Origin of the sequence: Campylobacter hepaticus (assembly GCF_001687475.2) — a bacterium.
GTDB lineage: Bacteria > Campylobacterota > Campylobacteria > Campylobacterales > Campylobacteraceae > Campylobacter_D > Campylobacter_D hepaticus.
This window is the reverse complement of sequence record NZ_CP031611.1, coordinates 115,343-173,013: the sequence shown is the minus strand read 5'-3', so window position 1 is coordinate 173,013 and position 57,671 is coordinate 115,343. Positions and strand designations below refer to the sequence as shown.

Here is a 57,671-nt window from a genome sequence, read left to right as displayed (position 1 = left end):
TCCTCAAAAGGTTTCAATAGTAATTTTAGAGGATTTGGAGGCTTTGAAGAAGAAAATTTAGACGATAATTTAGAACTTTATATTCCTTTTGAAAAAGCTGTTATAGGCGGAGAGCATAGTTTTAATTTCAAAGGACAAACTATTAAATTTAAAATTCCACACGGTATAAAAGAAGGGGAAAAACTTAGAATACGTTCTAAGGGAAAACAAGGATATAATGGAACACGTGGGGATTTAATCATTATTGTAAAAATAGAACAAAGCCCTATTTACCAAAGAGAAGATGATGATTTATATCAAAAAGTAGATATTCCTTTAAAAACTGCATTTTTTGGAGGAAAAATAAGCATACAAACCCTTAAAGAAGAAAAAAAACAAGCAACTATTAATATAGCACCTAATGCGAAAAATGGCCAAAAAATTCGTTTAAAAGGCTATGGAGTTCAAAACAGAAAAAATGATATTTATGGGGATATGTATTTAATTTTAAATATTGTTTTACCTAATACAGAAAGTTTTGATGAAAAATTCATACAAGATCTAAAAGAAAAATTACCTTAAAGAAAGGAGTTAAAATGAAACACCATTATGATGAACCTGTATATTTAATTAGTGTTGTAGCTAAAGTTTTAAGTATACATCCACAAACTTTAAGACAATATGAAAGAGAAGGCTTAATAGAGCCAAGTAGGACAGATGGAAAAATCAGATTATATTCTCAAAGAGATATTGACCGCATTAAACTTATATTACGTTTAACAAGAGATATGGGAATTAATCTTGCTGGAGTTGATGTTATTTTAAAATTAAAAAATCAGCTTCACGAATTTGAAAATTTAATCGATGAATTGCGTTTAGAACTTAGTAAACAGCAAGATAAACAAGCAAGTAGCAAGGCTATTATCAAACATAAAAATAGTTTTGATTTAATTTTTTATGAGAAAAAATAATATAATATGGATAATTTTTTAGAAATTTTTTTAATCACCGTTGCTATAGCAATCATTTTAAATGTTATTTTTAAAAAATTTGAAATTCCAACCATTATAGGTTATATAGCAGCAGGTGAAATTATTTCTGAACTTTATCATCTAAGCGGCAAAGGAGAAATAACTCATATAGCTGAATTTGGCATAGTATTTTTAATGTTTACTATAGGACTTGAATTTTCTTTTAAGCATCTAATGGCAATGAAACAAGAAGTATTTTTAAATGGATCCCTACAAATGCTTACTTGTGGTTTTGTTTTTATGCTGCTTGTTATAGGAATTTTAAGACTAAGCGATCAAAGTGCAACAATAGTAGGTTTCGCCCTAGCACTTTCATCAACTGCTGTTGTACTTAAAATTCTAAATGATAATGGAGACATTAATGAGCAATATGGAAGAAAAGCCTTAGGTATCTTACTTTTTCAAGACATAGCTGTTATTCCTTTATTACTTCTTGTAGACATTTTCTCCTCCACTAATCAAAACATAGAAAAGCTTCTTTTTACCACACTTATTTCAGTGCTCATTTTAATTGCTTTATTATTTTTTATAGGTAAATACTTAGTAGATAGAATTTTTAGACTTATTATTCGTACTTCTTCTCAAGAAATTTTTATTAGTACTGTTTTATTTATGGTTATTGGGGCAAGTTTTTTAGCAAATTATTTTGGATTTTCTTATTCTTTAGGAGCTTTTATAGCAGGGGCTTTGATAGCAGAAACTAAATATAAACATAAAATTGAAGCAGATTTAATTCCTTTTAGAGATTTGCTTTTAGGACTTTTTTTTATCACAGTAGGTATGCAAATCCAACTTGATATAGTAAGTCAAAATTGGTTCTTAATTATAGTATTAACCCTTCTTGTTATGGCTTTAAAATTTGGAATAGTTTTTGGATTTTTATTTCTTTATACCAAAAAAAGAGTGGCTTTAAAAACAGCTTTTTCTATAGCACAAATAGGTGAATTTGCCTTAGCTATTTTTTCTCTTTTACAAGCAAAAAATATGCTAGATATCAAAACTTCTCAAATTCTCATTGTAGTATCAATTTTAACAATGATTATTACACCTTTTATTTTAAATAATATAAGAAAAATAGCTAATGTTGTAGAAGATATGACTCTTAATACTCACGCTACACAAAATATAGATAACAATCTTAAATTAACAAATCATCTTGTTATTTTTGGCTATGGGCGCTTAGGACAAGAAGTTACGCAAAAAATAAAAAATACTGGAGTGCCTTATTTAGTGCTAGAAAGTGATTTAAATTTAGTAGAACTTGGAATTAGTCGTGGAGAAAATGTTGTTTTTGCTAATGCCGCTCAAGAAGAAACTCTTAAAATTGCTAATATTGAAGAATGTTCTGTAGCTATTATCACAGTAACAAATGAAGCTAAATTAGAAATGCTTTGCCAAATTCTAGCTAATTATCCTAAGCCTATAGATACAATCATCCATGTTAATGGAACTTTAAAAAAGATGCTTTTTTCTAGTATAGATGAAAACATACGCATTATACGCTCTGAAAAAGTAATAGCTAGAAATTTAGTCCAAGAAGCTTTAGAATGCAGAATTCACAAAAATACCTAAGGAAAAATTTTGAATAAAAACGAAGAAAAAACCTTACGTGTTAAATACCTAAGAAATCTTGAAAAATTTTTTAATGCTGCTACATGTGCGCTTAAAAAAGAAAATTTTGATCCTTGCAAATTTAAAGAAAGAATGCTAAAAAATACTAAATTTTTTAAAAAAAATACTGCTGTAAATCTTAATTCAGACTATGCAAAAAAACTTGAATTTTTTGTTCATTCTTGTTTAGACTTTTCTAAAGAAAAAAATGAACTTTTAAATCTTGCTAATGCCTTAGATAAACAAAAAAGACAGAGTGAAAAAAAAGAAAAACATAAAAATTATTTATTAAAGGACTATAAATGATAAATATATTTTTTGATATGGATGGGACTTTAATTGACAGTGCTAATGCTATTTCTTGTGCAGTCAATGAGATACACAAAAACTTAAACCTAGAAAAATTAGCCAAAGAAAAAATTATACAAATTATTAATACTCCTAATATTGACTGGGCAAAAGAACTTTATAATATAAAAGATTTTAATCATTCAAATTTTAAAAAAGATTATGAACAATACTTTATAAAACATTATAAAAAAAGCGTGGTTTTATTTGATGGAATTAAAGAATTATTAATTTTTTTAAAAAATAAAAATTGTTTTTTAGCTATTGCTACGAATGCTCCACAAAGTTCACTAAAAAACATACTTCAAAAACATGAAATCCTATCTTATTTTGATAAAATTCTAGGAGTAAGTTCTAGCATCAAACCTAAACCTCATCCCATGATGTTAGAACTTTTAAAAAGCCAAGCACCCTATAAAACAAGTATATTTATAGGTGATAGCCAAAAAGATCAAGAATGTGCTAAAAATGCTAATTTAACTTATTTCCATGCTAAATGGTATCAAAAAAATTTAAAAGAGAATGAATTTAGCAATACAAATGAACTCAAAAGCTTTTTACAAAGGTATTTATAAGTTTTTTAATCAAATTTAGCTAAAATAAAATAAATTTTAAAAAGAGTGGATTATGAATGAATTATTAATAGAAATCGGTACAGAAGAATTACCTGCTATTCCTTTATTAAAAGAATTAAACAATATAGAAAAAAAATGGAAAAATATTTTAGAACAATACCATTTAAAAAGTGATTTTAAATTTTATTATACCCCGCGTCGTTTAGTATTTTTTCATGAAAATTTTCCAAACAAACAAGAAGACACTTTTGCTCAATTTATAGGCGCACCAAAAAATATAGCTTATAAAGATGGAGTTTTAACCCCTGCAGGAGAAAGTTTTTTACAAAAAGCACAAATTAGCGAAAACGAACTTGAATTTAAATACATTAAAGGTAAAGAAGTCTTATATCATCAAAAAACTATTAGAGGTTTATCAAGTCAAGAAATTTTAGCACCTATGATAAATGAATTTCTAAAAAATCTTCATTTTGGAAAAAGCATGCGTTGGGGTGCACACACTTTTGAATTCATACGTGCCATCCGTTCTATAGTTTGTATTTTCAATGATAATTTAATCGATTTTGAAAGTTATGGTGTGAAAAGTGCTAAAAAAACTTTTATACATAGAAGCATAGCTTATGACTTGCAAGAATTTAACACCATAGAAGAATATTTCAAGCTCTTAGAAAAAAATTTCATTATTCTAGATCCCTTAAAAAGAAAAGAAAGAATACTAAAACAATTTAAAACTTTAGAAGAACAAAATCATATACAAATTGCTCAAGATGAAGAACTTTTAGCCGAAGTTATTGCTATTACAGAATACCCTAATGCTTTATTAGGAAGTTTTGAAAAAACCTATCTTCAAATCCCCCATGAAGTTATTATTCATTCCATGAGAGAAAATCAACGCTATTTTGCAGTATTTAATGAAAAAAAACTAAGTAATCATTTCATCGTAGTTAGCAATGCAGTATGTAAGGACTATTCAAAAATTATCCATGGAAATGAAAGGGTTTTACATGCAAGACTTAGTGATGCAATGTTTTTTTACAAAAATGATATACAAAATGGTTTAATTCCTGAAAAACTTAATCAAATAATTTATCTTGAAGGTTTAGGAACTATGCAAGATAAAAGTTTAAGAGAAATCAAAATTGCAGAAATTTTATGCCAAATGCTAAAAAATGATCAAATTGCTAATATCTCTACAGCGATAAAATATTCTAAAGCAGATTTAACCACACAAATGGTTTATGAATTTACAAGCTTGCAAGGTATTATGGGAAGCTATTATGCACAAAAAATGGGTTTAGATGAGACCATTTGCCTAGCTATTAAAGAACAATATTTACCTGATTTAGAACAAGCCCCTCTTCCAAGTAATGAATTTTCAAGTATAGTTGCCCTTGCTAATAAATTTGACACCCTTATGGGGCTTTTTAGCATAGGCAAAATTCCAAATGGAACAAAAGATCCTTATGCTTTAAGACGTGCTGCTAATGGTATTATTAAAATCGCTCTAAATTTAAATAAAGAATTTGATATACAAATTTTATTAGAAAAATTTGCAAAATATTATAAAAATTTTGATATACAAATTTTAAAAGATTTTATTTTTGAAAGACTTTATACCTTTTATGAAGTCAATACTTCTTTTATCAAAGCAGTGCTTAGTTCTAAAAATACAGATTTAATTCATATTAATCAAAGCGTAAATGCCCTTATAAAACTTAGCAAAAAAACCAATTTTAATGAAAATTTTGCTACATTTAAAAGACTAGCTAACATTGCAAGCAATTCTTCTTCTTTTATTGATCCATCGCTTTTTATCCAAGAAGCAGAAACCAAACTTTATGAAGCTTTTAAAGAAAAAATCCACGCTTCTTCTTTAGAAGCAAAACTTGAAAATCTCTTTGCACTTAAACCTTTTATTGATGATTTTTTTGATAAAGTCATGATTAATGATGAAAACGAAAAACTTAAAAATAACCGTCAAGCCTTAGTTTGTCAAATTTATAAAGAATTTTTAAACATTGCTGATCTTAAAGAATTAAGCTTATGAAAGCTCTTTGGTTATTTTTAAGCCTTACTCTTTGGCTTTTTGGGACTCAAAATCTAGAACTTGTTAAAGGTCAGGCTTTATTTTTCATTTTTGATAAAAAAGATTTTATTGCTTTAAAAAATAATGATAAAAATATCCCTAGTTTTCAACATCCTAAAGATCAAAACAAAATTGTTGTTATTTTTACCCTACCTTATAAAAATCCACCAAAAAATACAAAACTTCTTGCATTATATAAAAATAAAAAAGAAGATATCTTTATAAAAACTTTAGAGGGGCACTACAAAAGCGAAACATTAAATGTTAGACAAGATAAAATTTTTCCACCTAAAAATACCCAAGAACGCATACTTAAAGAATCCAAACAAGCCAATGAAATTTACAATTTTTACACACCAAAAGCCTTATTTAAAGAAACCTTTAACATTCCTTTAAATTCTGCCATTACTAGTGATTTTGGAAAAGCAAGAATTTTCAACCAAAAATTAACAAGCTATCATAACGGAACAGATTTTAAAGCCGCTATGAAAACGCCCATTTATGCAAGCAATGATGGTATAGTTAAAATCGCTAAAGAACGTTATTTTGCAGGTAATTCTGTTGTTATTGATCATGGTTTTGGAATTTATTCTCAATACTATCATCTTTCTAAAATCAAAGTTAAAACGGGACAAAAAGTTAAAAAAGGTGAACTTTTAGGATTAAGCGGGGCTACAGGAAGAGTAAGTGGACCACATCTGCATTTTGGAATTATTGTAAGAGGTACACAAGTAGATCCTTTAGACTTTATTACTAAATTTAATACACTTTTTCAATGAAATTTAGTAAATTTTTTAATCTTTGGCTTAATGAAAACTATTATAAAAATACCGTCGATATAGGCAAAAAAGGGGATTTTTTTACAACAGTAAGTGTAGGCAATCTTTTTGGTACACTTTTGGCAAAACATTTTTTATCTTTAATTGATAAAAAAATTTTACAAACCCCTTTAGAACTTGTTGAAATAGGTGCAAATGAAGGGTATTTAAGTCATGATTTTTTATGTGCCTTGCTTGAATTAAGACCAGAAATTTTTTCTCATATTTCTTTTTTTATTATAGAGCCCCATGAAAAATTAAGAATCTTGCAAAGAAAAACTCTAAATGGAGTAGAATTTACCCATAAAGCACATTTACAAGAATGTAATTTTAAAAATGCTTTTTTCTTTTGCAATGAACTTTTCGATAGCTTTCCTTGTGAATTAATTGATCATGATAAAATGGCCTTCATACAAGATTTTCAATTCATTTTTAAACCTATGGATAAGAATTTAAAAATAAAATGCCAAAACTTAAATTTAGAAAAAGGCGAATACAGCATTTATTTAGAAAATTTCTTTAAAGATTTAGATCGAGCTTGTGAAAAATTTATCTTCGCAGCCTTTGATTATGGTAGCTATAATCATAAAGATTTTAGTCTAAGAATTTATCAAAAACATCAAATTTTTAATCCCTTTGAATGCAAATTAAAAGATTTTTTTGCTAAAAGTGATTTAACTTATAATGTTAATTTCAACCATATTCAAAGTCTTATTAAAGAATTTGATTTTAAACTCTTAGAATTTAAAAAGCAAAATCTTGCCTTAATAGATTTTGGTTTCGAACAATTGCTTAAAGAATGTAAAAATAAAAATCCAAAAAAATATGAAGAATTTCTCTTACAAGCTAAAATTTTATTTTTCAATTTTGATGAAAAATTCCATTTTTTTGAATTTTTAAAAAACTAAAATCTTATATTTTTAATACCTGCTAAACAAACACCCTCTCTTAATCCCTCATCAACAACTATAAGTTTATGCTTATCAAACAAAGCATAAAATAACAAACATCCCGCACTTAAATATCTTTTTCGCGCATCATACCTACTTATTTTAAAGCTATTTTTTCATCCATATAAAAAAGTTTAATGGCATAATTTAAAAAATCCTTATGACAAAGTCTTTTACCGTTAACTTTTTTTGCTTCATATTTATCATAAAACATATTTTGTTTTAAAGCACTCAGCATAGTAGGTACACCTGAATTAATCACTACAGTTTTAGCTTTTAAAAATTTTAATGCTTTTTTTATCTTAGCAACCTCATCAAAAGCTTTAAAAGCTAAATATTTAAAATGGCTATCTTTAATTAAAAAATGAAGTTTTAATTTCTTATCTTTTATTTGTGTAATAAACTTAGGATATTGCTTTAGAATTTTCTTATTAAAATAAGATTTTTTAAAAGCTAAATATTGATTTTTTTCATAAAAACTAATAATACCAAAATCAAAACTTTCACAATAATTTTTAAAAGACAATTCACAAGAAGCACCTCCTAAATCACAATACGCAAATTCTCCATAAATTCCAAGCTTAAATAAAGCTATTTTCATACCTAAAACACTCATTTTAGCTTCATTTTTTGCATCAATTACTTTAAAATTAATATTAAATTCTTCTTTTAAATCAGCAAAAATTTTTAAAGTATTATTTGCCTTTCTAAAAGCTGCGGTGGCTACAGCATTTGCTTTACTTAAATCTTGCTCTTTAGCTAAAATATTTAAAGCTTTTTTCAATCTTTGTATGGCTTCTTGAGAAATCTCTCCACTTTGATTTAAATTTTTAGCCGCCCCAATTACAAATTCGTATTCTTTTATTTTATTTAAACATGCATCCATTTGCACTGCTCTTAAAGTATTAGATCCAAGATCTATGCCTAACATTGCTTTCCTCGTTTAAATTTTATAGTATAATAGCAAAAAAGTTCTAAAGGGAAAATATGCTTTTGGGTGTTAATATTGATCACATAGCAATTTTAAGACAAGCTAGAATGGTAAATGATCCTGATCTTTTAGAAGCTACTTTCATCGTAGCACAATGGGCTGATCAACTTACTTTACATTTAAGAGAAGATCGTCGCCACACTCAAGATTTTGATTTAGAAAATATTATACGCTTTTGTAAAATCCCTGTCAATTTAGAATGCGCTTGCAATGATGAAATTTTAAACCTAGCACTTAAATTAAAACCTCATCGTGTTACTTTAGTGCCTGAAAAAAGAGAAGAACTAACTACAGAAGGTGGGTTAAATTTAAATCATACAAAACTTAAAGAAAGTATTCAAAAGCTTCAAAATGCAGGGATTGAAGTTTCACTTTTTATCAACCCGCATTTAGAAGATATACAAAAATCTCATGAATTAAAAGTCGAATTTGTAGAACTTCATACAGGTCTTTATGCAAATTTATATAATGCACTTTTTAGCAATATTTCACACACTGCTTTTGCTTTAAAAGAATTAAACTTAAACAAAGAAGTCTTGCGAAATCAATTTATAAAAGAATTACAAAACATAGAATTTTGTGCCAAAAAAGGTACAGATCTTGGTTTAAAAATTGCTGCAGGACATGGATTAAATTATAAAAATATCACACATATAATAAAAATCAAAGAACTCTGTGAGCTTAATATAGGACAAAGCATTATAGCAAGATCTATTTTTACAGGATTGCAAAATGCTATTTTAGAAATGAAAGCCTTGCTTAAAAAATGAAAAAAATAGCTATTAGCATAGGAGATATAAATGGCATAGGACTTGAAATTTTAATCCGTTCTCATGAAAAACTAAGTACTTTGTGCACACCTTATTATTTCATCCACGAAAACTTACTCCAGCAAGCTTTAAAAATTTTAAATTTAAAGCTTTTAAATGCAAATATTATAGCCTTTAAAGACAGTAAAACTTATGAATTTAAATATGAAAAAAGCCATAATCTACTTCATGTGTATTCTTTTTGCTTACCTTTAGGTGCAAAAGTAGATGAAAATTTTAATATACAAGCAGGAAAAATAGATGCAAAAAGTGGACTTTATAGTTTTTTAAGCTTTAAGGCGGCAAGTTATTTTGTCTATAAAAAATATGCTCATGCTCTACTTACTTTACCTATACATAAAAAAGCCTGGGAAGAAGCTAAGCTTAATTACAAAGGACACACAGATGCCCTAAGAGACTTTTTTAAACAAAATGCTCTTATGATGTTAGGCTGTAAAGAACTTTTTATAGGACTTTTTAGTGAACATATACCCCTAGCTAAAGTAAGTCAAAAAATCACTTTTAAAAAATTAAGTATCTTTTTAAAAGATTTTTACCAACAAACAGGTTTTAAAAAAATTGGCGTTTTAGCTTTTAATCCTCATGCAGGAGATTATGGAGTTATAGGTGGAAAAGAAGAACAAATCATGCAAAAATCCATTCATTTTGTCAATGCCTTTTTATATTCTAAAAAAGATGAAATTTTTTTTAGAAAAGCCTTAAAAGATGAAAATTTACAAAACGAATTGCTTTTTAATTTCAAAGGCAAAGGTGTATATTTACCTTATCCTTTAGTGGCTGATACAGCTTTTACAAAAATGAGTTTAAAATCATGCAAACGTTTAGTAGCTATGTATCACGATCTAGCTTTAGCTCCTTTAAAAGCTTTATATTTTGACAAAAGCATTAACGTAAGTTTAAATTTACCCATTTTACGCGTAAGTGTTGACCATGGCACAGCTTTTGATAAAGCTTACAATAATGCCAAAATTAGCACAAAAAGCTATTTTGAAGCAGCTAAATTTGCCTTGCAATCTCCTATTAAAACTTCAATTTAATTTCTATTAAATATGCAAAAATTAATTTTAACTTTATTGCATTTATATTAAAAAAATATTATCTTAAATCACATAATTTTTAATTAAAACAATAAATTAAAATTCAAAAATAAAGCCTTAATTCCTAAGTATAAATATATTTATTTTTATTAATTTTTGTTATAATTTTTTCAAAAACAAAGGAAAAAAATGATTTTTATTGACGCTTGTTTTAAAAAACCCACACCTTATACCCCTGTTTGGATGATGAGACAAGCAGGAAGGTATTTACCAGAATATATGCAAGTAAGAAAAGAAGCAGGAGACTTTCTTTCTTTATGTAAAGATTATAAAAAAGCAGCACAAGTTTCTTTACAACCTGTTGATATCTTAGAAGTTGATGCAGCAATTATTTTTTCAGATATCTTAGTAGTTCCGCTTGAAATGGGAATGCCTTTGCATTTTCAAAAAGGCGAAGGACCTGTATTTAGTGATACTATCTCAAATTTAGAAGATTTAAATAAGCTTGATGATCAAAACGCTCATAAAAAGTTACATTATGTTTATGATGCTTTAAAACTTACACGAGAAAAATTACCTCAAGATAAAGCCTTAATAGGATTTTGCGGAAGTCCTTGGACCATAGCCACTTATATGATAGAGGGTAAAGGAAGTAAAAATTATGCAAAATGCAAAAAAATGCTTTACCAAAATCCAGAACTCTTGCACAAAACTTTAAACAAACTTACTCAAGTTTTAAAACTTTATATAGAAGAGCAAATCAAAGCAGGTGCTAATGCAATTCAAATTTTTGATAGTTGGGCAAGTGCTTTAGAATGCGATAAATTTTTTGAATTTTCTTTTAATTACATGATAGAACTTTCTCATTTTATTAAAAATAAATATCCTTATATACCTGTAATTTTATTTCCTAAAGGCATTAGTGGATATTTAGATAAAATTGATGGAGATTTTGATGTCTTTGGGGTAGATTGGAGCACTCCTCTTGATTTAGCACGTAATAAACTATCTCATAAATACACTCTTCAAGGTAATATGGAACCTTGTAGACTCTATGATAAAAATGCTATTAAAGAAAGTGTAGAAAATATCTTAAAAATCATGCACAATAAAGCACATATTTTTAATCTAGGTCATGGTATTTTACCTGATATAAGTGTTGAAAATGCAAAATATTTTATCAAATTAGTGCAGCAAAGTTCGTCTTAATGAAAATTCTTTTTGGTCCTATAAATTCTAGACGTTTTGGAAAATCTTTAGGTATAGATTTAAGCCCCAGTAAAAAACAATGTAATTTTGATTGTGTTTATTGTGAACTTAGCCCTAAAAAACCACAAGAAAATCAAGATGAAATTATAAGTATAGAGCAAATTATACTAGAAGTACAAAATATACTTAAAAAAAACATAGAATTTGATTTTCTTACCCTTACTGCCAATGGAGAACCTAGTCTTTATCCACATTTAGATGAATTAATCTCATCTTTGCGTCAACTTATTAAAAATAAAAAATTACTCATATTAAGCAATGGTACAGCTGTATTAGATGAAAAAAAATTCCAAAGCTTACTTCGATTAGATGTGGTAAAATTTAGCCTAGATAGTGCTATTTGCAAAACTTTTTATCGTATTGATAAAGCTTTAAAAAATATTGATTTACAAGCCATGATAGAAAAAATGGCAGAATTTAGAGTGCAATTTCAAGGCGATTTAATCATGGAAACTCTTGTTGTTAAAGATCTTAATGACAATGAAGAAGAATTTAAAGCACTCAATCAAGCTTTTAAAAAAATCCTACCCTTAAGAATTGATTTAAGTACCATAGATAGACCCCCATCTTATGCCGTAAAAGCTATAAGTGAAGAAAAACTAATGCAATTATCCAAATTTATAGATTGCGCTCCCGTTTTTTTAAGCAAAAGAAACTATCAAAATGAAGCATTAAGTTTTAATAAAGAAGAACTACTAAAAATGCTTCATTTACGTCCCCAAAGTCAAATGGATATAAAAGCAAGATTAGATCAAAGTTCTCAAATTTTATTAAAACAACTCATCAAGGAAAAAAAAATCAAAATTCTTGATCTAGCAGGAGTTAAATTTTATAAAGCTTAAAGTTGTGGCAAATATTTCTTAAGTAAAGCAACAAGTTCATTTTTACTCACATCGCTTAAAATCTCACTAACAAAATCAAAATCTCTCACATTTTCTTTAGCAAAAAAAATAATATGACTTTGAGGATGTTCTTTTTTATACAAACTAAGTAAATTTTTCATTCTCTCAAGATCAAGTTTAATCAATTCATAATCTAGCAAAATCAAACGATAACTTTGGTTTAATTCTTCTTTTAATTGGCTAAAAGAATTAATACATATATTTTTATCACATTGTTTTTCTATGATATTAAAAAACAATCTTGTATCAAAATCATTTTGTTTAAAAAGTAAAACATTATTTTGATAAGGAGTTTGAAATTTTAAAGTACAAAGCTTATCAAGTTTATTTTGCAAAATACCCTCAAGTTCTTTTTTCTTTAAAGGCAAGGTTAAAAAATGTTCATAATAAGTATTTTTATCACGCCCCATAACTATAAAATCATAATTTTTCTTTGTATTTTCACTTAAAATCTTATCTTTAATAAAAACTAAATGAAAATCATTAAGATCAAAACTTAAATCTTTAAAACTAGTGCTTTCTATACCAAAATATGAAAGTAAATGCGCAAGTAAAAAGGTTTCAAGTTCATCATCATTAACTATAGCCACACTTGCTTGAAACTGTAAAACCCTATCATACATACTTATTTTAATACTTTTACGATATTCTAATGCTTGATTTAAACCTAATCTTACTTGTTCTTTTTGCAAATTTAAAGTATTTAAAATCAAAGTGTAAATTTTTTTATTACAATTTTCATCTAAACACTGCATTGCATCAAACATATTCCCAAGTTGATATAAATTTTCTTCTAGTAAATGCAAATATTTATCTTTTTCATGAGACATCTTAGTTAAATTTTGCATTGTATTTTCTAATTTATCTTTCAATAAATCAAGAGCATTATCTATACTTAATTTTTCTTGAGAATTCAAAAAATTATTATGTATAAGAAAAAGTTTTTGATGTATTTTTATTATTTGTTTTTTTTGCTTAAAAGCCATAATAAAAAGGGTTAAAGACATTATAAAAATACTCATAAACATAACTATTTTAATTTGTTCTACACTATCATTAAATTTTAAAATATCAATACTTAAATAAGCTAAAATGATATTAAAAATAAAAATTATTCCTGCTAATAACAATTCAATTTTCCTTTATTTTTTGTGCTATTTTTCTACCTACAAGACTCATTAATTCATTAAAATTAGCCTTATGTATAGCTTCAAAATTCCCATAATAAGCTAAAAGTTTTTGTATAACTCCTGAATTAAGTCCTAAATTAACAAGTTTAGAACTTGATAAATCTTGTTTTTTCTTGGTATTTTGATGAAAACTAATAGCAAAACGGTGCGCTTCATCTCTTAGTTTTTGTAAGAATTGTAATTTCTTATCGTTAACACTTAAAGCAAATTCACCTTTTATAGAATGAATTTTATCCTTAGCTCCCCCTTTAGCTCTATGAGCCTTTGCATCAATTTTTTCTTTTGAAATAGCTAAAATATCAACATTAGCCCCGCTACTTAGTATAATTTCTCTTGCTAAATCAAGTAAAACCTTACCCCCATCTATAAGCCATAAATCAGGGGGCGACATTTTATCAAATTCTAAAGCCCTACGCGTTAAAACTTCACGCATTTGTTCATAATCATTTTTATATTTTAAATGAAATTTACGATACCTTGATTTATCCCAAACTCCCATTTTATAACTCACCATTACCCCAACATTTGCCACACCTTGCAAATGAGAATTATCAAAAATTTCTATACATTGAGGTAAATTTTCAAGTTCAAAATAGGATTTTAATGCTTCTTGCATAGTAAAATCATTATTTTTTTGTTCTTTTTTTATATTCAAAAGTGCATTTTGAAAAGCTAAATCACAAATTTTTCTTTTTTCTCCTATTTTTGGAATTTTAATATGAATTTTTTTATTAAATCTTTGACTTAAAATCTCTTCTAAAAGCATTCTATCTTCAAATTCTTCATACACATAAATAGTACTAGATATTAAAGGAATATCTATGCTAAAATTTTCTAAAATAAACTGTTTATAAATTTCATTTTTATCACACTCTATAGTATTTTTAACAAGGGTAATTTGAGAATTAGCACTAATAATCTTTCCATTTTGCACCACAAAACGTAAAGTAGAAAGCATGGATTTTTCAAAAGCTAAAACAAAAACCTCAAAATCTTCTAATTTTGCAATATCAAGTTCTACTTTAAGTTCTAATTCTTTAATAATAGCAATTTGATCTCTTATTCTAGCTGCTTCTTCATAATTTTCATTTTGCGCTAAAAAAGCCATTTGTTGTTCTAAATTTTTTATTAAAATACTAGGATTTAAAAGAGCATGCACGGCTTCATTTAAAATTTGGTGATATTTTTCTTTGCTTATTGCTTGATTACAAGGTGCAAGACAGCGCCCAATTTGATAAAAAATACAAGGACTCTTACAATTTGCTTTTTGCTTTAAAGGATAATAAAAATAAAGCGCATCCAAAAGTTCTCTAGCTCCTTTAAAAAAGGGTCCAAAATATTTGATTTTACTTTTTTTAACCAATTTTCTAGTAATTTCAAAACGCGGAAATTCTTCATCAAAATCCACATAAATATAAGGATAAGTTTTATCATCTCTTAGTAAAATATTATATTTTGGATGCAATTGTTTAATAAAAGAATTTTCTAAAATCAAAGCATCAGCTTCTGAATTAGTAGTAATAAATTCTAAATGCACAGCCTCTTGTATCATTTTTTGAATTCTTAAAGAATTTCTTGGATTAGCATGCAAAGAAGGAGTAAAAGCAAAATAAGAACGTATGCGGTTTTTAAGATTTTTAGCCTTGCCTATATATAAAAGTTTTCCTTCTTTATTAAAATACTGATATATCCCAGCACTATTAGGAAGAGTTTTTAATTCATTTTCTAAAGTATTTTCAAGCAAAATTTAAACCTTTATTTATAACCGCTCTTAATTCTTCAAATTTTTGCTTTAAACTAGGATCTTCAAAAGCATTCTTAAACTTAGCGCAAGAAAGCTCTAAATAAGGTTTTTCAAGGCTTTCAATCTTTTCATGCTTTACATGAGTATATTTTTGAGGGAAAATTTTTATCTCTTTAATATGAGAAAATCCACTCAAAGGATATTTTTCTCCATATGTTTTTATGAGAAATTTAATATAAATTTTGCTATTATCATGATTTAATTCTTGATAAGCTGCTGAATGTAAAGTTACTATATATAAAATATAGTTTTTTACATAAATCCGAGCAATTAAACGTTGTTTAGCAAGCGGAAAAGAACTTAAAAAATCTTTACAAAAAAATAAGGTTTTTAAAGGTTTATAATGAGCTTTACTCATCAATTCATTTATAATAGCACTGGTATTTTTAAGCATCTTTATGTTATTAATTTTTTTCATAAAATGATTTTAACATTTCTTTTCTTAATTTTCTTGTGTGCTTGCGGTTATAAAGGCAATCCTCAATATATAAATTATGAACAAAATGGTTCTATAAAAAATATTAAAAATTATGAACAATTGCATAGGTGGTAAATAATGAAAAAAGCAGATATTTTAGTTTTAGATTTTGGATCTCAATACACTCAACTTATTGCAAGACGCTTAAGAGAACAAGGTGTTTATGCTGAAATTCTTCCTTTTAATGTAAGTTTAGCTGATATTAAGATAAAAGAACCAAAAGGTATTATTTTAAGCGGGGGTCCTGCAAGTGTTTACGCAACAGATGCTTATTTTTGCGATAAAAATATATTTGATCTAGGTTTACCTATTCTTGGAATTTGTTATGGCATGCAACTCATGGCACACCATTACAAAGCTACAGTAGCCCCTGCAGGACATAAAGAATACGGTAAAGCCACTATAGAAATTAAAAAAGATAGTGATTTATTTAAAAATCTTCCTAAAAGACAAACTGTTTGGATGAGTCATTCTGATAAGGTAGAAAATTTACCGCAAGATTTTGAAGTTTTAGCTATAAGTGAAAACAGCCCTTTTTGTGTTTTTGGCAATGAAAAAAAGAAATTCTTTGCCTTACAATTTCATCCTGAAGTCCAACACAGTGAATTTGGTAAAAATATTTTAAAAAATTTTGCCAAATACGCTTGCAATTGTGAAAGTGTTTGGAATATGGGGTCTTTTGCAAAAACCCAAATAGAGAAAATCCGTCAAGAAGTAAAAAACAATAAAGTACTTTGTGCTGTAAGTGGTGGGGTTGATAGTAGTGTGGTTGCAGCACTTTTAGCTAATGCCATAAAAGAACAAGTTATTGTTGTTTTTGTAGACAATGGACTTTTAAGAAGTGGAGAAAAAGAACAAGTTGAATTTATGTTTAAAAACACTTTAGGTATAGATCTCATCAGCATAGATGCAAGTGAAATTTTTTTAAAGCGTCTTAAAAATATACTTGATCCTGAACAAAAAAGAAAGATTATAGGAAATACCTTTATAGAGGTTTTTGAAGAAGAAGCAAAAAAACACAAAGATGTGAAATACTTAGCTCAAGGTACTTTATACACAGATATTATAGAAAGCTCTGTTATAGGAGCTAGTAAAACCATTAAAAGCCATCATAATGTAGGTGGTTTACCAGAAAAAATGAATCTTAAACTCATTGAACCCTTAAAAGAAATTTTTAAAGATGAGGTACGTATTTTAGGATTAGAATTAGGGCTTAATAAAGAACTTGTTTACCGTCACCCTTTTCCTGGTCCTGGTCTTGCTATACGCATTATGGGTGAAGTTAATCACTCAAGCCTAGATTTATTACGCAAAGCTGATCTTATTTTACTTCAAGAACTTAAAAGCACAGGCTGGTATGATAAAACCTGGCAAGCGTTTTGCGTACTTTTAAATGTAAAAAGCGTCGGCGTTATGGGGGATAATCGTACCTATGATAATGCAATTTGTATACGTGTTGTAGATGCAAGCGATGGAATGACTGCAAGTTTTTCTCATCTTCCTTATGAAATTTTAGAAAATATTTCACGTAGAATTATTAACGAAGTTGAAGGAATTAACCGCGTTGTTTATGATATTTCAAGCAAACCCCCTGCAACAATAGAATGGGAATAATTGATTAAAATTAAAGCGAGGAGAAAGTATGCATGGAAAAATAGCTATTTATATGGACTCTACAGGACGCGGGACTGTAGTTAATAGCGCTAATACCTTTTTTGATTTTAACCGTCAAATTTGGAATGATAAAAAAAGCATGCCTAGTGTAGGTATGCTTGTAGAATTTAGAACTTTTACAAATGAAAAAAAAGAAGGTGACAAACTTGCACAAACAAGTAAAACCATAAGCAGTATAAAACCTTCGAAATTTCAAGAATTTAAAGAAGGGGATTTTATCACAGAACATGATTTTTGGAAAACAAATGATGATGATGAATTAGAAGATTTACAGCATTCAAGAAGAAGTGCTTACATAACAGAATTATATAGAAGTACAGACTTTGATAATATAGAAAAAATTCCTCTTTCTCTAACCATACCTCAAGCTATACAAAAACATTTTGCCCATGAAATTTTATCTGTAGAAACACTACAAAACAATCTTGAAGACGAAAAAGAAATCCCTTGCATATTAGATTATCTCATACTCAAAAGATTTTTATTTAAAGCTTATGATACCTTAATTTTTATGGATAATAGCATAGATCAAACTCAATTTAGCGCTTTAAAAAGCATTATGATGCATTTAGAAAATTCATACAAACAAATGGCTTCTGATCAAAAACCTAATATCACTAAAATTTTCAATGAAACTTTTTTATCTTTACAATGTCATTATCAAGCTCTAATAGCAACCATAGATACTAGAAAAAATCGTCTAGCTTCTCTTCAAACACAAATAAAAACCTTGCAATCTGAAATTAATCTTAAAAGCAATGCTAACAACACAGACCCTCAAAAACTTAAAATACGTCAAGAAAAACTAGCTAAATTACAAAAAGAAGCCCAATATTATGAAACAAGCCTTAAAAGACTTGATACCATACGAGATGATTTTTATAAGAAAAATTATAGTATCTTTGAAAATGCTTTTAAATTATCGCGTGAAAAACTTTTTAAAAAAATTATTACAGGTTTAAATTTATGCGCCACAATCATGGATATGAAAATTTGGCGTTTATCTTTAAAATCTTCAGGGGTAAAAAATTCGTATTTTACCATGAGTAATATAGAAAATTCTTTTTGCTCTATTTCTTTTGCAGAACATTATTTAAGTCGTTTAAATAAAGCTGCTTTAAATCCTTTTGATCAAAAACTTTTATTATATATCCAAAAAATCACTAAAGAACAAAGAAAAAAATTTTTAGTGGTAAGCTCAGATTTAAACTTACTTTGCAAACTAAAAATTGAGAATTTTTCTCAAAATCCTTATTATTTAGTCAAATACGCACCCAAAAAAGTAAATTATCAATCCTTAATGCGTGATAATACCTTTAGCGTAGTCTATATTAATGAAAAACATGTTTGGGCAAGTGTTGCTGATATTATTTTAGAAGGAAAACATTTTGACAAATCAGGAAAAACGAAATTTAAAATAATTTAGAACATGGAAAATTAAGCTAAACTAAGCTATAATTTTAAAGCCTAAACAGTGCGTAAATTAAAGCGATTCAACACATTTTTCTAACTACGATTGTGCGATTTACCGTGTTCTGTGGCATCGTTTGAGCTTTGAAAAAAGCGAGAAGTTGCAGCCTTTAAAAATTGCCTAGTGGTTTTTTTGACTTTTTGGAGTCGGACTTTATCAAAACGGCTGTTTGGGTTTATAAAGGAGATATATAATGAAAATAATGATTTTAGGTAGCGGTGCAAGAGAATATTCTATTGCTTTAGCCTTAAAAAGAGTGGATGAAAATTTAGAATTTTATTTTGCTCCAGGTAATGGCGCTACTAAAAGTCTTGGAACTAATTTAAACTTGAAAGATCCAGTAGTTTTAGCAACTTATGCAAAAGAAAAAAATTTTGATCTTTGTATTGTAGGAAGTGAAAGCTTTTTAGCCGAAGGTATTGTAGATATTTTTAAACAACAAAAACTTGCTATTTTTGGTCCAAGTAAGGCCGCTGCAATGCTTGAAACTTCAAAGTCTTTTATGAAAAGTTTTCTTAAAAAATATCGTATTAAAACCGCTAAATTTTTAAATACAAACGATCTAGAAAAAGCAAAAACTTTTATATATAGTCTAACCCCACCCATTGTAGTAAAAGCTGATGGACTTTGCGCAGGAAAAGGTGTAATCATAGCCAAAACCCACGAACAAGCTATAAAACAAACAGCTCAAATGCTTAGTGGTGAAAGTTTTGGTGATGCAGGAAAACTTGTTGTAATTGAAGAATTTTTAGACGGATTTGAATTAAGTATCTTTGCAATTTGCGATGGTAATGATTTTATCTTGCTTCCTGTAGCCCAAGATCATAAAAAATTACTCGATAACGATCAAGGACCAAACACTGGTGGCATGGGTGCTTATGCGCCTAGTTCTTTAGCAAATGAAAGTTTGCTTAGAAAAGTTCAAAAAGATATTATTTTACCAACCTTAGCAGGAATGAAAAAAGAAGGTGCTGAATTTTGTGGCGTTTTATTTATAGGTGCTATGATAGTTGGCAATAAACCTTATGTTTTAGAATTTAATGTACGTTTTGGGGATCCAGAATGCGAAGTCTTAATGCCTTTAATTGAAAATCCCCTAGAATTAATCTTAGCTGCTACTCAAAAACGTTTAAAACATACAAAAGTCAAAATCAAAAAAGAATACGCAGTAGGTGTTGTATGTGCAAGCCAAAATTATCCTTATGCTCATTCACCAAAAAGTGAAATTACCATTAAAGATATCCCTAAAAATACGCATATTTCTTATGCAGGAGTAAGTTTAGAAGATGGTAAATTAATGGCTGATGGAGGAAGAGTTTTAGTTTGTGTTGGAACAGGCAAAAGCATTCAAGAAGCACAAGAAAATGCTTATAAACTTTGCGATAATGTCAATTTTCAAGGCAAACAATTTAGAAAAGATATCGCACACCAGGTTCTTAAATGAGAGAAAATTTACAAGAACGTTTAGAGCGCGAAAACCTAAAAATAGCAAGTTTTACAAAAAGAGTCTTAGCCTTTTTAATTGACGATATGATTATTTCTTTAATCATATTTATCATTTTTTATGATCGTTTAATGCAAGCAAAAGATATACTTGAAACAACTCAAATTATAGGTAATTTTTATCTTGGTTTGATTTTGCTTCATTTTAGCTATCAAACCATTTTCACCTATCTTTATGGCGCAAGTTTAGGAAAAATAGTATGCAAGATCATCATCTTAGATGAAAATCTTTTAGATAAACCTAATCTCATTCAAAGTTGCATTAGATCTGCAATAAGACAAGTTAGTGCTATGGTTTTCATGCTTGGATTTGCTTGGGCTTTAAGCAATAATTTACGCAAAAGCTGGGAGGATTATTTAGCAAGGACAATAGTAGTTGATGTGGGCTAAATTAACTTTATTTTTAGCTGCTAGTATAAGTTTACATGCAGCACAAATTGACATTTATGCCCTTGATGCTAAAAAAGAAGGTGATATATTAGTTGCAAATGATGATGTTGTTATTTTTTCTGATTTTTATTTTATCACTGCTAAAAAAGCTATTTACAATGAAAAAACAGGAGATCTTGAACTCTTTGATGATGTAAATATACTAAGAGGACAAAATGAAAGATCTCATTCTGATTATGCTAAAATCAATTTAAATTCTAATCAAGCTCATTTTCGTAATTTCTTTTTTGCTAACAATAATCTTGAAGTATGGTTTCAAAGCAAACAAAGTCAGTTAAATAATAAGATTTTCAAAAGTAAAATTTCAGCTGTTTCAAGTTGTAATGTTGAAGATCCTGATTGGGAAATCCGTTTTTCAGAAGGCTGGCTTAATAGAGAAAGCAATTTTGTACACTTATACAATGCAAAATTATATGTAAAAAATACCCCTGTTTTTTATCTTCCTTATTTTGGTTTTAGTGCCGATACTCACAGAAAAAGCGGTCTTTTAATCCCCAAAATCGTTTTAAAAAGTAGCGAAGGCTTATATTATGAACAGCCCATTTATATAGCCACTCATGAAAATTGGGACTTAGAACTTAATCCCCAAATTAGGACAAATCGTGGTTTTGCGCTTTACTCAACTTTAAGATTTCTTGATTCTACTTATTCAACAGGAGAATTAAATTTTGGTACCTTTAGGGAAAACACCTCTTATTATCGTGATGAAAATTTAAAAAATCAAACCCATTATGGAGTGGAATTAAAATACTCAAGAGATAATTTAATCAAATCTTTATTAAGCGATAATTTTCAAGAAGGTTTATGGATAGATGCAACCTATCTTAATGATGTAGATTATTTAAATCTTAGAAGCAGAGATTATCGTGATCTTAATTCACTTGTAAGCTCTAAAATCAATTATTTTTTAGCCGATGAAAACAATTTTTATGGGGCTTATGCAAAATATTATATTGATACTTCAAAACTCAATAATAACACCACCTTACAAGAATATCCTAGCTTTCAATACCATAGGTTCTTAAACAATCTTTTTGATGAACGTTTAAGGTATTCTTTTGATGCTTCATTTCATAATTTTTATCGCCCCTCTGGCTCTTATGCAAATGAATTAAATTTAGATTTGCCTATATCTTATCATAATGCTTTTTTTGAAGGTTTCTTGCATTTTACTTTCACAGAAAGATTTTATGCTTCTTTTGTAAATTATACCAATGATCCAGAAAAAAATCACGAACATTATTATGCAAACATCCATGATTTTAACATTTATACAGATCTTTCTAAAGCTTATAATACTTTCTTTCATACTTTAAATTTAGGCATAAATTACGTCTTACCTGGAGGAAAATCAGGTCAAATCACTCAAGATTATCTTAAACAGTATAAAAAAGAAAACGAACATACTAATCTTTATGCTGTACAGTATTTTTATGATACTCAAGGACAAAAAAAAATCAAACATACTATTGCTCTTGATTATCTAAATAAAGAAAAACAATTTAATGAATTAGAAAATCTTTTAACTTATTATTTTAATGAAAATACTAATTTTAATAGTGAAATCCTTTATTCTTACAAACAAAATCGTTTCACTAATATCATAAGCCAAATAGAAACAAAATTAAATTCTCAATTTAACTGGATGTTCTCTCATGCTTATCAAAATGATGAATATGGAAAATACAGTTTTATTGGCACACGAGCAAATTACATTCTTACACCTAATTATAATCTATTTAGTGGTATTTGGTTTGATACTCAAAGAGCTCATGCAAATATGTGGGAATTAGGCTATACTTATCAAAGAAAATGTTGGAATTATTCTTTAATGTATAGAGAAAGAATAGATCCTCAACTAACTAGTGGTGGTATTACAGCTAAAAACCAAAGTGGGATTTATTTTATTTTTAACTTCTATCCTTTAGGAGGTGTAAAATATGACTTTTCTATAGCAGAAAGCGAAAATAAAATTTAAAAGGATAAAATTTGCTCAATATTTTTAAAAATTTTACCAATTTACTATCTGGAAAAAAAGGACAAACCATGCAATATAGCATAGAAATTAATCAAAATATAGAAGTGTTTGATATAAACAAAGTTGCAAAACAAGCCTCTGGTGCTGTTTTAATGAGACAAGGTAAAAGCGTTATTTTAGCTACACTTGCAAGAGAAGAAAAACAAGTAGAAGAGGACTTTTTACCCTTAACAGTACAATATATCGAAAAAAGCTATGCTGCAGGAAAAATTCCAGGAGGCTATATCAAAAGAGAAACCAAACCTAGCGATATAGAAACATTAACAGCACGCATTATAGATAGAAGCTTACGCCCTCTTTTTCCAAAAGGCTATGCTTATCCAACACAAATTGTAGTTATGGTTCTTTCTGCTGATCCTAAACAAGATTTACAAGTTATGAGCTTAAATGCTGCAAGCATAGCACTTTATCTTAGCGATATTCCTATAAAAGCTCCAGTATGTGGTGTTCGCATAGGTAAAATTAATGGCAATTTAGTCCTTAATCCTAACAATGAAGAATTTAAAAATTCCACACTCGATCTTTATGTAGCAGGACTTAAAGATGATCTTTTAATGATAGAAATGAGATCTTTAGCCAAGCAAAAAGAAAATCAAGATCTTAACAATCTCACAGATCAAACTTCTACGCAAGAGATGAACGAATTAAGCGAAGATGAAATCTTACAAGCCTTAAATTTAGCCCAACAAGCCATATCCAATGGATCTCATGCTTATGAAAAAACCTTTAGCAAACACAAAAAATCTTCTCAAATCGCATTAAAAACCCCAGATGAATATCCTGAAATTTTAACCTTTATAGAAAAAAATTTCGAAAAAGAAATCAAAAATGCCATCAATCAAATGGCAAAAAGTGAAAGAACAAGCCACTTAGATAAAATTGCTAAAAATATTTTAGAACTTGATATTGCCAAAACATGGGATGAAGAAAAAATTTTAAATGCCCTCAATAAAATCAAACGCAAAATCATTCGATCTCAAATTTTAAACGAAAGAAAAAGAGCTGATAATAGAGCCTTAAATGAAGTACGTCCTATAAGCATAGAAACCAATATCTTACCTAATACACATGGATCTTGTCTTTTTACACGTGGACAAACCCAAGCTTTAGTAGTAACTACCCTAGGCACAGAAAATGATGCACAAATGATAGACTTGCTTACAGAAAAAAACCCTATTAGTGAACGCTTTATGGTAAATTATAATTTTCCTGGTTTTTCAGTAGGTGAAGCTAGTATGATTAAAGCACCTGGAAGAAGAGAATTAGGGCATGGCAATTTAGCCAAAAGAGCACTACATCCAAGCATAGATGAAAACTATCCTTATGTCATACGTTTAGTAAGTGAAATCTTAGAAAGCAATGGATCAAGTTCTATGGCAACAGTTTGTGGAGGATCTTTAGCCTTAAAAGCTGCAGGCATTCCTAGTTTAAAACTTATAGCAGGTGTAGCCATGGGACTCATCTTTGAAGAAAATCAATACGCCATCTTAACAGATATCATGGGACTTGAAGATCATGATGGAGATATGGATTTTAAAGTTGCTGGAAGTAAAGATGGTATTACTGCTTTACAAATGGATATAAAATTAGGTGGAATCACCCAAGAAATACTAAAAGCAGCCCTTTATCAAGCTAAAGAAGCAAGAATACATATTTTAAATATCATGGAAGAAGCTGCTAAAAACATCATAGTCAATGAAGAAATCATACCAAAACTTGAACTTTTTAAAGTAGATCCTTCAAAAATCGTTGATATTATAGGCCAAGGAGGAAAAACCATAAAAGAAATCATAGATAAGTTTGAAGTTTGCATAGACTTAGACCGCGAAAAAGGTGAAGTAAAAATTACAAGCAGTAACAATGAACAAATACAAGCAGCAAAAAATTATATTTTAAATCTTACCTCTTGCAAAGCAAATAAAAAAAATACCAAAGACAAAGATCTATCAGATTTTGAACTCGGACAAGAATACCAAGGCATTATTAAAAAAATCACTTCTTTTGGGTGCTTTGTAGAGCTTAAAAATGGGATTGATGGTTTATTGCATCATTCAAAAACTCAAAATCAAAACTTACAAGAAAACCAAAGCCTAAAAGTTAAAATCAGCGAAATAAAAAAGGGTAAAATTTCTGTGGATTTGTGTGAATGAATGATTTTTTAAACCATCCTTTTAAACCTTTTTTTAACAAAGATTCTAAAATTCTTATTTTAGGATCCTTTCCTTCTATAAAATCTAGACAAGATGGTTTTTATTACCAACACCCAAGAAATCGTTTTTGGCCCTTACTAGAAAGTCTTTTTCATGTAAAATTAGACAATATCACCAAACAAAAACAATTCTTAAAAGAAAAAAACATAGCACTTTGGGATGTCTTAGCTAGTTGTAAAATCAAAAAATCAGATGATAAAACCATAAGTTATGCAAAGGCAAATGATTTAAATCTCATTTTAAAACAAGCAAAAATTAAAGCCATTTTCACCACAGGACAAAGTGCTTATAAATTCTTTCAAAAATTCCATCCTCATTTACAAGCTACATCCCTTCCTTCAAGCTCTCCTGCGAATTTAAATTTTTCTTTTGAGAGGCTTTTAGAAAATTATAAAATACTTAAAGACTATTTAGAATCATCTTAATTATAAATTCATTATACATTTAATATAAAGTATTTTTTAAAAATACTTTATATTACAAAAATTAAGTAATAAATATTTTTTAAATAAAATATATCTTATTAAATTTAAAAAAATATTATATGATATGTATTTTAAATCAAGGAAAAATCATGAAAAAAATATGCTTTATTTGCCTAGGTAATATATGCCGCTCACCCATGGCTGAATTTATCATGAAAGATCTTCTTCAAAAAGCTAAATTAGAAAAAGATTTTTTCATCACAAGTGCAGGAACTTCAAAACAACATCAAGGAGAATGTATGCACCATAAAACTCAAAACAAACTCATCAAAGCTAATATACCCCATCAAGCTTTTAAAAGTAAACCACTCACTCAAAAACTTTGCGATGAAAGTGATTTTTTAATCACCATGGATCAGGCTAATTTTAAATATGTTCAAAAAAATTTTATCAATACTCAAAATAAAATATTAAAAATTACTGATTTTACCCCTGAATTAGCTTATGATGAAGTACCTGATCCTTGGTATAGTGGGAATTTTGATGAAACTTATCAAATTTTATCTTTAGCTTGCAAAAATTTACTCAACTTTTTCCAAAAATAAAATCCTAAATCAAAACAAATTACTTCCCATTTACTTTTTGAACTTATACTTCATTTACCAAATAAAACATTCATAAGAAAAACTCCTTAAAATTATACACCCAACTTAAGTCCCTTAAGTTGGGCTTTTATCTAGGATACAACACCTTCAAAACTCAAGTTTTTTAATATTTTAAGTACCTCTTAAGAAAAAACTCCAAATTTATGTGCTACAATTACGATGTTTTATTAATTTAATAACAAGGAGAATTCTCATGAAACTAGTTAAACTTAGTTTAGTAGCAGCTCTTGCTGCAAGTACTTTTTCATTGGCAAATGCTAGCTCACTTGAAGAAGTAATCAAAGATATTGATGTATCTGGGGTATTAAGATACCGCTACGACACAGCCAATGCTTGGAGTGGTGAAGACTATTTCTATGGTATGTCTGGCAAACAAGCTCACAAATACAGAGCACAAATCAATTTAAGCAGCGCTATAGCTGATAATTTCAAAGCTTTTATCCAATTTGACTATAGCTCAACAGATGGCGGTTATGGTGAAGATAGCGTAGCTAATACAAGCAATACTCTAAACGTACGCCAATTATACTTAACTTATACAAATGAAGATACTAATACAAATATCATTGCAGGTAAACAACAACTCAATACCATTTGGACTGATAATGGTGTTGATGGTTTAGTTGGAACAGGTATTAAAGCAGTAAATAACAGCATAGATGGTTTAACCCTAGCTGCTTTTGCAATAGATAGCTTTAATGAGCAAATACCAGATACAGTTGCTTCCTCAGGAAATAATGGTGGTACACAAGTTTCAATAGTTGATAGAGGTAATGCTAATGGAGATAGTGATATTAGCCCTGTTTTAAATTGGGATAAAAACCTTTATGGTGCTGCAGCTATTAGTTCTTATGAACTCTTAGGTGGACAATTTGATTCTCAATTATGGTTAGCTTATATGAGTGATAATGCTTTCTTATATGCTTTAGACCTAGCTTATAGCACAACTATTTTTGATGGGATCAATTGGAATATCCAAGGAACCTATTTAGGAAATTCTTTAGATAATAAACTTAAAGATCTCTTAAATAACAAAGCAGCAAATGGCAATTTCTTTGCTTTAAAAGGCTCTATTGAATTTAATGCTTGGGATGCAAGCTTAGGTGGTTTATACTATGGTGACAAAGATAAAACCACAGTAACCACTATAGAAGATCAAGGTAATCTTGATTTACCAGGTGAAGAAATTTTCTATACCCAAGGATCTAGACTAAATGGAGACTTAGGTAGAAATACTTATGGTTATGTAACAGCTGGTTATACTTTTAATGAAACTGTTCGCGTAGGTGGTGACTTCATATATGGAGGAACAAAAACTTTTGATAATACAGGTGGTAAAAAATTAGAAGCTGTTGCTAGAGTAAATTATAAATACTCTCCAAAACTTAACTTCTCAGCATTTTATTCTTATGTAAATGTTGATACAGATCCAAAAGATACTCATAAAGACGCTGTAAGACTTCAAGCTCTTTACAAATTCTAAAATCAAAGCGGGATTAACCCGCTTTTTATCAATTTATTTCATCAAAATCTTAAGACTTAAACCACTGAGTGATTTTTTCAAAAAGCCCTTTTTGTTCTTGATGCATACCATCTTTTATACCAAAACTTTCACTAAGCTTTTCTAAAAGTTCTTTTTGTTCTTCATTTAAAGTATTAGGAAATTTAATAGCAATTTGAACGATTTGATTGCCTTTGCGAGAACTGTGTATATCTTTTACTCCTTCTTTTTCAAGCACAAATCTTTGCCCATCTTTAACCCCTTTTGGCAAAGTTAAAAGCGCTTCTCCGCGTATGGTGGGAACTTTAATACTTTGTCCTAAAATAGCTTGAGTGAAAAACACAGGAAATTCTATATAAATATCTTCACCATCTCTTATAAAAGTTTCATCTTCACTAGCTATAATCTTAACATACATATCACCCCTAGTGCCGTTTTTAAGAATATTGCCTTTATTATTTACACGAAGTTTCATGCCCGTATCCACACCCTCAGGTATATTAAGCTCTATACTATCTTTAACTTCACTATAAGCTAAACCCTTACAAGTTTCACATTTTTGAGTAATTTTCTCCCCACTTCCTTGACAATCAGGACAAGTTTGAGCAAAAGTAATAAAACCTTGAGAAATACCAACTTGACCCCTACCTTTACATTTTGGACAAGTTTGAGTTTTTCCTTCTTTAGCCCCTGTTCCATTGCAAGTCTTACAAGAACTTTTATAAGTAAATTCTATATTTTTTTTACAACCAAAAATGGCTTCTTTAAAACTCAATTTTAAATTCATTACAAAATCTGAAGGAATTTTTTCATCGTGTGAATTTTTTCTACGGCGTGATGAAGCGCCAAAACCCTCTCCAAAAAAACTAGAAAATAAATCTCCCAAATCTTCAAAACCGCCAAAACCTGAATTGCTAGAAAATCCACCATTTTTTAAAGCATCTTTTCCATATCTATCATAAATAGCACGCTTTTCATCATTGCTTAAAACCTCATAAGCTTCATTGACTAATTTAAATTTATCTTCAGCTTCTTTATCACCTTGATTTCTATCAGGATGATATTGTAAAGCCATTTTTCTATAAGCTTTTTTTATAGTTTCTTTATCAGCGCTTTGCGTAATCTCTAAAATTTCATAATAATTTATTTCCACATTATTCCTTTAAAAGTTAAAAAATTGATGAGAATTTTCATTTCAAAAATTCAGAAATATAATTTTAGCAAAAATATAATCAATAATTTATCAAATTTTAAATAAAATTATGTAAAGATTATAAAGCTTACATAAAAATTTTATTTTAAGGATAACAAAATGATTAATGTGTTAATGATAGAAGATAATCCTGATTTTGCACAATTATTATCTGAGTACTTGGCTCAATTTAATATTAAAATCACAAATTTTGAAGATCCTAAAACTGCTTTAAATGTAGGTGTTCAAGGATATGGCTGTTTAATTTTAGATTTAACCCTACCAGGAATTGATGGTCTTGAAGTTTGTAGAGAAATCAGACAAAAAAGCAATATTCCCATCATTATCTCATCAGCTAGAGGTGATCTAAGTGATAAAGTTGTAGGACTTCAAATTGGTGCTGATGATTATTTACCAAAACCTTATGATCCAAAAGAAATGTATGCAAGAATCATGAGCCTTATTCGTCGTACAAAAAGAATCGAACATACCAATAATGATAATATTAATTCTCTTTTTAAAATCAATGAAAGAAGACATGAAATCACTTATCAAGATAAGGCTCTAACACTTACTCCTGCTGAATATGAAATTTTAGAATATCTTATCCAGCAACACGGATATAGTATTTCAAGAGAACAATTAGTAAGCCGTTGTAAGAATTTAAAAGATAAAGATTCTAAAAGTCTTGATGTTATTATAGGTCGTTTAAGAGTTAAAATAGGTGATAGCTCAAAGTCTCCTAAACATATTTTTTCTGTTAGAGGTATAGGGTATAAACTTATAGGATGATAAAGCATTATTCTATTTATACCAAATTAATTATTCTACTTAGCGTTATTTTCTTAGTTTGCGTGTTATTTATTGTACTTTTTAAAATAGAAGCAAATGCTAATGAAGAAGAAAGTTTAAAACAAGAAAATCTTATAAAAAATTTATCTTTATTTTATGAAAACAATATCTCTAATGCTAAAATACAAACTTATCTTAATAATAATGGTTTTCATTCTATACAAGATCAAGATCTTATAAAAACCATAAGAAACCAAGCTCAAATCTTATTTCAAGCTGATAAAACATCATGTGTTTTTTCTTCTTTAAAATATGATAATGATCTTTATTTTGATCTTAAATGTAAAGATTTTAATGCTTTATACCAAACAAATACAACCAATCCTATCCATAATCTTTTATTAGTAGGTTTTTTTGCCTTTTCTTTATTAATAGTATTTATGTATTTTTCTGTATTAAGATCTTTAGAACCTTTAAAAAAACTTAAAAAACAAGTTGAAGAAGTTGAAAATGGAAAGCAAATTGATTTATTAGACTATGAAAAAGATGAAATTGGTAAAATCGCTTTTGAATTCCAAAAAGCTTTTAAAAAAAATCAAGAATTAATCGAATCAAGGCAACTTTTTTTACGCACCATTATGCATGAACTTAAAACCCCTATAGGCAAGGGCAGGATTATCTCTGAAATGATTAAAGAAGACAGGCAAAAAGAACGCTTAATTAATATATTTTTGCGTATGGATTCTTTAATCAATGAAATTGCTAAAATAGAAAATTTATTTTCCAAAAATTATAATTTACACTTTAAACCTATTCGTTTTAGTGCTATTCTCCAAGAAACTAAAGAACATCTTATGAGAGATGATTTTAATAAAATCGTAAAAGTTGATTTAAAATATGATGCTCTTATTAATGTTGATACAGAAATTTTTTCTATTATCTTAAAAAATCTTATTGATAATGCATTAAAATACTCACATAATGGTATTTGTGAACTCTTTTGTTGTAAAGAATGTTTTATAGTTAAAAATCTAGGAAAACCTTTAGCAGAACCTATAGAACACTATCTTGAAGCCTTCACCCGAGAAAAACACACTCAAGTTAAAGGTATGGGGCTAGGACTTTATATAGTTTCAGAAGTATGCAAATTGCATGATTTTGATTTAATTTATTTTTATGATGAAGGTAAGCATTGTTTTAAAATTTTCTTTGGAGCTAAAGAAAAATAATGGCAAATCAGGGTTTAGAAAAATTTAATGAACTTATTGAAAGTTTTGCAAATTTACCTACCATAGGTAAAAAAACTGCTATAAGACTTGCTTATCATATTTGTATAAAAAACCAAAACCATGGCATAAAATTAGCTCATAATATAGAAAATGCTCTACGTTTTACAAAACTTTGCGAACAATGCGGAGCTTTAAGTGAAAATGAATTGTGTGAAATTTGCACAGATGAAGAAAGAAATAAAAATATTTTATGTATAGTTGAAAGTCCAAAAGATGTATTAACCCTTGAAGAAAGCAAAAGTTATAATGGACTTTATTTTGTTTTAGATGAGTTAAATGAAAAAAAACTTGAAAAGCTTAGACAAATCATCCTTAATCTTAATATCATAGAACTTATTTTTGCTCTAACTCCTAATATTAACTCTGATGCAACTATATTTTTCATAGAAGAACAATTTAAAAATTTAAATTTATCATTTAGCAAAATCGCCCAAGGAATTCCTAGTGGAGTTAACTTAGAAAATGTAGACTTAGTTTCTTTAAATAAAGCTATGAATTTTAGAACTAAAATTTAATCATTTTTATAAGAAATATCTGCTAATTCTTGCAAGGAAAAATCAGCTATCTTTTCATAAGAAAAACCCTCTTTGCTTAAAAAATCAAGTAAAGTTTTCTCCATAACACTAGCACCTTTAATGATTTGCTCTGAAAGTTTAAAACTCATAGCCTCTATACGTTTTGGTACACAAGCTAAAATATGGGTTTTTGGCAAATCTCCAAGAAGTTCCATATACTGAAGAGTTTGAAGCATTTCTATTTCATGCGCACTTCCACTCCAAGTAATTTTTTTAGGCATAGCATCATAAGGAAAAAAAAACACATCCCCTATACTTGCTCCATCTGCTTCAAGACAGTCTAAAACTATAAGCTTATCGTATTTAGCTATAATATAACTTAATTGCAAAGCCAAAGTTCCCCCATCAACAAAGTCTAAATCAAAACTCGGATGCGTAAATTTATAGTTTTTTTGAATTTGTTTGCAAAGATGAACACCTAAGCCTTCATCTGCAAACATAATATTGCCTATTCCAAGAACTAAAAATTTCAATGCTTTTCTTCTTTAAGAAATTTATACCCACTAATAATAGCATCTACGCCGCCATCTTTATTTTTTATAGCATTAAAAATAGCCATATAAATATGTACTGGTACAAAAACTATAATAACCCACATTAAAATTCTATGATAAGTTCTTACATCAGCTAAACCACCCATAGCTGCTTCAAGAGGTCTTAAAATAGCATATAAAATTCCACCTAAACCTTCGTGATAAGTATGAGTATAAAGAATAAGCCCTGTTAAAATAATACCTAACATCACAAGATAAAAAAAGAAATAAGTTACAAATTGTAAAGGATTATAAACCCCTTTATGATGAGGATGCTTAGCTAAAAAAAGATAAAATTTAATCTGTTGTATGCACAATTTAATATTAAAAACATCCCATACACTTACGCGTTCTTTAGCACTTAGCTTATCACAAAAAAATAAATATATTTTAAAAATAATACAAGCAATCAAAACAAAACCTAATGCTTGATGGACTAAACGGTATTTTGCTTGCATGAAATTAACAGGCTCTGCACCGCTAATAGGGCTTTGAAATACATAAGAAAGGTAATACCCCGTACCAATTAAAAGCACTATAGCAATAGCCCTTATCCAATGCGTCAAACGTAAACCTATACTAAATTCGTATTCAGCTTTTCTTTGCAACTTTTCTTCTTTATTTTGCATGAAAGTCTCCTTATAAATTGACATTCACTTTATATTCACTCAAATTATTACCCTTAGTATCCATTACATGCACGGCACAAGCAATACAAGGATCATAAGAATGAATTTTTCTAATGATTTCAAGAGGTTGTTTAACATCAGCAATTTTAAGACCTATTAAACATTGTTCATAACTTCCACCTATACCATTAGCATCCTTTGGACTCGCATTCCAAGTAGAAGGTACAACAGCTTGCCAATTTTTAATCACTCCATTTTCAATCCTACACCAATGACTCAATGTTCCGCGTGGTACATGCCCCATATAACGCCCTTTATATTCTTTAGAATTATCAATCACATAAGGCGCACAAGTACTTTGATCTATTTTTAAATTTTGCACTAAATTATTAAATGCTCTTAAGGCGTTATTAGCCACAATTTTTGCTTCTATACAACGTGCAGCCGTTCTTCCTAAAGTACTTAATACTGCATTTAAAGGAAGTTGTGTTTGTTTTAAAAACTCATCAACCACTAAAACAACATTTTCATTACCCTTGACATAATTTACTACAATATTAGCCAAAGGTCCTACTTGCATAGGATTTCCCTCATAACGTGGTGCTTTAATCCAACTGTATTTTCCCTTAGTATCAAATACCTTAGAATGCACACTATTTCCATGATGATCTATGCTATAACCATCAACAAGTCCCGTATAATTAGGATTTGTTTTACCATCATATGGATGAAGAGCTTCATTATCTGCATACCAAGAATGTGTTGCTTCTTCAGTGATTTTATCTTCTTCTACTTCATAAACCTTACTTAAATCACCATTTTTAATAATACCGCTTTCAAAAAGCCACTCATCTTTTCCAAGTTGGAATTCTTTAAAGGTATAAAGATTGTTAACTCCAACATCATTTAAAACACTTTTTTCATTTGCATAAGCCTTTCCTGCCATAACAAGATCAGGATAATAAGCACGATTAACAAAGTCTTGTACTTCTTGAAATTTAACCATATATTCACCCATTCTTGCAGGATCAAGTAAATCCATCACGCAAGTTACACCTCCTACAGTTAAACTTTGAGGATGAGGGTTTTTAGCACCAAAGATAGCCATACATTGAGCAATAATTCTTTGAATTCTTAAACATTCAAGATAATGAGAAAGCACGATTAAATTTTGTTCTGGAGTTAAACAATAAGTTGGATGACCATAGTAAGCATTCGCAAAAGGTCCTAAATTACCTTTATCTACAAAAGTTTTAAGTCTTTGTTGAACTTCAAGCAATTTATCAGCACCCGTTGCATAAGGAATTGGAGTATATTTAAAAGCTTCATCACTAGCTTTTTTAACATCTGCACTCAAAGCACTGACCACATCAGCCCAATCAAGTCCGTGAAGTTGATAAAAATGCACTATATGATCATGTAAAAAAAGTGCTGCATTCATCAAAGTTCTAGTTAAAAGAGCATTAAGCGGAGGAGTAATACCCAAAGCATTCTCAACTGCAACTATACCTGCTTTATAATGTGAAAAAGTACAAACCCCACAAATCCTTTGGGTCATAAAACCCGCATCTCTTGGATCACGCCCTTTAACAATAGTTTCAATACCACGCCACAAAGTAGAACCTGCATAAGCTTCTTGTACAATATTATTATCATCAACAACAACTTCAACTCTTAAATGTCCCTCAATTCTTGTAATAGGGTCTACGATAATTTTTTGACTCATTATTATTCCTTATCTTTTTGCATAGAAGATATTAGCGCATGTGCTGCTATAGCAACCCCTGTAAGCGTAAGCACGCCTATGCCTATTTTATCTGAAACACTATCTGCACCAAGCCCAAAAACAGTATCAAATTTATGACTAGCCATAGGCTCTTCAAAAGGCCCCATAGTATCCCAAAAATTAGGCTCAGAACAACCTATACAACCATGTCCTGCTTGAATAGGCCAAGAAGTGTGTTGATTAAATCTTTCTCTAGAACAATTATTAAAAGTATAAGGTCCTTTACAACCTACCTTATAAAGACAATAACCTTTTTTTGCACCTTCATCACCAAAAGCATGGACAAATTCACCCGCATCAAAATGCCCTCTTCTTTCACAAAGATCATGAATTCTTAAACCATAAGCCCATTTTGGTCTATTATAAACATCAAGTGCTGGTAATTGACCAAATAGTAAATAATGAAGTACATTTCCTACAATATTTTTTTCACTTGGAGGACAACCTGGTACATTAATAACTGTTTTAGTACTTACCTTACTTAAAGGTTGTGCATTGCTTGGATTCGGTCTTGCAGCTTGAATTCCACCAAAACTAGAACAAGTCCCTATAGCAAAAATAGCCAAAGCATTATCACTTGCCATTTTTGAAAGCTCATAACCTGTTTTTCCATGAGCTCCTATGGTTAAAAAATGTTCCGTATCTCCCATAGGAATACCACCTTCAACCATTAAAATATATTTATTTTTATATTTTTCAATAGCATTTTCTAAATTTTCCTCAGCTTGCCAACCTGCTGCAGCCATAACAGTTTCATGGTATTCTAAAGAAATATAATCAAAAATCAAACTATCAATAGTTGGAGTATCAGTTCTTAACAAACTCTCACTACAACCTGTACACTCAGCCATATGAAGCCAAATAACAGGAAGTCTATCCGCAAGCTCAGCAGCCTTTGCCACCATAGGAGTAAAACTTGCAGGCAAAGCCAAAAATGCTGTCATTGCTCCTGCCCATTTCATGAAATCTCTTCTAGAAAAACCTGATTTTTCCAAAGCATTTGCAATACTATCACTATCTTTTAAAGAAGGAAGTTTCTCAAGACTCGATAAACGAGATTCTATTTGATGGTAATCAAGCATTATATTTCCTTTATGAAAAAATATATTTTTTAAATGATAAAACAAACAAATTTAAAATAAAATTAAAACCCAGTTCTTATAAAGAAATATTGTAATTATATTAAAATAAACTTAATCATAAGCCTTTTTTAAGCTTTCGTATTAAAAATCTTGCAGGATGAATAGCATGAATATATTTTTTTTGTAAAAATAAAGGTTCATTATTAATCAAAGCACACAAATATCTTGCACTTAAAACACTAGTACTAAATCCTCTTGAACCATGAGCAAAATTAAAATATAAATTATGTGAATTTTTTGGTATTTTTTGTGCTTTATCTTTTGTCCACAATAAAGCTTTATATTCTTGTTTATAAAACATTTCATCATAAGCTTGACCAATTATCATAAAACGATCACTTGAATAAGATCTAAAACCCACTTTAGAACCCATGATTTTTAAATGAAGATCTTTACTTATAAAATCGCTAATATTTTCTATATTTTTTTTATCATCTTCACTTTTAGGGTTTACATTAAAATCTAATCTATCATAACTTGCACCAATAACTTGCAAACCATCTTTTATAGGACAAATATAAGCTTTTGACGATAAAGCAAATTGTGTATATAAAAAAGGTTTTAAATGTGTTACTTGACCTCTTACCTTACTCAGTTTCATTTGCTCATAAAAGATAAAATCTTTTGTATCTGCTCCCATAGCATATACCAAAACCGCATAATCATTTTTTTTCACTTGATCTTTAAATTCTAAAGCAAAAAGCTCATTTTTAAATTCATAAGATTTAAACTCATATCCAAAATGTATTTTTGCTTTGCTTTTTTCAAAAAGACTTCTTACTACAACATGAGGAGAAAAATCACCCCCATCTTCTAAAAAAGCACAATTATCTTTAATATCAAATAAAATATTTTCTTTTTGAGTATGAAATCTTTCTTGCATTAAATCATTATAAGCAAATTCCATTACACCATTAAATTTTAAATCTAAAATTTGCTTATAAAAACGACTCGCTTCTATAAATGAAAGTTCTGATAATTCACCTAAAACTACCCCGGGTTTTAAAATCAAAGAACTTAAAATACCACTTTTATTTCCACTAGCTCCCCCACCAAAATCTAAATTTTTTTCAAAAACATCAACTTCAAATCCCCTTAAACTAAGTTCATAAGCTAAAATAGCACTTGCAATACCTGCTCCAATAATAGCTATTTTTTTAGTTTTTAAAACACAAAAAGTTCTTGAAAAATAAGCTTGCTTATCCTTGACTTCTAATTCTTTTTCTAAAAAAGCCCTTATCATCTCTCTTTTTTTAAAACCTTTAAGTTTTTCAAGTACAAAACCATATTTTTCTAAATTTTTTTGCAAAAAACTTGCAGAAGAAAAAGTACAAATTTGAGTTCCTTTTTTAGAAAGTCTTGCTACTTCAAGCACTAAATTTTCATCAAACATTTGAGGATTTTTACGCGGAGAAAAACCATCTAAATACCATATATCTGCTTTAAAGTCTAATTCTTTTAATATACTAATATCATCAAAAATAAGATCTAAAAAACAATTTTGAAAATAAAAACGATAAATTCCTTTTTTAGCCTTAGGATAAAATTTCAAAAATACTTCTAAAAACTCTTTAAATTCTTCATAAATTCCTAATTTTTGATAAATTTCTCTAAGTTTATCTTTTTCTATATAAAAAGCTTCTATACTAATATAAAATAATTTTCTAGGAGTTTTAGTTTTATCTTCTAAGAAACGTTTTAAAGTAAGAAAAAAATTTAAACCTATACCAAAACCACTCTCAGCAATAACAAAATTTTCTTGAAATTTCCATTCAAAAGCATGAGTATAAACATATTTACTTTCATTTAACCCATCTTTAGAATTAAAATAAAAATCATCAAAATCTAAAGAAAAAGGGGTATTATCTTTAAAAATTATATGAGCTTTTTTCATGGATTATAGTAAAAATAATTTTCCACCCCATCAGCAATTCCTTTAACTAATAAATCTTGAAAAGTCTTATTAGTAAGTCTTTTTCCCTCCGTTGGATGTGTAATATATCCTATTTCAATTAAAATAGCAGGCATTTGAGCCCCTACTAAGACCCAAAATGGTGCTTCTCTTACACCACCATCAACAATTCTATATTTCTTACGGGTTTGAATAAGTATATTTTTTTGCACATCAATAGCAAGTTTGTTTGATGCTACAATCTTTTCACGGTTTAAAAAATTTAAAATGCTTTGTTTAGAAAAATAATTAATTTCTTCAAAATCACCTTGATTTTCTTTTTCTGCAACTTTTTTACTTCTTTCGCTTCTTGCAGGACTTAAAAAGAAAGTTTCTACACCTTCACTGCTTCTAACTTTTGCAGCATTAGGAGCAGCATTAGCATGTATAGAAATAAACAAATCAGCATTTTTATCATTGGCATATTTTGTCCTATCACGCAGATTAATAAACTTATCTAAATGTCTGGTATAAAGGATTTTATAACCACGTTTTTGAAGTTCTAAACCCAATTTTAAAGCCACATTTAAAACAATATCCTTTTCTTTTAAAATACCTTTTTTATCATTTAAAGCTCCACTATCTTTACCGCCATGGCCTGCATCAATAACTATAAGTTTTTGTCCTTTATAATTCACACTTAAAGTTTTATTGGAATTTTGACTTATTTTTTTATTATTAGTTTGAGTATTAAAACCTAAGATAAGATTTTTATCTTTTAAATTTTTTAACAGTTTAAATTCTTTAGGTGAACTTAAAACTACACGCACGGTTTTTGGATCATATTGAACAATACTAATAGTATTTTCTCCAAAAACAAAATTCTTTCTACTTCCTTTTAATATAGCTTTAAAACTTACAATATATCTAAAATTTTTTTGATCTTTAAAATTTGATACATTAATCTCTTTTTCACCTAAATTAGCATTTAAATTTAATGCTATAGAATTTGACATTTTTTCTGTATTTAAAACAGATAAAATTTCATTATTTATTTTACTAATTTTTTGCTTGGTGGTTTTATTTTCTTCTTTTGTGTTTTTTGATTCTAAAGATTGTTTTGAAAAAATCAATTTTTTTTCTTTAAAAGATATATTAATAAGAAGTTCTTTTTTAGCATAAACTACTATACGTATAGTTTTAGGATCAAATTGAGAAATAACCAAACGATAATCATTAAATTTAAACTCTTTTTTAGTTTCTTCTAAAACCCCAGTAAAATCACTAATAAAACGATAATTTCCAGGCTCATTTAAAACAAAACTTTTTATATCATTTTTATCTAAGTTAGCACTCAGTTCAAATTCAACACCTTCTTGGACTTTATTTGATCTTAAAACATAAATTTTTTCATCATTATTTTGCAAAAGATCATTTTCTTGAACACGCTTTATTTTTACACTTTTTATATTTTCATTTTTTTCACTAGATTTAAAAACAGTTTTTTCAACATTTTTTACATTATCTTCAATTTTAATATCTTTAACAAAAACCCTTCTTAAAGCATCAATACTTGCTTGATTTACCCCACTTTCTTTTAATTCATTAACATAGGATTGATCATCTAGTTTTAAAAATCTAGAACTAATAATCAATCTTTTTAAAACTTCTATTTTAGTTTTTTCATCTTCATTAATCACACTTTGTATGTAAAAAATTTTAAGTTGATGATGAAATTTTACTTGTTCTTGAGCTTTAGAATAAATAAATTGTTTATCAAATTCAGCAAGCTCATTTTCATAGGCTCCAAATAAAAAAGTGAAAAAAAATACTAAAAATATAAAAATTTTAGTCATTATTCCCCATTAACTAATTTATCCATGAGTTCTTTAACGCTAATAAGTTTATCTAAACGATAGCCATTTGCACCTGTAAAAAAAAGTCCTGTTTCTTTTTTACCTGACCATGCATCAAAAAGCCTATCTGCTATACAATACCCTACTTTAGTGGCTTCTTTTCCACGTCCACAAGGCGCTACACAATTGCTTATACAATTAATCTTTGGCCCCATTCTCTTATCTACTAAATTTAAAAGATTGGTTCTTACACCCCTTGCTGGATATCCCACAGGAGATTTTATAAGTTCAATATCTTCTTGCTTAGAAGCTAGTAAAACACTTTTAAACTCTTCACTTGCATCACATTCAAAAGTACCTATAAAACGCGTTCCCATTTGCACACCACTAGCACCTAAAGAAAGTGCTTTTTCAATATCCTTTTTATCCCAAATTCCCCCTGCTGCAATCACAGGAAAAGCACCCCAACTTTTTGCTTCTTCAACTACAGGCTCAATTAAATTTTCAAGTTGGTAATTAGGATCTAAACATTGCTCATAAGTAAAGCCTTGATGACCCCCACTTTTTGGTCCTTCTAAAACAACTGCATCAGGCAAACGATTATAACGACTTTGCCATCTTTTACAAATGATTTTTAAAGCTTTTGGTGATGAAACAATAGGCACTAAAGCCACATCAGGAAAATCAAGTGAAAATTCAGGTAAATTAGTAGGAAGACCTGCACCTGAAACAATGATATTAAAACCCACTTCACAAGCATCGCGTACTATTCTTGCATAATCATTACTTGCACATAAAATATTACATCCTAAAGGCAAATCACCGCAGATTTTTCTTGCATTATCAATAAGAGCTTGCAAACCTCTACGAGAATAAAAATTTTCACTTCCATAAGGCTTAGCATTTAATTCTTTACTTACATGCTTTCTTTCTTCATAATACCCTGTTCCCACAGAAGAAATGATCCCAAGTCCTCCATTTAAAGAAACAGCAGAAGCTAGCCTATCCCAACTTATACCTAATCCCATTCCTCCTTGAAAGATGGGATATTTTATAGTGTGTTTTCCTATTTTTATGGGTTTTAAACTCATTCTTTCACCTTTAATTTTGCAAATTTTCTTTTGCCTACTTGCAAGATATATTCTCCTGCATCTAAATACATTTGATCATCACTAATTTTTTCAAAACCAATACTTACTGCATTAGCATGAATACTTCTTCTTGCAGCAGAAGTAGAATTTTCTAAACCACACTCAACCAAAGCTTTAGCAAGCCAAATTTTTCCTTGCACTTGAAATTCTAAAACATCACTTGGCAAAGCATTTTGCGAATGCACCCTATCAAATTCTATTTTGGCATTCTTTGCCTCTTCTTTAGAGTGAAAACGTTGTGTAATCTCTAAAGCTAAATCCTCTTTAGCTTTTTTAGGGTGTAAACTGCCTTGCTTGATATCTTCTTGCATTTGTGCAATTTCTTCTAAACTTTTTTGACTTAAAAGTTCATAATATCTAAACATTAATGTATCACTAATGCTTAAAATTTTAGCATACATATCATTAGCTTTTTCTGTAACACCAATATAATTATTTAAACTTTTACTCATTTTATTAACACCATCTAAACCTTCAAGCAAAGGCATCATAATAACAGCTTGTTCTTTAGATGTATTATAAACTCTTTGAAGTTGTCTTCCCATTAAAAGATTAAATTTTTGGTCTGTTCCACCCATTTCAATATCGCTTTTTAATACCACGCTATCATAACCTTGAAGCAAAGGATATAAAAACTCACAAATTGAAATAGGACTTTGTTCTTTAAATCTTTTTGTAAAATCATCACGTTCAAGCATTCTAGCCACACTAAAAGTTGAAGTAAGCTCAACTATACCCGCTGATCCTAGTTCATTAAGCCATGAAGAATTAAATTTAATTTGTGTTTTTTCTCTATCTAAAATCTTAAAAACTTGAGTCTCATAAGTTCTTGCATTGATTAAAACCTGTTCTTTATCAAGTTTTTTTCGTGTAACATTTTTCCCACTTGGATCCCCAATTTGCCCTGTAAAATCACCAATTAAAAACTGTACAATAGCCCCATGTTTTTGCAAAAAAGCCATCTTAGTTAAAACCACACTATGGCCTAAATGCAAATCCGGAGCCGTTGGATCAAAACCTGCTTTTACAAAAAAATTCTCGCCCTTTTCATAATAATTTTTAATTAAAACTTCTATTCTTTCTTCATCAATAATTTCTGCACAACCACGCTTAAGCTCTGCTAATATTTTTTGCATATCCATAATCTTAAACCTTTTTACTTAACCTTCTTTATAAGCATCATTTAAAGATGTAAAATCTAAAATTTTACAACGAGATTTCAATCTATCTTTAACACTATCGGGGTTAATATTATCTGGAATTTCCATTGTTATTTCAAAATAATCTACTGCTGAATTTAAATCACTTGATACATTAATTGTTAACAAATTGATTTGCATTTTAGCTAAAAATGCTAAAAATTCTGCTAAAACACCTTTTTTATTTTCTAAAGAAAAAATCAATTTATAAGATTTAGGAATATTAGAATCCCATTTGATAAAAACCATATCTTGATTATTATCTATCATCTTATCTGCTCTATCACAAAGTTTATGATGCACAACAACATTACCTCCTTTAACAAAAGCTAACATAGCATCACCTCTTTTTGGATGACAACAAAAATCAAAATCCACATTAGCAATTTTATGATTAGAATATAAGGTAAAATTGCCTATTTTTTGTTCTTTAATCTCATATTTATCAAACCAATATGATTTTTTGGCATATTTTTTAAGAATTTTAACCATATCTTTTAAATAAGCACTATCAGTTGCTACTTGTCTAATACGTCTGCCTAAATTTTCTTTTTCTATCCATTGCTCAATTTTATTTTTATCCACCCCAAAAATAAAACTTAATATATTCATAGAACTTGCTAAATTAATTTCTCTAATTTTTTGCTTACAAAATTCTCTTATACTTGCTTTAGCTTTTCCTGTTTTAACACTATCTATCCAAGAACAGCGATAAAATTTATCATTAGCAGTAACAACACGTACTATATCGCCATTTTTAAGCTCAGTTAAAAGAGGCACCTTAATACGATTAACATAAGCACTTTTAGCATGAAGTCCTACTTTAGTATGTACCTCATAAGCAAAATCAAGAACAGTAGCCCCTCTAGGTAAGGTAAAAATTTCCCCTTTAGGAGAATAAACCGCAATATCTTCAACATAAAGGCTATCTTTAGCATATTCATAAAGTTCAATAGCATTATAATCCTCAGCATTTTCAAGATTATTAACACTTTGCATAGAAATATCTGTAAGCCAATCAAGACGAGGTGCAACAACACTGCCTTCTTCTTTATATTTCCAATGTGCAGCTATACCAAATTCAGCAATTTTATGCATATTAAAAGTTCTAATTTGGGCCTCTATGATACTTTTAGCATCAAAAAGGGTAGTATGTATAGTTTGATATCCATTTTGTTTTGGCAAAGCTATATAATCTTTAAAGCGTGAAACCAAAGGATTAAAATTAGTATGCAAAATTCCCAAAGCCAAATAACAATCACTTATTTTCTCAACTAAAATTCTAACCCCTAATAAATCAAGCACTTCTTCAATACCTATGCCTTTTCTTTGCATTTTAAGATATATAGAATAACTATGTTTAATACGTTTTTGAATTTCAAAACTACCTTGCCTAAAACCATTACTTAAAAACAAAAGTTCTACTTTAGAAATAAATTCATTTAAACCTAATTGCATTTCTTGATTATTTGAATTAATATAATTATCTATAAGTTTATATTCATCTGGCATAAGGTATTTAAAACTAAGATCTTCTAAATAATTTTTTATACTTGAAATACCAAGTCTATGGGCTATTGGAGCATATACGACTAAAGTTTCTTCACTTATTCTTTTTTGTTTATCTTCTCTTAAAACATCTAAAGTAAGCATATTGTGCAATCTATCACACAATTTTACAATCAACACACCCACATCTTCAATACTCGCTAAAAGCATATTTCTAAAAGTTAAAGCTGACTTAGCTAAACCTTTTGTTGATTTTGATGAGATTAAATTATCTTCTCGAATTTCAATGATTTTAGTAAGACCTAAAACAAGTTTTAAAACTTCAAATCCAAACTGCTCTTTAAGCTCATCTTCAGTACAATCTGTATCTTCAATCACATCATGCAATAAAGCTGCTAAAATAATACTTTTATTTTCACTTAAAAATCCAACAAGAGTAGCTACTAAAATAGGATGAACAGCATAAGGTTCCCCACTTTTTCTAAATTGTCCTTTATGATACAATATACAGCAATCTACTGCTTTTTCAAGCATACTATCATGACCACAAATTTCAAAAAGCAAATTTCTAGCAAGATCTAAATCTTTACATTTTTTTACATTATCGATTAATTGCTCAAGCAATAATTCTTCATCGACTGTTTTCAACTAAACCCTCTAAAGTAATTTTATCCTCTGCAATCTCATATAAAGCTATGTCTGCGAGTTTATTTTTATTTTTATCTAAATCTACTAAAGGTGCTGCTCCATTAGCTAATTGTTCTGATCTTTTAGCCACCACTAAAGAAAGACGGTATCTATCATTATCCATTTTTTCTAAAGCTTTTGCTGCTACTTCTTCTATTCTTTTACTCATACTTTTCTCCTTAATTGTTTTTAACGATTGAACAAAGGCTAGTATCACCTTGTATAATTTTAAGCAAATTACCTTCTTTAAACATATTGCAAACGACTATAGGAAGTTTATTGTCTTTAGCCAAAGCTATAGCCGTATCATCCATTACTTTAATATTATCTTGCATAGCTTGATCATAACTTAAAGTGTTTAAAAATACTGCATCATCAAATTGATTAGGATCTTTATCATATACCCCATTAACCTTTGTAGCTTTAATCACCATATCTGCATCTATTTCTACTGCCCTTAAAATAGCAGTTGTATCTGTAGTAAAGTAAGGATTTCCAGTTCCTGCTGCAAAAACCACAACACGACCTTTTTCTAAATGCCTTTGCGCCCTTCTCATAATATAAGTTTCACAAAATGCTTCCATTTGAATAGCACTTTGTACTCTTACTTCAAGCCCATAACTTTCTAAAGCTTCTTGAATAGCAATAGCATTAATAACTGTAGCAAGCATTCCCATATGATCACCACTAGTCCTTTTTATCAAACCACCCTTAGCCGCACTCACTCCGCGAATAATATTTCCACCTCCTATTACTATGCCCACTTCTATTTGATTTTTTATCAGTTCTTTAATCTCTGAAGCTATAAATTTTAAAATAGAATTTTCTATACCAAAGCCATTTTCACCAGCTAAAGCTTCTCCTGAGAATTTTACTAAAACTCTTTTTCTCTCTCGCATTCTTTCTCCTTATTTTGCTAAAAATTATATTGTAAATTCCATTAAATTTAGTTAATTTAAGCTAATAAGCTCCAAAGGATTAATGTGAAAATTTTTTTGAGTAACCTCAAAAGTAAGATCGTTTTTAATTCTACCTACTACAGCACCTTTTTTTATATTTTTTCCCACTTTAATATTAGGTGCAATCTTATTTAAATGCGCATATATAGTATGTATACCATTATCATGTTCTACAATAACAACACGGGCTAGCATGCTTGTATCTTTAGCAAAGACTATTTTTCCATCCAATACATTTTTAACAATAGCATCACTTTTATTACTTCTTAAAACTACATTTTCATTAAAAATTTTAATATTATAAACGGGATCAACATAATTTCCAAATTTTTGTTTTACAACAAAAGAATCTAGAGGTGCTATAGTTTTTTTTCCTGTATAACGTTTAACTGAACTGCCTTGATAACTTGAACCTAATTGCCTAATTTGAGTATTATTTTTTGCTATTTTAATATCTTGCTTATTTGAATTTTTATTTTTTTCATCATTAATAATTTTTAATTCATTTAAAGTTTGTCTTAATTCTTCTTGCTGAGCTTGCAAATCTTCAAGTTTTTTTGCATATATAGCACGATCAGTCTTTTGCTTATTAATTTGACTGAGTTGTTTTTGTTTTAAATTATGTAATTTGGCTAATTGTGTATGATAGTTTTTAAGACTATCATTAATTTTTTTAATTTGAGCTTGTTTATCATCAATAAGTTTGCTTACTCCCTCATAATCTTTAGAAATCTTAAAAATTTCTTCATTTAAAATCTTGTTTAAAATTTCTAATATTTCAAAAGCCATGAAACTTTCTTCACTCTCAATATAGCCTTGAGGAATAGGTAAATCATAAACAAAATCCTTAGCCATTAATGCTATAAGCTTACCTTCCATATTAGATTTACTTTTTAATAAATCTTGATTTTGACTAGCTAAAGTATTTAATTCTTGATTTTGAGTTTTAACATTAGCTTCAAGTTTAGAAGTTTGAAAATTTAAACTTTCTATTTGTGAGCTTAAATCTTTTAAATCTTTTTCACCATTTAATATATCATTAGCTAAATCTTCAAGTTTTTTATTTAATTGCTCTTGTATGCGCTTATTTTCTTCTAAAGTTTTTGTTTTTTCATTAATGGCATTTGCATCTAGATCAATCAATAAAAAAAAATAAAAAAAAATAAAAAAAACTTTTCTCATCTTTTTACCTTAAACATCACCCAATTTACGCATAATAAACAAACTAATAAAGTTGCTAAAAAGATCAAACTCAAATGTAAAATAAAATTTATAGGTGGAAAAACAATATCTATAATTTTAAAATACTCTTTAATATAAAGATCAAAAAGCTGAGTAAAAAAAACAAGTAAAAAAATAAAAGCCAATAAACAATCAATCACTACTATTTTATAAAGCATAAAGGATCTAAACCAAAATGGAGCTCCAAATAAACACATAATTTCAATACGATCAGTATGTTCATAAAGCCAAATTCTCATCTGTTTTAAAAATAAAATAAAAGCTAGTAAAATAATAATACATAAAAATAACCAAAAAATAAATTTCACTAAAATCAACAAAGAATATATTTTATCATGGGTTTTAGAAAAAGTTTCAACCTTAGTAACACCTACAATATCCAATAAATGTTTTTTTATAGAATTTAATTCATTTTGATTAGGCAAAGAATCAAGTTGTAAAGTATAAAATTTTGGTATAGAATCTTGCAAGACTTTTAAATTTTTCTCAGAAATATCATTTTTTAAACGTTCAATCAAATGTTTAGGATCTAAAAGTTCAAGCTTAGCAAAAAAAGGTATTTTACTTTTTAAAACATTTTGATCAAGTTCTATTTTACTAACAACTATAATATTATAATCTTTACTAATGATTTCTTCATAATGTTTTAATGCTGCATTAGTGATTAAAATAAATTCAAAAGCAAACATCATAAAAAGCAAAGGTAAAATCAAAGATAAATGCGTTTTAAAAAATTTCATTCATTTTTCCATTTTCTATATTAAAACGGCGATAATCTACTCTTAAATTACTAGGAATTCTATGAGTTACTACTATAACGCAAGTTCCAAGTAATTCTCTAGCAGACTTTAAAAGAGTCCAAATAATATCAGAAGAATACTCATCTAAATTTCCTGTAGGTTCATCGCAAAGCAAAAGCTTAGGATTGTGTGCTAAAGCTCTTGCCATAGCAACACGCTGTTGTTCACCTCCGCTTAATTGATTAGGCAATTTATCAGCTTTAAAAGTTAAATTAACATGCTTTAAGAGTTTAGCAGCTTGATTATGACATATTTTTTTACTATAACCTTTAATCATCAAAGGCAACATAACATTTTTTTCTACATTATACTCTTGCACAAGTTTATAATCTTGAAAAATAATTCCTATTTTTTGACGCAATTTTAAAAGTTCTAAATTTCCAATTTTTTTCATCAAAGAACCGCATACTTCAAGTCTCCCAGAAAGCGGCTCTAAATCTCCATAAAAAGACTTTAAAAGCGTACTTTTACCGCTCCCACTTTTACCGGTAATAAAAACAAAATCATCATCTTTAAAAGCAAAACTTGCATCTTTAATCACTAATTCATCATAACCTAAAGCAAGTTTGTTTGCTTGGATTAAATTAGACATTTTTTTCCTTAATTTCCTCTTTTTATTTTTACATTATGCTTTATTTTTGCTTAATTTCTAAGAAAATTATATATTATTAAAACGCATTTGTATTATTTCTTTTAATGTCTTCATTGCTTGAATATTTTCTTGAATTTTAAATGGTTTTTTAAATAAAAAATGAATAGTATCTTTTAAATACAAATAACAATGCTCAGGCTTATTAAAAGCTCCAAATGCAATCTTTAAAATTAAATTTTCATCTTGTTTATACAATTTTTCAAAATGCAAGAAAAAATTTTCTTTTTTTATAGTTTTATTTTGAAAATTACATTCTATTAATTTTAAATCTTCCTGAGAAAGCTTAAAACATGAAAAATCTAAGACATCTAATTGATAATTTTCATCTTTTTGATCAAAATTCCATACCCAAAGATCATATATATTTTTTTCTTGTCTTTTCCATCTGTCTTCATATTTACTTGAAACTTCTAAATTCTCATTTTTTTTAAGACTGAATTTTGGAGAAGGAAAATTTAAAAATTGATTTAAAGTAAAATTAAAATATTCAAAACTATCTGTTCTAAGTTCAAAGCGACCATTATACTTTAAAACCCTAGCGCATTCTTTACAAAAATCTTGACTAATAACACGTCTGTGAGGCTTTTTATCCCAAGGAACAGGAAAATGCAAAAAAATTTTTTCAACTGATTGTGATTTTAAAACACTTAATAACAACCTAGCATCACTTTGCACCAACAAAATATTATTGATATTTTGGGCTTTAGCAAGCTTAGCAACTTGGGTTAAAGCCTTATTATAAATTTCAACACCTAATATTAAAACATGAGGATTTTCTCTTGCTTGATAAAGTAAATGTCTTCCCGAGCCAAAACCTATTTCTATATAAATTCTACCTTGAAGCTTAAATAAAAGCTCTTCAAAATCATTAAGGATAAAAGGTGTTTTTTCAATCAAGGCATTATTTTTAAGTTTGAATGCTTCATTTATAATATCTTCACAAAAGTCTTCTTTAAAAATTGTTAAAGCCTTTTGCAAATAAGCTATTTTAGAAGGTTTTGTATGCTTGTCACACTTAAGCACAAAAGCATTTTGCTCTTTTTTAATCTGTAAAAAAAAGCTTTCTTCTTTAACCTTTGTATAAATAAGACTTATCTTATCATTTTGAGCACACCAAAGAAATTCTACCTCATCTCTGCTATAAGGTAGAATTAAATTTTTAATCTTTTTTGTTTTAAAATTTGGCACTATTGGGCTGCTTTAACTTTATTTGAAGGTTTTGAACGAAGACCAACTGCATCAATAGCAATAACCTCATAACTATACTCTACCCCAGGTAAAGCTTTGATATCTTTTAACTGCTTTTCTTTAAGACTTTTAAAAATGATATTTTGCTTTCCTCCATAACGTCTTACTTCATACTCTACTGCCCTATCATCATTATCACTCCACTCTAAATTAATGCCTTCACTTGTAATTTGAGCTAAAATGATAGTAGGAGATGAAGGATTTCCTAAAGTCCTACCCTCTACTCCATCTTTTGGCATAGGACTTTCAAGCCCATCTTTATCAACCATAGTAACTTTATAATATTTACTTTTACCAATACCTTCTATTTTATCTTCATAAGAATTTTTATCCGTTTTTATTAAAACACTATAAGGAAGAAAACTCGAACTCGTAGAATAAACTTTATAATAAGAAAAATCTTTATATTCAGGTGCATCCCAAGTTAAAACGATTTTATTAAAACCATCTGTAGTGGCTTTTAAATGTTCAATTAAAGGAGGCAAAGACTTACTTTTAGAACTTACTACCTGGCTTGGTTCACTTTTAACACCTTGAAAGCTCACTGCAATAATTCTATATTTTGAATTTTCATCAGGCTTTAAATCACTATCTATGTATTCAGCATTTAAACGGTTTTTTATTTCTGCAATTTTTGCAAATTCCTTACCATCACCTTTTGATCTTTCAATAATATAAGAATCCACCCTTAAATCAGGATGTGGACGCCAAATTAATTTAATACGATTAGGCAAATTAGTAATAGCTTGAACAAAAGGAACTGGCTCAAGTCTTGAAGTGGTATTTGCTTCTATAATTTTACCCTCTTCTGAAATTTGACCTTGGTCATTAAAACTTTTCATCATATAATGATATTTAGTATTAGGCTCTAATTTTGTATCTACATAATGAGTTTGAAACTTATCTTTAATCACACCAACAAGTTTAAACTCAAGGCTATTATTATCTGATCGGTACAAATAAAAACCTTTAATATTTTCATTATATAAAGCTTGCCATTCAAAAGCAATACTATTCATATCGCTAAGACTTTTTAAATGTTCAACCTTTGGCAAACTCTCATTAATCGCAAATTCTTTATTTGAATTGAACATATTCATTTGCGATACACTACAAGCACTAAATAAAAGAATCAAAAGACTCAAGCAAAAACCTAAGTGAAATCTTCTCATCATTTTCTCCTAAATTAATTTGATCAAACATAAGCTTTTTAAAATCATCCATTAAAGGCGCTTTAACAATAATTTGCTCTTTAGTTTTAGGATGAATAAAATATAAAAAATAAGCATGAAGCATGATTCTACAATCATACCTACCCTTATAACCATATAAATCATCCCCTAAAATATGTCTATTTAGACTCGCTAAATGCGCCCTAATTTGATGCGTTCTTCCTGTAAAAAGTTTTGCTGCTATTAAGCTTATATTCTCAGTTTTTACTATATTTATAAAAGCAGATTTAGCACTTTTAGTGAATTTATTTTCTTTATCTGTAGCTATTTTTTTAATAGCATTAGAAAAAGAACGCATTAAAAATTTCTCTATTATAATTTTATCTTCTTTTAGTGGCAAATCAATTAACGCAAGATAAATTCTACCCATACTCTTATCTATAAGCTGCTCACTAAGTCTTTGATGGGTAAAATTATTTTTTGCTATCAGTATAGCTCCGCTTGTATCTTTATCAAGCCTATGCACAAGACCAGCTCTTATTTCTCCTCCTAAATTAGATAAAGTATATTTTTTATCTATTAACCAATCTACCAAAGTAGCTTTTTTCACACTATTTGCACCATGGACAATTAAATCAGCAGGCTTGTTTAAAACCAATAAATCTTCATCCTCATATAAAATATCTATATCAAAATCAACTTCAAAACAAGGTTTTAACTCATCACAAGATTTCAAATCCATAACAAGAAGAATATCTTCATTTTTTAACTTAAATGAGTTTTTATTTTGAATTTTTCCATTAACTTGTATACAATCTTTTTTTATTAATAAAGCAATTTGATTACGACTTTGATTTAATTTTTTAGCTAAAAAGACATCAAGCCTTGAATTTTCGTCCACTAAAAAAGTTTGCATTTTTCCCTTAAAGATTTTAAAAATTTAAAATTTTAGTTTATAATTATAGCTTTATATTATCAATTAAAGGCAAATTGTGTTCAGTTTAGATAGAAGAATTTTAACCCATTTTGATTATATGCAACCTATTTTATTTATACCTATAATTCTTGTTTCTTTTTTTTTAATTTTTGAAGCAAATCCTTTTTTATCAGAAAAACAATTTGTATATACAGGTATAGGACTGTTTGCTTTTATGATTTTTTTCTTTTTCCCTATAAGAAAATTTATTTGGATTATTCCAGTTGCTTATTGGATTAATATATTTTTGCTTTTAAGTGTTGATATTTTTGGAGTTGAAAAATTAGGGGCTAAAAGATGGCTTGAAATTCCTTTTACCCATTTTACTATCCAACCTTCTGAAATTTTTAAACCCAGTTTTATTTTAATGCTTGCTTATCTTATTTACCAAAACCCGCCCCCAAAAAATGGATATAAACTTAAATCTTTTATCAAACTTAGCATTTATATTATATTGCCTTTTTTGCTTATTGCAAAAGAACCTGATTTAGGAAGTGCTATGGTTTTATTGCTTGTGGGCTTTGGAGTGCTTTTTATTATGGGGGTGCATTATAAAATTTGGCTAAGCATTATCCTTGCTATTGGCATTAGCTCCCCTATTATTTACACACATCTTTTAAAACCCTATCAAAAACAAAGAATTCATGATTTTATTTCAGAAAAACCAAGCTATCAAGTAGCACAGTCAATGATAGCCATTGGCAATGGAGGATTAACTGGAAAATCTCAAGATGAAGCAACCCAAACACATTTTAAATTTTTACCCATCTCAACAAGTGATTTTATCTTTGCTTATATGATAGAAAGGTTTGGATTTGTTGGAGGAGTAACTTTAATCATATTTTATATTTTACTTATCTTTCATTTGCTTAGCTTAAATTACAAACTTAAAGACGATTATTTTGCTAGAGTTGCAATTAATTGCGTTGCATTATTTATTTTTATCTATGCTGCTGTTAATATTTCTATGACCATAGGTTTTGCACCAGTAGTTGGTATTCCACTACCCTTTTTTAGTTATGGGGGAAGCTCCTTTACTATTTTTATGATTTTTTTTGGAATCTTACAACATTTAATCACTTTTAGATATTTTTGGACAGATATTAAGGCTAAGTAAAATATTTTTAAGTATTTATAGAGTATAATTTTGTCTTTCATAACTAAGCGGGGATTTATAGCTCAGTTGGTTAGAGCAACCGGCTCATAACCGGTTGGTCGCAGGTTCGAGTCCTGCTAAATCCACCATTATTTTATTGCTTGATAAAATAAATGCTTATTTATTAATTTTCTTAACAATCTTTTATTATCACACCTTTTAAGTATAATAATTCTTTTACATATAATTTAGGATAAATTTTTACCTAAAAATTCATAAACTTAACACATACTTAATAAAGATTTTAAAATGAATGGATGTGAGATTTAAAAAGATATGAATAAATATATCAAATGGTGGTTAGAGGCAGAATCGAACTGCCGACACGCAGATTTTCAGTCTGCTGCTCTACCGACTGAGCTATCCAACCACTATTTTTAAATAAAAATATAATTCTATCTTTTTTTCTTTAATTTAAGTTTAAATACAAGAAGAAAATTTTATTTCCCTTAAAGTTTTAATAAGATAGAATACCCTTTTAAATCAATATCAAATAGGATTTTTTTGAAACAATTTGGATTAGATAGACGAACTTTTAAAATTTTATTGCTAGGTTATATTATTATTGCCTTATTTGGATCTTTACTTTTATATTCAAATTGGGCGCATAAAACCCCTATTAATTTTTTAGATGCATTTTTCACAAGCACTTCTGCTGTTAGCATGACAGGCTTAATAGTAAAAAATACTGCTCTTGATTTTACTTTAGCAGGACAAATCATCATTTTAGCCCTAGTGCAAATTGGTGGATTAGGATACATGGGTATAGGACTATTTGTTTACATACTCATACGAAAAAAAGTGGGTTTTAATGCAAGAAATTTGCTAAAAGAATCCTTATTATATCCCTCTATGGATGGCTTATTTAAATTCTTTAAAAAGGTTTTACTTTTTATTTTTATCATAGAATTAATAGGCGCCATACTCCTTACCATGCGCTTTGCATTAGAAATGAATTTTAAAAAAGCCCTATGGTTTGGAATCTTTCATTCTATTAGTGCTTTTAATAATTCAGGATTTACGATTTTTGACCATGGTTTTACAGCTTATAAACACGATATAACAATTAATTTAATTATGACTTCTTTAATTATTATTGGTGGGCTTGGTTATTTTGTTTTAGTTGAATTATATTTTTTTCAAAGAAAAAAATTACAAACTTTAAGCTTGCACACAAAAATCGTTGTTGTAGCAAACCTTTTTCTTATAATTTCTTCAACACTTATCATTTTTGTTTTTGAGTATTCTAATCCTCACACTATAGGAAATTTTTCCTTTTTTGATAAAATTTTAAGTTCTTATTTTACTGCTATTAATTACCGTACTGCTGGATTTAATACTTTAGATATAAGTTATTTACATGATGCAAGTTTATTTTTTGGGTCTTTATTTATGGTTATTGGCGGTGCACCGGGTGGGACTGCTGGAGGCATGAAAATAACTACAGTAATGGTTTTACTCCTTTATACTTACTGGAGCATTCGTGATGGAAGAGTAAGAATCTTTGGACACGAAATTCCAAGAGAAACCATATCAAAAGCTTTTATCATAGCAGTAGGATCGGCAGTTTATATAGTTATAGCTGTTATTTTACTTTCTTTATTAGAATCAAAATTTGACTTTATTGTCTTGCTTTTTGAAACCTCCTCAGCTTTTGCCACTGTAGGTATTTCAGTTGGAAACGGCGAAAATCTCTCTTTATGTGCACTTTTTAGCAATCCTAGTAAAATTATTATTATTATTATGATGCTAAGTGGAAGAATAGGTGTTTTTGCTTTTTTACTCTCAGTATTTAAGCAAGATAAAGCCATACACCTTAAATTCCCTGAAGGAAAAGTTAATTTATAAAGGTAAAAATATGAAAAATCTCAATTATGGAATCATAGGACTTGGGAAATTTGGCTCAGTTGTTGCAGATGAACTTATTGCTGGTGGGCATACTGTTATTGTTGCGGATAAAGATGAAGAAACTTTAAAAAATATACAAAACCCTCCAAGCTATGCTTATATTTTAGACTCTACTAATATTTTAGCCTTAAAAGAAGCAGGATTTCATGATGTTGAAGTAGTTATAGTAAGCATAGGGGAAAATGTTGAAAAATCAATTCTTACTCTTATGGCACTTAAAGATATAGGTGTTAAAAATATTATTGCTAAAGCCACTTCAAATATTCATGGTCAAATTCTTTCTAAATTAGGTGCAACAAAAGTTATCTACCCTGAAAAAGAAAGTGCCAAAAGATTGGTAAAAGAATTTTTAACCAAAGATACTGATTATGAAGTTTTTGATCTTTCAGCTAATACCATACGTGCTATTAAAATCAATATAGATGAAAAACTAGCAGGAAATTCTTTAAAACATGTAGCACAAAATATGAAAGTAATTTCTTATAAAAAATTAAACAGTGATTGGGAAATACTTCCTGATTTAGAAACCACAACAGTTTATAGCGGAGATGTTGTTATACTGCTTGGAACAGTTAAAGAACTCAGAGAATTTGAACATTGATTTAAAGCTAATTTAAGGCTTTACAATATTTTATAAAACGCTTTAAAGCCATTTTTTCCTTAGTCGAAATTTTATAATAAATCACCTCATCTAAATAATATCTTAAATCTTTTATGTCTAAATTTCTTGTTTTAGCATAATTTTGCATTATATAATAAGGAAGTTTAACCTTGGTTTTTAAAAATTTTTTAAAAATCTTTTCATACAAAACTTTTTTTTGCACACAAGAAAATCTAGCAAAAACAAAAGGCAAACCTGTTTTTTCATGCCATTTTTCACACAAATCTATATATCTGGAAGGATTTTTCAAATAAAGTTGCAAAGCCTTATCACCTATAATAACTCTGCCATTTTGCTTTAAAACTTTAGCTAAAGCATTTGAACTTGCAGAACTTGGATCTTTAGAATTTAATGTATTTTTTTCTACTAAAACACTTAAAACTTTTTTATTCGCACAAATACCTAAATCTAAATTTTTATATTTTTTTCTCACACTTTCTATGCTTGAAATAATAGCCGCATCAATCCTTCTATAAAATAAATCCTTATTAAGCTTACTTGGAACACCTTTTTTGTATTCCATACTTGCTTTATAAGCATTTGGCAAGGGATATTTTTTTAAATAAACATGTAAAGGCAAAAGATTAATATAATCAATTTTTCCAAAAATCATCGTTATTTGTTAAAACCCCAAACCTGTTTTTAATTTTAATATTATTTTAAACTTTCAAAATAAGTTTGTTCATCAAAATTTTTTATCTTAGCAACACCATCTTTTATTGCTGCTACTGCAACAGCTGTACTAACTGCTGCTTTAACCCTTTCATCAAAAGGCTTTGGTATGATATATTCTTTTCCAAATTCTAAAGCACTAAGATTATAAGCTTTTTTTACCTCAGCACTAAGCTCTAACTTAGCTAAACCTGCTAAAGCTTTAGCAGCGGCCACTTTCATATTTTCAGTAATCTTGCTTGCACGTACATCTAAAGCTCCACGGAAAATAAAAGGAAAACCTAAAACATTATTGATTTGATTTGGATAATCACTCCTTCCTGTTCCTACAATAGCATCTTTTCTAAGTCTTATAACATCTTCTGGCATAACCTCAGGAATAGGATTTGCCAAAGCAAAGATTACAGGATTTTTTGCCATACTTAAAATCATTTCATCATCAAAAATTTTTGGAGCACTAAGCCCTAAAAAAACATCAGCTCCTTTAAGTACTTCTTTTAAGGTTTTTTCTTTAGATTCTATAGCAAATTCAAGTTTTTGAGGAGTTAAATCTTGTCTATCCTTAGAAATCACACCCTTAGTATCTACTAAAATAATATTTTCTACGCCTAAATTCCTATACATTCTAGCACTTGCAATACCCGCAGCACCAGCACCACTTACAACTACTTTTATATCTTTAAATTTTTTACCACTTATTTCCATAGCATTCATAAGTCCTGCAGTTGAAATAATAGCTGTTCCATGTTGATCATCATGCATTACAGGAATTCCAAGATCTTGCAAAGCCGCTTCAATTTCAAAGCATTTTGGTGCTGCAATATCTTCTAAATTTATCCCACCCACTGTTGGGGCTAAAGCCTTACAAAAAGCTACAATTTCTTCTACACTATGAACATTAATCTCTATATCATACGCATTAACATTAGCAAATTTTTTAAATAAACAAGCCTTACCTTCCATAACAGGTTTTGAAGCTTGAGCCCCTATATTACCAAGTCCTAAAACTGCTGATCCATCACTTATAACAGCAACAAGATTAGCTTTATTAGTATAAGTATAAGCAAGTTCTTCGTCTTTAGCTATTTCAAGGCAAGGTTGTGCAACTCCTGGACTATAAGCTAAAGATAAATCATAACTTGTATTCATTGCTTTACTTGGTACAATATCAATCTTTCCGCCTAAATGATATTTTAAAGCCTCTTCTTCTAATTTCATTTATCATCTCCTCGATTTTAAAAAATTTTCTATTCTTTTTTTACACTCTTGTACACCTAAAAATTCTAATACTTCAAAAATACTTGGGCTAACAGCACTACCTATTAAAGCTATACGTATAGCTTGTGCTAAATCTTTTAATTTTGCTTGTTGTTTTTCTAAAAAATGATTAGTAAAATCTTCAAATTCTTTACTGGTTTTTTGATCTTGAAGTTCGTGAGCAAAAATACTTAATAATTTTAAATTATTCTCATTAATAAATTTTTGGACCGCATTTTCATCATAATGTTCTGGTGCATTTATAATATTTTTTGCGCCATTTATAATATCATGCAAGGTTTTAGCACGCTCTCTTAATAAATCAAGCAAAAATCCTGCTTTTTCATAAATAGATAAATCAAAACCAAGTTCTTTAAGCTGAGAATTGATCTCTTTAAAAGGCAAAGTTTTAATATAATAAGCATTAAGCCATTCAAGTTTTTTAAAATTATAACAAGAAGCGCTTTTATTAATATGATAAGGATCAAAGAGTTTTTTAAGTTCTTCTATAGAAAAAACCTCATCATCACCATGACTCCAGCCCAAACGCACAAGAAAATTCAATAAAGCCTGAGGCAAGATTCCCATTTTTTTATATTCCATAACATCAGTAGTACCATGTCTTTTTGAAAGTTTTTTACCATCTTCTCCATGTATCATAGCCACATGAAAAAAGCGAGGAATTTTAAATCCTAATGCCTCATAAATTACAATTTGCTTAGGTGTATTAGAAAGGTGATCATCTCCTCGAATTACATCACTTACACCCATTAAAGCATCATCAATTACAACAGTAAAATTATAAGTTGGAGTCCCATCACTTCTCGCTATGATAAAATCATCTAAAATATCTTCAACTTTAAATTTTATCTCACCTTTAACCCCATCCACAAAACTAATC

Annotated in this window: 51 protein-coding genes, 2 tRNA genes and 1 pseudogene (2 of these 54 running past the window's edge); 28 read left to right on the top strand and 26 right to left on the bottom strand. The window is 28.6% G+C overall.

What is annotated here, in order from left to right; all coding sequences use genetic code 11:
- The 8 genes in view from A2J15_RS00850 to A2J15_RS00815 are tightly spaced (at most 52 nt apart) and all read left to right on the top strand, a layout consistent with a single transcriptional unit that may run on beyond the window.
- A protein-coding gene (locus tag A2J15_RS00850) for a DnaJ C-terminal domain-containing protein (protein WP_066776223.1) crosses the window boundary here: on the top strand, positions 1 to 561 show its 3' portion. Its footprint begins 333 nt before the window's first position; the window shows 561 of its 894 coding nt (coding positions 334–894); its start codon lies beyond the left edge, outside the window; it ends in the stop codon at positions 559 to 561.
- A 14-nt stretch (positions 562 to 575) separates the two neighbouring features.
- Entirely contained in the window at positions 576 to 950 is a 375-nt protein-coding gene (locus A2J15_RS00845) for a heat shock protein transcriptional repressor HspR (protein WP_066776220.1), read from the top strand.
- Between the two features lie 6 nt (positions 951 to 956).
- Positions 957 to 2,582: a cation:proton antiporter gene (locus tag A2J15_RS00840; protein ID WP_066776218.1), complete on the top strand. Its 1,626-nt coding sequence runs from the start codon at positions 957 to 959 to the stop codon at positions 2,580 to 2,582.
- Positions 2,583 to 2,591: 9 nt separating this feature from the next.
- Positions 2,592 to 2,927, top strand: a complete 336-nt coding sequence (locus tag A2J15_RS00835; protein ID WP_066776215.1) for a hypothetical protein — start codon at positions 2,592 to 2,594, stop codon at positions 2,925 to 2,927.
- Positions 2,924 to 3,544 carry an HAD family hydrolase gene (locus tag A2J15_RS00830; protein ID WP_066776212.1) on the top strand — a complete coding sequence of 207 codons (621 nt, stop codon included), beginning with the start codon at positions 2,924 to 2,926 and terminating at the stop codon, positions 3,542 to 3,544. Before A2J15_RS00835 ends, A2J15_RS00830 begins: the two co-directional genes overlap by 4 nt.
- Positions 3,545 to 3,596: 52 nt before the next feature.
- Entirely contained in the window at positions 3,597 to 5,591 is a 1,995-nt protein-coding gene (gene glyS / locus A2J15_RS00825) for a glycine--tRNA ligase subunit beta (RefSeq protein WP_066776209.1), read from the top strand.
- Positions 5,588 to 6,409 (top strand): peptidoglycan metallopeptidase Pgp3, encoded by an 822-nt coding sequence (gene pgp3, locus A2J15_RS00820; protein WP_066776206.1) that lies wholly within the window; start codon positions 5,588 to 5,590, stop codon positions 6,407 to 6,409. The genes glyS and pgp3 overlap by 4 nt, the downstream gene beginning before the upstream one ends.
- Positions 6,406 to 7,356, top strand: coding sequence for an SAM-dependent methyltransferase (locus tag A2J15_RS00815; protein WP_066776205.1), 951 nt, complete (start codon positions 6,406 to 6,408; stop codon positions 7,354 to 7,356). Before pgp3 ends, A2J15_RS00815 begins: the two co-directional genes overlap by 4 nt.
- Here A2J15_RS00815 and A2J15_RS00810 read toward each other — a convergent pair.
- Positions 7,353 to 8,329 (bottom strand): annotated as a pseudogene (locus tag A2J15_RS00810) (Ppx/GppA phosphatase family protein). The gene A2J15_RS00815 and the pseudogene A2J15_RS00810 sit on opposite strands and share 4 nt — an antisense overlap.
- Before the next feature lie 56 nt (positions 8,330 to 8,385).
- On the opposite strand from A2J15_RS00810, the gene A2J15_RS00805 reads away from it, so the two are divergent.
- The 4 genes from A2J15_RS00805 to A2J15_RS00790 all read left to right on the top strand — a co-directional run bounded on the left by A2J15_RS00805 (position 8,386) and on the right by A2J15_RS00790 (position 12,367).
- Positions 8,386 to 9,159, top strand: coding sequence for a pyridoxine 5'-phosphate synthase (locus tag A2J15_RS00805; protein WP_066776202.1), 774 nt, complete (start codon positions 8,386 to 8,388; stop codon positions 9,157 to 9,159).
- Positions 9,156 to 10,256: a 4-hydroxythreonine-4-phosphate dehydrogenase gene (gene pdxA / locus A2J15_RS00800; RefSeq protein ID WP_066776195.1), complete on the top strand. Its 1,101-nt coding sequence runs from the start codon at positions 9,156 to 9,158 to the stop codon at positions 10,254 to 10,256. Before A2J15_RS00805 ends, pdxA begins: the two co-directional genes overlap by 4 nt.
- Positions 10,257 to 10,445: 189 nt before the next feature.
- Positions 10,446 to 11,465: a uroporphyrinogen decarboxylase gene (gene hemE / locus A2J15_RS00795; RefSeq protein WP_066776192.1), complete on the top strand. Its 1,020-nt coding sequence runs from the start codon at positions 10,446 to 10,448 to the stop codon at positions 11,463 to 11,465.
- Complete coding sequence (locus A2J15_RS00790; RefSeq protein ID WP_066776189.1) at positions 11,465 to 12,367, top strand: radical SAM protein; 903 nt, start codon at positions 11,465 to 11,467, stop codon at positions 12,365 to 12,367. The genes hemE and A2J15_RS00790 overlap by 1 nt, the downstream gene beginning before the upstream one ends.
- Here the strand turns inward: A2J15_RS00790 and A2J15_RS00785 are convergent.
- Genes A2J15_RS00785 through A2J15_RS00775 form a run of 3 tightly spaced genes read right to left on the bottom strand, consistent with a single transcriptional unit; the run spans position 12,364 to position 15,839 of the window.
- Positions 12,364 to 13,557: a hypothetical protein gene (locus A2J15_RS00785; protein WP_066776186.1), complete on the bottom strand. Its 1,194-nt coding sequence runs from the start codon at positions 13,555 to 13,557 to the stop codon at positions 12,364 to 12,366. The genes A2J15_RS00790 and A2J15_RS00785 overlap by 4 nt on opposite strands.
- A 1-nt stretch (position 13,558) precedes the next feature.
- On the bottom strand, positions 13,559 to 15,361 hold the full coding sequence (gene uvrC / locus A2J15_RS00780; RefSeq protein ID WP_066776183.1) for an excinuclease ABC subunit UvrC: 1,803 nt from the start codon (positions 15,359 to 15,361) through the stop codon (positions 13,559 to 13,561).
- Complete coding sequence (locus A2J15_RS00775) at positions 15,354 to 15,839, bottom strand: hypothetical protein (protein WP_066776180.1); 486 nt, start codon at positions 15,837 to 15,839, stop codon at positions 15,354 to 15,356. The genes uvrC and A2J15_RS00775 overlap by 8 nt, the downstream gene beginning before the upstream one ends.
- A 138-nt stretch (positions 15,840 to 15,977) precedes the next feature.
- On the opposite strand from A2J15_RS00775, the gene guaA reads away from it, so the two are divergent.
- From guaA to A2J15_RS00725, 9 genes are all read left to right on the top strand, one after another.
- Positions 15,978 to 17,513 (top strand): glutamine-hydrolyzing GMP synthase, encoded by a 1,536-nt coding sequence (gene guaA / locus A2J15_RS00765; protein ID WP_066776177.1) that lies wholly within the window; start codon positions 15,978 to 15,980, stop codon positions 17,511 to 17,513.
- 28 nt (positions 17,514 to 17,541) lie between these two features.
- Positions 17,542 to 18,999 carry a GumC domain-containing protein gene (locus tag A2J15_RS00760; RefSeq protein ID WP_066776174.1) on the top strand — a complete coding sequence of 486 codons (1,458 nt, stop codon included), beginning with the start codon at positions 17,542 to 17,544 and terminating at the stop codon, positions 18,997 to 18,999.
- 238 nt (positions 19,000 to 19,237) lie between these two features.
- Positions 19,238 to 20,488 (top strand): phosphoribosylamine--glycine ligase, encoded by a 1,251-nt coding sequence (gene purD / locus A2J15_RS00755; RefSeq protein ID WP_066776171.1) that lies wholly within the window; start codon positions 19,238 to 19,240, stop codon positions 20,486 to 20,488.
- Positions 20,485 to 20,937, top strand: a complete 453-nt coding sequence (locus tag A2J15_RS00750; protein WP_066776168.1) for an RDD family protein — start codon at positions 20,485 to 20,487, stop codon at positions 20,935 to 20,937. Before purD ends, A2J15_RS00750 begins: the two co-directional genes overlap by 4 nt.
- Positions 20,927 to 22,975: an LPS-assembly protein LptD gene (locus A2J15_RS00745; RefSeq protein ID WP_066776166.1), complete on the top strand. Its 2,049-nt coding sequence runs from the start codon at positions 20,927 to 20,929 to the stop codon at positions 22,973 to 22,975. Before A2J15_RS00750 ends, A2J15_RS00745 begins: the two co-directional genes overlap by 11 nt.
- A gap of 68 nt (positions 22,976 to 23,043) precedes the next feature.
- Positions 23,044 to 25,185 carry a polyribonucleotide nucleotidyltransferase gene (locus A2J15_RS00740; RefSeq protein WP_066776446.1) on the top strand — a complete coding sequence of 714 codons (2,142 nt, stop codon included), beginning with the start codon at positions 23,044 to 23,046 and terminating at the stop codon, positions 25,183 to 25,185.
- Positions 25,182 to 25,670, top strand: coding sequence for a DNA-deoxyinosine glycosylase (locus A2J15_RS00735; RefSeq protein WP_066776163.1), 489 nt, complete (start codon positions 25,182 to 25,184; stop codon positions 25,668 to 25,670). Before A2J15_RS00740 ends, A2J15_RS00735 begins: the two co-directional genes overlap by 4 nt.
- Positions 25,671 to 25,819: 149 nt before the next feature.
- A complete protein-coding gene (locus A2J15_RS00730; RefSeq protein WP_066776160.1) occupies positions 25,820 to 26,275 on the top strand; it encodes a low molecular weight protein-tyrosine-phosphatase in 456 nt (151 codons plus the stop codon).
- 253 nt (positions 26,276 to 26,528) lie between these two features.
- On the top strand, positions 26,529 to 27,818 hold the full coding sequence (locus A2J15_RS00725) for a major outer membrane protein (protein ID WP_066776157.1): 1,290 nt from the start codon (positions 26,529 to 26,531) through the stop codon (positions 27,816 to 27,818).
- A gap of 49 nt (positions 27,819 to 27,867) precedes the next feature.
- On the opposite strand, the gene dnaJ is transcribed toward A2J15_RS00725, so the two are convergent.
- On the bottom strand, positions 27,868 to 28,989 hold the full coding sequence (gene dnaJ / locus A2J15_RS00720; RefSeq protein WP_066776154.1) for a molecular chaperone DnaJ: 1,122 nt from the start codon (positions 28,987 to 28,989) through the stop codon (positions 27,868 to 27,870).
- A gap of 159 nt (positions 28,990 to 29,148) precedes the next feature.
- Here dnaJ and A2J15_RS00715 point away from each other — a divergent pair, with 159 nt between their 5' ends.
- From A2J15_RS00715 to recR, 3 genes are read left to right on the top strand one after another with little or no spacing between them, the layout of a single operon-like run.
- Positions 29,149 to 29,820 (top strand): response regulator transcription factor, encoded by a 672-nt coding sequence (locus A2J15_RS00715; protein ID WP_066776151.1) that lies wholly within the window; start codon positions 29,149 to 29,151, stop codon positions 29,818 to 29,820.
- Positions 29,817 to 31,049 carry an ArsS family sensor histidine kinase gene (locus A2J15_RS00710; protein WP_066776149.1) on the top strand — a complete coding sequence of 411 codons (1,233 nt, stop codon included), beginning with the start codon at positions 29,817 to 29,819 and terminating at the stop codon, positions 31,047 to 31,049. The genes A2J15_RS00715 and A2J15_RS00710 overlap by 4 nt, the downstream gene beginning before the upstream one ends.
- Complete coding sequence (gene recR, locus A2J15_RS00705; RefSeq protein ID WP_066776146.1) at positions 31,049 to 31,624, top strand: recombination mediator RecR; 576 nt, start codon at positions 31,049 to 31,051, stop codon at positions 31,622 to 31,624. Before A2J15_RS00710 ends, recR begins: the two co-directional genes overlap by 1 nt.
- Here the strand turns inward: recR and A2J15_RS00700 are convergent.
- The 17 genes from A2J15_RS00700 to A2J15_RS00620 all read right to left on the bottom strand — a co-directional run bounded on the left by A2J15_RS00700 (position 31,621) and on the right by A2J15_RS00620 (position 51,056).
- On the bottom strand, positions 31,621 to 32,157 hold the full coding sequence (locus A2J15_RS00700; RefSeq protein ID WP_066776142.1) for a HyaD/HybD family hydrogenase maturation endopeptidase: 537 nt from the start codon (positions 32,155 to 32,157) through the stop codon (positions 31,621 to 31,623). The genes recR and A2J15_RS00700 overlap by 4 nt on opposite strands.
- Positions 32,154 to 32,846, bottom strand: coding sequence for a Ni/Fe-hydrogenase, b-type cytochrome subunit (cybH, locus tag A2J15_RS00695; protein WP_066776138.1), 693 nt, complete (start codon positions 32,844 to 32,846; stop codon positions 32,154 to 32,156). Before cybH ends, A2J15_RS00700 begins: the two co-directional genes overlap by 4 nt.
- 10 nt (positions 32,847 to 32,856) lie before the next feature.
- Positions 32,857 to 34,572 (bottom strand): nickel-dependent hydrogenase large subunit, encoded by a 1,716-nt coding sequence (locus A2J15_RS00690; protein ID WP_066776135.1) that lies wholly within the window; start codon positions 34,570 to 34,572, stop codon positions 32,857 to 32,859.
- A 2-nt stretch (positions 34,573 to 34,574) separates the two neighbouring features.
- On the bottom strand, positions 34,575 to 35,714 hold the full coding sequence (locus A2J15_RS00685; RefSeq protein ID WP_066776133.1) for a hydrogenase small subunit: 1,140 nt from the start codon (positions 35,712 to 35,714) through the stop codon (positions 34,575 to 34,577).
- A 115-nt stretch (positions 35,715 to 35,829) separates the two neighbouring features.
- The gene (mnmC, locus tag A2J15_RS00680) at positions 35,830 to 37,668 is read right to left on the bottom strand and encodes a bifunctional tRNA (5-methylaminomethyl-2-thiouridine)(34)-methyltransferase MnmC2/FAD-dependent 5-carboxymethylaminomethyl-2-thiouridine(34) oxidoreductase MnmC1 (protein ID WP_066776131.1); all 1,839 of its coding nucleotides are present in this window, start codon (positions 37,666 to 37,668) and stop codon (positions 35,830 to 35,832) included.
- Positions 37,665 to 39,521 carry an N-acetylmuramoyl-L-alanine amidase gene (locus A2J15_RS00675; protein WP_066776129.1) on the bottom strand — a complete coding sequence of 619 codons (1,857 nt, stop codon included), beginning with the start codon at positions 39,519 to 39,521 and terminating at the stop codon, positions 37,665 to 37,667. Before A2J15_RS00675 ends, mnmC begins: the two co-directional genes overlap by 4 nt.
- Positions 39,521 to 40,612 carry a nitronate monooxygenase gene (locus A2J15_RS00670; protein ID WP_066776127.1) on the bottom strand — a complete coding sequence of 364 codons (1,092 nt, stop codon included), beginning with the start codon at positions 40,610 to 40,612 and terminating at the stop codon, positions 39,521 to 39,523. The genes A2J15_RS00675 and A2J15_RS00670 overlap by 1 nt, the downstream gene beginning before the upstream one ends.
- Complete coding sequence (tyrS, locus tag A2J15_RS00665; protein ID WP_066776125.1) at positions 40,609 to 41,814, bottom strand: tyrosine--tRNA ligase; 1,206 nt, start codon at positions 41,812 to 41,814, stop codon at positions 40,609 to 40,611. The genes A2J15_RS00670 and tyrS overlap by 4 nt, the downstream gene beginning before the upstream one ends.
- 18 nt (positions 41,815 to 41,832) lie before the next feature.
- On the bottom strand, positions 41,833 to 44,028 hold the full coding sequence (locus A2J15_RS00660) for a RelA/SpoT family protein (protein WP_066776122.1): 2,196 nt from the start codon (positions 44,026 to 44,028) through the stop codon (positions 41,833 to 41,835).
- Positions 44,012 to 44,236, bottom strand: a complete 225-nt coding sequence (locus tag A2J15_RS00655) for a DNA-directed RNA polymerase subunit omega (RefSeq protein WP_066776118.1) — start codon at positions 44,234 to 44,236, stop codon at positions 44,012 to 44,014. The genes A2J15_RS00660 and A2J15_RS00655 overlap by 17 nt, the downstream gene beginning before the upstream one ends.
- Positions 44,237 to 44,246: 10 nt before the next feature.
- Complete coding sequence (gene pyrH, locus A2J15_RS00650; RefSeq protein ID WP_066776116.1) at positions 44,247 to 44,966, bottom strand: UMP kinase; 720 nt, start codon at positions 44,964 to 44,966, stop codon at positions 44,247 to 44,249.
- 51 nt (positions 44,967 to 45,017) lie between these two features.
- Positions 45,018 to 46,208 (bottom strand): murein hydrolase activator EnvC family protein, encoded by a 1,191-nt coding sequence (locus A2J15_RS00645; protein WP_066776107.1) that lies wholly within the window; start codon positions 46,206 to 46,208, stop codon positions 45,018 to 45,020.
- Positions 46,205 to 47,008: an FtsX-like permease family protein gene (locus tag A2J15_RS00640; protein ID WP_066776104.1), complete on the bottom strand. Its 804-nt coding sequence runs from the start codon at positions 47,006 to 47,008 to the stop codon at positions 46,205 to 46,207. Before A2J15_RS00640 ends, A2J15_RS00645 begins: the two co-directional genes overlap by 4 nt.
- Positions 46,995 to 47,660 (bottom strand): cell division ATP-binding protein FtsE, encoded by a 666-nt coding sequence (locus A2J15_RS00635; RefSeq protein WP_066776101.1) that lies wholly within the window; start codon positions 47,658 to 47,660, stop codon positions 46,995 to 46,997. The genes A2J15_RS00640 and A2J15_RS00635 overlap by 14 nt, the downstream gene beginning before the upstream one ends.
- Positions 47,661 to 47,726: 66 nt before the next feature.
- On the bottom strand, positions 47,727 to 48,908 hold the full coding sequence (gene trmB / locus A2J15_RS00630) for a tRNA (guanosine(46)-N7)-methyltransferase TrmB (protein WP_066776098.1): 1,182 nt from the start codon (positions 48,906 to 48,908) through the stop codon (positions 47,727 to 47,729).
- Positions 48,908 to 50,143 carry a fibronectin type III domain-containing protein gene (locus tag A2J15_RS00625; RefSeq protein WP_116980458.1) on the bottom strand — a complete coding sequence of 412 codons (1,236 nt, stop codon included), beginning with the start codon at positions 50,141 to 50,143 and terminating at the stop codon, positions 48,908 to 48,910. The genes trmB and A2J15_RS00625 overlap by 1 nt, the downstream gene beginning before the upstream one ends.
- Positions 50,088 to 51,056 (bottom strand): RluA family pseudouridine synthase, encoded by a 969-nt coding sequence (locus tag A2J15_RS00620; RefSeq protein ID WP_066776092.1) that lies wholly within the window; start codon positions 51,054 to 51,056, stop codon positions 50,088 to 50,090. Before A2J15_RS00620 ends, A2J15_RS00625 begins: the two co-directional genes overlap by 56 nt.
- Positions 51,057 to 51,132: 76 nt before the next feature.
- Between A2J15_RS00620 and A2J15_RS00615 the strand changes: the two genes are divergently transcribed.
- Both A2J15_RS00615 and A2J15_RS00610 read left to right on the top strand, forming a co-directional pair.
- A complete protein-coding gene (locus A2J15_RS00615) occupies positions 51,133 to 52,233 on the top strand; it encodes an FtsW/RodA/SpoVE family cell cycle protein (RefSeq protein WP_066776089.1) in 1,101 nt (366 codons plus the stop codon).
- Positions 52,234 to 52,284: 51 nt separating this feature from the next.
- Positions 52,285 to 52,361 (top strand) — tRNA-Ile (locus A2J15_RS00610).
- Between the two features lie 205 nt (positions 52,362 to 52,566).
- On the opposite strand, the gene A2J15_RS00605 is transcribed toward A2J15_RS00610, so the two are convergent.
- Positions 52,567 to 52,642 (bottom strand) — tRNA-Phe (locus A2J15_RS00605).
- Positions 52,643 to 52,776: 134 nt separating this feature from the next.
- Between A2J15_RS00605 and A2J15_RS00600 the strand changes: the two genes are divergently transcribed.
- A complete protein-coding gene (locus A2J15_RS00600) occupies positions 52,777 to 54,120 on the top strand; it encodes a TrkH family potassium uptake protein (protein WP_066776086.1) in 1,344 nt (447 codons plus the stop codon).
- Between the two features lie 10 nt (positions 54,121 to 54,130).
- The gene (locus A2J15_RS00595; RefSeq protein WP_066776084.1) at positions 54,131 to 54,781 is read left to right on the top strand and encodes a potassium channel family protein; all 651 of its coding nucleotides are present in this window, start codon (positions 54,131 to 54,133) and stop codon (positions 54,779 to 54,781) included.
- A 7-nt stretch (positions 54,782 to 54,788) separates the two neighbouring features.
- Here A2J15_RS00595 and A2J15_RS00590 read toward each other — a convergent pair whose 3' ends face one another.
- The 3 genes in view from A2J15_RS00590 to gltX are tightly spaced (at most 41 nt apart) and all read right to left on the bottom strand, a layout consistent with a single transcriptional unit that may run on beyond the window.
- Positions 54,789 to 55,454, bottom strand: a complete 666-nt coding sequence (locus A2J15_RS00590) for an MqnA/MqnD/SBP family protein (protein WP_066776082.1) — start codon at positions 55,452 to 55,454, stop codon at positions 54,789 to 54,791.
- Between the two features lie 41 nt (positions 55,455 to 55,495).
- Positions 55,496 to 56,731: a malic enzyme-like NAD(P)-binding protein gene (locus A2J15_RS00585; protein ID WP_066776080.1), complete on the bottom strand. Its 1,236-nt coding sequence runs from the start codon at positions 56,729 to 56,731 to the stop codon at positions 55,496 to 55,498.
- A 3-nt stretch (positions 56,732 to 56,734) separates the two neighbouring features.
- On the bottom strand, positions 56,735 to 57,671 hold the 3' portion of the coding sequence (gene gltX / locus A2J15_RS00580; RefSeq protein ID WP_066776077.1) for a glutamate--tRNA ligase. The gene runs 452 nt beyond the window's last position; only the last 937 of its 1,389 coding nucleotides appear in the window; its start codon lies off the right edge, out of view; the stop codon is at positions 56,735 to 56,737.

Bases quoted from the DNA above. Each gene is read 5' to 3' on its own strand.
- A2J15_RS00845 (WP_066776220.1), top strand. From the start codon at position 576: ATGAAACACCATTATGATGAACCTGTATATTTAATTAGTGTTGTAGCT.
- A2J15_RS00840 (WP_066776218.1), top strand. From the start codon at position 957: ATGGATAATTTTTTAGAAATTTTTTTAATCACCGTTGCTATAGCAATC.
- A2J15_RS00830 (WP_066776212.1), top strand. From the start codon at position 2,924: ATGATAAATATATTTTTTGATATGGATGGGACTTTAATTGACAGTGCT.
- glyS (WP_066776209.1), top strand. From the start codon at position 3,597: ATGAATGAATTATTAATAGAAATCGGTACAGAAGAATTACCTGCTATT.
- pgp3 (WP_066776206.1), top strand. From the start codon at position 5,588: ATGAAAGCTCTTTGGTTATTTTTAAGCCTTACTCTTTGGCTTTTTGGG.
- A2J15_RS00815 (WP_066776205.1), top strand. From the start codon at position 6,406: ATGAAATTTAGTAAATTTTTTAATCTTTGGCTTAATGAAAACTATTAT.
- A2J15_RS00805 (WP_066776202.1), top strand. From the start codon at position 8,386: ATGCTTTTGGGTGTTAATATTGATCACATAGCAATTTTAAGACAAGCT.
- pdxA (WP_066776195.1), top strand. From the start codon at position 9,156: ATGAAAAAAATAGCTATTAGCATAGGAGATATAAATGGCATAGGACTT.
- hemE (WP_066776192.1), top strand. From the start codon at position 10,446: ATGATTTTTATTGACGCTTGTTTTAAAAAACCCACACCTTATACCCCT.
- A2J15_RS00790 (WP_066776189.1), top strand. From the start codon at position 11,465: ATGAAAATTCTTTTTGGTCCTATAAATTCTAGACGTTTTGGAAAATCT.
- A2J15_RS00775 (WP_066776180.1), bottom strand. From the start codon at position 15,839: ATGAAAAAAATTAATAACATAAAGATGCTTAAAAATACCAGTGCTATT.
- guaA (WP_066776177.1), top strand. From the start codon at position 15,978: ATGAAAAAAGCAGATATTTTAGTTTTAGATTTTGGATCTCAATACACT.
- A2J15_RS00760 (WP_066776174.1), top strand. From the start codon at position 17,542: ATGCATGGAAAAATAGCTATTTATATGGACTCTACAGGACGCGGGACT.
- purD (WP_066776171.1), top strand. From the start codon at position 19,238: ATGAAAATAATGATTTTAGGTAGCGGTGCAAGAGAATATTCTATTGCT.
- A2J15_RS00750 (WP_066776168.1), top strand. From the start codon at position 20,485: ATGAGAGAAAATTTACAAGAACGTTTAGAGCGCGAAAACCTAAAAATA.
- A2J15_RS00745 (WP_066776166.1), top strand. From the start codon at position 20,927: ATGTGGGCTAAATTAACTTTATTTTTAGCTGCTAGTATAAGTTTACAT.
- A2J15_RS00740 (WP_066776446.1), top strand. From the start codon at position 23,044: ATGCAATATAGCATAGAAATTAATCAAAATATAGAAGTGTTTGATATA.
- A2J15_RS00735 (WP_066776163.1), top strand. From the start codon at position 25,182: ATGAATGATTTTTTAAACCATCCTTTTAAACCTTTTTTTAACAAAGAT.
- A2J15_RS00730 (WP_066776160.1), top strand. From the start codon at position 25,820: ATGAAAAAAATATGCTTTATTTGCCTAGGTAATATATGCCGCTCACCC.
- A2J15_RS00725 (WP_066776157.1), top strand. From the start codon at position 26,529: ATGAAACTAGTTAAACTTAGTTTAGTAGCAGCTCTTGCTGCAAGTACT.
- A2J15_RS00715 (WP_066776151.1), top strand. From the start codon at position 29,149: ATGATTAATGTGTTAATGATAGAAGATAATCCTGATTTTGCACAATTA.
- A2J15_RS00710 (WP_066776149.1), top strand. From the start codon at position 29,817: ATGATAAAGCATTATTCTATTTATACCAAATTAATTATTCTACTTAGC.
- recR (WP_066776146.1), top strand. From the start codon at position 31,049: ATGGCAAATCAGGGTTTAGAAAAATTTAATGAACTTATTGAAAGTTTT.
- cybH (WP_066776138.1), bottom strand. From the start codon at position 32,846: ATGCAAAATAAAGAAGAAAAGTTGCAAAGAAAAGCTGAATACGAATTT.
- A2J15_RS00690 (WP_066776135.1), bottom strand. From the start codon at position 34,572: ATGAGTCAAAAAATTATCGTAGACCCTATTACAAGAATTGAGGGACAT.
- A2J15_RS00685 (WP_066776133.1), bottom strand. From the start codon at position 35,714: ATGCTTGATTACCATCAAATAGAATCTCGTTTATCGAGTCTTGAGAAA.
- mnmC (WP_066776131.1), bottom strand. From the start codon at position 37,668: ATGAAAAAAGCTCATATAATTTTTAAAGATAATACCCCTTTTTCTTTA.
- A2J15_RS00675 (WP_066776129.1), bottom strand. From the start codon at position 39,521: ATGACTAAAATTTTTATATTTTTAGTATTTTTTTTCACTTTTTTATTT.
- A2J15_RS00670 (WP_066776127.1), bottom strand. From the start codon at position 40,612: ATGAGTTTAAAACCCATAAAAATAGGAAAACACACTATAAAATATCCC.
- tyrS (WP_066776125.1), bottom strand. From the start codon at position 41,814: ATGGATATGCAAAAAATATTAGCAGAGCTTAAGCGTGGTTGTGCAGAA.
- A2J15_RS00655 (WP_066776118.1), bottom strand. From the start codon at position 44,236: ATGAGTAAAAGAATAGAAGAAGTAGCAGCAAAAGCTTTAGAAAAAATG.
- pyrH (WP_066776116.1), bottom strand. From the start codon at position 44,966: ATGCGAGAGAGAAAAAGAGTTTTAGTAAAATTCTCAGGAGAAGCTTTA.
- A2J15_RS00645 (WP_066776107.1), bottom strand. From the start codon at position 46,208: ATGAGAAAAGTTTTTTTTATTTTTTTTTATTTTTTTTTATTGATTGAT.
- A2J15_RS00640 (WP_066776104.1), bottom strand. From the start codon at position 47,008: ATGAAATTTTTTAAAACGCATTTATCTTTGATTTTACCTTTGCTTTTT.
- A2J15_RS00635 (WP_066776101.1), bottom strand. From the start codon at position 47,660: ATGTCTAATTTAATCCAAGCAAACAAACTTGCTTTAGGTTATGATGAA.
- A2J15_RS00625 (WP_116980458.1), bottom strand. From the start codon at position 50,143: ATGATGAGAAGATTTCACTTAGGTTTTTGCTTGAGTCTTTTGATTCTT.
- A2J15_RS00620 (WP_066776092.1), bottom strand. From the start codon at position 51,056: ATGCAAACTTTTTTAGTGGACGAAAATTCAAGGCTTGATGTCTTTTTA.
- A2J15_RS00595 (WP_066776084.1), top strand. From the start codon at position 54,131: ATGAAAAATCTCAATTATGGAATCATAGGACTTGGGAAATTTGGCTCA.
- A2J15_RS00590 (WP_066776082.1), bottom strand. From the start codon at position 55,454: ATGATTTTTGGAAAAATTGATTATATTAATCTTTTGCCTTTACATGTT.
- A2J15_RS00585 (WP_066776080.1), bottom strand. From the start codon at position 56,731: ATGAAATTAGAAGAAGAGGCTTTAAAATATCATTTAGGCGGAAAGATT.